Origin of the sequence: Prevotella sp. E13-17 (assembly GCF_022024035.1) — a bacterium.
Classification (GTDB): domain Bacteria; phylum Bacteroidota; class Bacteroidia; order Bacteroidales; family Bacteroidaceae; genus Prevotella.
Genome location: NZ_CP091787.1, coordinates 2,595,071 through 2,652,741 on the forward strand (window position 1 = coordinate 2,595,071; position 57,671 = coordinate 2,652,741).

38 protein-coding genes, 1 tRNA gene and 1 pseudogene (2 of these 40 running past the window's edge) are annotated in these 57,671 nt (G+C 48.8%); 6 read left to right on the forward strand and 34 right to left on the reverse strand.

The features are described from left to right. The 5 genes from L6472_RS10595 to L6472_RS10615 all read right to left on the reverse strand — a co-directional run. On the reverse strand, positions 1-714 hold the 5' end (the start) of the coding sequence (locus tag L6472_RS10595) for a DUF4876 domain-containing protein (protein WP_237804906.1). The gene continues 921 nt to the left of window position 1, outside the view; 714 of the gene's 1,635 nt are visible here — the first part of the coding sequence; the start codon lies at positions 712-714; its stop codon lies beyond the left edge, outside the window. Positions 715-1,071: 357 nt separating this feature from the next. Then, positions 1,072-4,188 (reverse strand): glycoside hydrolase family 2 TIM barrel-domain containing protein, encoded by a 3,117-nt coding sequence (locus tag L6472_RS10600; protein WP_237804908.1) that lies wholly within the window; start codon positions 4,186-4,188, stop codon positions 1,072-1,074. A 119-nt stretch (positions 4,189-4,307) separates the two neighbouring features. Then, entirely contained in the window at positions 4,308-5,369 is a 1,062-nt protein-coding gene (locus L6472_RS10605; RefSeq protein ID WP_237804910.1) for a hypothetical protein, read from the reverse strand. A gap of 681 nt (positions 5,370-6,050) precedes the next feature. Then, positions 6,051-6,641, reverse strand: a complete 591-nt coding sequence (locus L6472_RS10610) for a hypothetical protein (RefSeq protein ID WP_237804912.1) — start codon at positions 6,639-6,641, stop codon at positions 6,051-6,053. A gap of 40 nt (positions 6,642-6,681) precedes the next feature. Then, positions 6,682-7,887, reverse strand: coding sequence for a hypothetical protein (locus L6472_RS10615; protein WP_237804914.1), 1,206 nt, complete (start codon positions 7,885-7,887; stop codon positions 6,682-6,684). Positions 7,888-8,054: 167 nt separating this feature from the next. Between L6472_RS10615 and L6472_RS10620 the strand changes: the two genes are divergently transcribed. Next, the gene (locus L6472_RS10620) at positions 8,055-8,960 is read left to right on the forward strand and encodes an AraC family transcriptional regulator (RefSeq protein WP_237804916.1); all 906 of its coding nucleotides are present in this window, start codon (positions 8,055-8,057) and stop codon (positions 8,958-8,960) included. 49 nt (positions 8,961-9,009) lie between these two features. Continuing rightward, on the forward strand, positions 9,010-10,476 hold the full coding sequence (gene glmM, locus L6472_RS10625; RefSeq protein WP_237804918.1) for a phosphoglucosamine mutase: 1,467 nt from the start codon (positions 9,010-9,012) through the stop codon (positions 10,474-10,476). A gap of 153 nt (positions 10,477-10,629) precedes the next feature. On the opposite strand, the gene L6472_RS10630 is transcribed toward glmM, so the two are convergent. The 28 genes from L6472_RS10630 to lptB all read right to left on the reverse strand — a co-directional run bounded on the left by L6472_RS10630 (position 10,630) and on the right by lptB (position 51,110). Continuing rightward, the gene (locus L6472_RS10630) at positions 10,630-11,487 is read right to left on the reverse strand and encodes a hypothetical protein (protein WP_237804920.1); all 858 of its coding nucleotides are present in this window, start codon (positions 11,485-11,487) and stop codon (positions 10,630-10,632) included. A gap of 35 nt (positions 11,488-11,522) precedes the next feature. After that, positions 11,523-13,004, reverse strand: a complete 1,482-nt coding sequence (locus tag L6472_RS10635; protein ID WP_237804922.1) for a PP2C family serine/threonine-protein phosphatase — start codon at positions 13,002-13,004, stop codon at positions 11,523-11,525. A gap of 114 nt (positions 13,005-13,118) precedes the next feature. After that, positions 13,119-17,795: a C10 family peptidase gene (locus L6472_RS10640; protein ID WP_237804924.1), complete on the reverse strand. Its 4,677-nt coding sequence runs from the start codon at positions 17,793-17,795 to the stop codon at positions 13,119-13,121. 385 nt (positions 17,796-18,180) lie between these two features. Beyond that, the gene (locus tag L6472_RS10645; RefSeq protein WP_237804926.1) at positions 18,181-19,425 is read right to left on the reverse strand and encodes a permease; all 1,245 of its coding nucleotides are present in this window, start codon (positions 19,423-19,425) and stop codon (positions 18,181-18,183) included. Between the two features lie 135 nt (positions 19,426-19,560). Then, positions 19,561-21,171: a glutamine-hydrolyzing GMP synthase gene (gene guaA, locus L6472_RS10650; protein ID WP_237804928.1), complete on the reverse strand. Its 1,611-nt coding sequence runs from the start codon at positions 21,169-21,171 to the stop codon at positions 19,561-19,563. A gap of 5 nt (positions 21,172-21,176) precedes the next feature. After that, positions 21,177-21,929 carry a nucleotidyltransferase family protein gene (locus L6472_RS10655; protein WP_237804930.1) on the reverse strand — a complete coding sequence of 251 codons (753 nt, stop codon included), beginning with the start codon at positions 21,927-21,929 and terminating at the stop codon, positions 21,177-21,179. A 66-nt stretch (positions 21,930-21,995) separates the two neighbouring features. Then, the gene (locus tag L6472_RS10660) at positions 21,996-22,166 is read right to left on the reverse strand and encodes a hypothetical protein (RefSeq protein WP_237804932.1); all 171 of its coding nucleotides are present in this window, start codon (positions 22,164-22,166) and stop codon (positions 21,996-21,998) included. 10 nt (positions 22,167-22,176) lie between these two features. Beyond that, positions 22,177-23,109, reverse strand: coding sequence for a hypothetical protein (locus L6472_RS10665; protein WP_237804934.1), 933 nt, complete (start codon positions 23,107-23,109; stop codon positions 22,177-22,179). A 661-nt stretch (positions 23,110-23,770) separates the two neighbouring features. Beyond that, positions 23,771-25,210 (reverse strand): asparagine--tRNA ligase, encoded by a 1,440-nt coding sequence (asnS, locus tag L6472_RS10670; RefSeq protein ID WP_237804936.1) that lies wholly within the window; start codon positions 25,208-25,210, stop codon positions 23,771-23,773. Between the two features lie 126 nt (positions 25,211-25,336). Then, positions 25,337-26,692 (reverse strand): pseudouridine synthase, encoded by a 1,356-nt coding sequence (locus L6472_RS10675; protein WP_237804938.1) that lies wholly within the window; start codon positions 26,690-26,692, stop codon positions 25,337-25,339. Between the two features lie 74 nt (positions 26,693-26,766). Then, positions 26,767-28,113, reverse strand: coding sequence for an adenylosuccinate lyase (gene purB / locus L6472_RS10680; protein ID WP_237804940.1), 1,347 nt, complete (start codon positions 28,111-28,113; stop codon positions 26,767-26,769). A 152-nt stretch (positions 28,114-28,265) separates the two neighbouring features. Continuing rightward, positions 28,266-28,340 (reverse strand) — tRNA-Val (locus L6472_RS10685). Between the two features lie 147 nt (positions 28,341-28,487). Further along, positions 28,488-30,557 carry a beta-L-arabinofuranosidase domain-containing protein gene (locus L6472_RS10690; RefSeq protein WP_237804942.1) on the reverse strand — a complete coding sequence of 690 codons (2,070 nt, stop codon included), beginning with the start codon at positions 30,555-30,557 and terminating at the stop codon, positions 28,488-28,490. Positions 30,558-30,575: 18 nt separating this feature from the next. Further along, a complete protein-coding gene (locus L6472_RS10695; RefSeq protein WP_237804944.1) occupies positions 30,576-31,277 on the reverse strand; it encodes a hypothetical protein in 702 nt (233 codons plus the stop codon). 981 nt (positions 31,278-32,258) lie between these two features. Beyond that, on the reverse strand, positions 32,259-32,996 hold the full coding sequence (locus L6472_RS10700; RefSeq protein ID WP_237804946.1) for a YjbH domain-containing protein: 738 nt from the start codon (positions 32,994-32,996) through the stop codon (positions 32,259-32,261). 2 nt (positions 32,997-32,998) lie between these two features. After that, positions 32,999-33,916, reverse strand: coding sequence for a hypothetical protein (locus L6472_RS10705; RefSeq protein ID WP_237804948.1), 918 nt, complete (start codon positions 33,914-33,916; stop codon positions 32,999-33,001). Between the two features lie 87 nt (positions 33,917-34,003). Then, entirely contained in the window at positions 34,004-35,416 is a 1,413-nt protein-coding gene (locus L6472_RS10710; protein ID WP_237804950.1) for a carboxypeptidase-like regulatory domain-containing protein, read from the reverse strand. Between the two features lie 29 nt (positions 35,417-35,445). Further along, positions 35,446-36,603, reverse strand: coding sequence for an OmpA family protein (locus L6472_RS10715; RefSeq protein ID WP_237804952.1), 1,158 nt, complete (start codon positions 36,601-36,603; stop codon positions 35,446-35,448). A 158-nt stretch (positions 36,604-36,761) separates the two neighbouring features. Beyond that, positions 36,762-38,585: a DNA mismatch repair endonuclease MutL gene (gene mutL / locus L6472_RS10720; protein ID WP_237804954.1), complete on the reverse strand. Its 1,824-nt coding sequence runs from the start codon at positions 38,583-38,585 to the stop codon at positions 36,762-36,764. Between the two features lie 26 nt (positions 38,586-38,611). Continuing rightward, positions 38,612-40,219 carry an OstA-like protein gene (locus L6472_RS10725; RefSeq protein WP_237804956.1) on the reverse strand — a complete coding sequence of 536 codons (1,608 nt, stop codon included), beginning with the start codon at positions 40,217-40,219 and terminating at the stop codon, positions 38,612-38,614. 44 nt (positions 40,220-40,263) lie between these two features. Further along, on the reverse strand, positions 40,264-41,601 hold the full coding sequence (locus L6472_RS10730) for a peptidylprolyl isomerase (protein WP_237808018.1): 1,338 nt from the start codon (positions 41,599-41,601) through the stop codon (positions 40,264-40,266). A 35-nt stretch (positions 41,602-41,636) separates the two neighbouring features. Beyond that, positions 41,637-43,064, reverse strand: a complete 1,428-nt coding sequence (locus L6472_RS10735; protein ID WP_237804958.1) for a peptidylprolyl isomerase — start codon at positions 43,062-43,064, stop codon at positions 41,637-41,639. A gap of 9 nt (positions 43,065-43,073) precedes the next feature. Then, complete coding sequence (gene guaB / locus L6472_RS10740; protein WP_237804961.1) at positions 43,074-44,555, reverse strand: IMP dehydrogenase; 1,482 nt, start codon at positions 44,553-44,555, stop codon at positions 43,074-43,076. A gap of 129 nt (positions 44,556-44,684) precedes the next feature. Then, positions 44,685-46,859 (reverse strand): DNA helicase RecQ, encoded by a 2,175-nt coding sequence (gene recQ / locus L6472_RS10745; RefSeq protein ID WP_237804963.1) that lies wholly within the window; start codon positions 46,857-46,859, stop codon positions 44,685-44,687. A 6-nt stretch (positions 46,860-46,865) separates the two neighbouring features. Further along, positions 46,866-48,092, reverse strand: coding sequence for an ATP-dependent Clp protease ATP-binding subunit ClpX (clpX, locus tag L6472_RS10750; RefSeq protein WP_237804965.1), 1,227 nt, complete (start codon positions 48,090-48,092; stop codon positions 46,866-46,868). After that, positions 48,089-48,751 carry an ATP-dependent Clp endopeptidase proteolytic subunit ClpP gene (clpP, locus tag L6472_RS10755; RefSeq protein ID WP_237804967.1) on the reverse strand — a complete coding sequence of 221 codons (663 nt, stop codon included), beginning with the start codon at positions 48,749-48,751 and terminating at the stop codon, positions 48,089-48,091. The genes clpX and clpP overlap by 4 nt, the downstream gene beginning before the upstream one ends. Positions 48,752-48,858: 107 nt before the next feature. Beyond that, the gene (gene tig, locus L6472_RS10760; RefSeq protein ID WP_237804969.1) at positions 48,859-50,217 is read right to left on the reverse strand and encodes a trigger factor; all 1,359 of its coding nucleotides are present in this window, start codon (positions 50,215-50,217) and stop codon (positions 48,859-48,861) included. A gap of 101 nt (positions 50,218-50,318) precedes the next feature. Continuing rightward, on the reverse strand, positions 50,319-51,110 hold the full coding sequence (gene lptB / locus L6472_RS10765; RefSeq protein ID WP_237804971.1) for an LPS export ABC transporter ATP-binding protein: 792 nt from the start codon (positions 51,108-51,110) through the stop codon (positions 50,319-50,321). Positions 51,111-51,209: 99 nt separating this feature from the next. Here lptB and L6472_RS10770 point away from each other — a divergent pair, with 99 nt between their 5' ends. Together L6472_RS10770 and L6472_RS10775 are read left to right on the forward strand one after the other, a co-directional pair. Continuing rightward, entirely contained in the window at positions 51,210-51,956 is a 747-nt protein-coding gene (locus L6472_RS10770) for an ABC transporter permease (RefSeq protein WP_237804973.1), read from the forward strand. Further along, on the forward strand, positions 51,953-52,717 hold the full coding sequence (locus L6472_RS10775) for an ABC transporter ATP-binding protein (RefSeq protein ID WP_237804975.1): 765 nt from the start codon (positions 51,953-51,955) through the stop codon (positions 52,715-52,717). Before L6472_RS10770 ends, L6472_RS10775 begins: the two co-directional genes overlap by 4 nt. 469 nt (positions 52,718-53,186) lie before the next feature. Here L6472_RS10775 and L6472_RS10780 read toward each other — a convergent pair. Next, a pseudogene (locus L6472_RS10780) lies at positions 53,187-53,309 on the reverse strand (IS4 family transposase); the annotation flags it as partial. A 360-nt stretch (positions 53,310-53,669) separates the two neighbouring features. Here L6472_RS10780 and L6472_RS10785 point away from each other — a divergent pair. Further along, complete coding sequence (locus L6472_RS10785) at positions 53,670-55,541, forward strand: ELWxxDGT repeat protein (protein ID WP_237804977.1); 1,872 nt, start codon at positions 53,670-53,672, stop codon at positions 55,539-55,541. Then, on the forward strand, positions 55,538-57,671 hold the 5' portion of the coding sequence (locus L6472_RS10790; protein WP_237804979.1) for a TonB-dependent receptor. The gene runs 962 nt beyond the window's last position; the window shows 2,134 of its 3,096 coding nt (coding positions 1-2,134); it begins with the start codon at positions 55,538-55,540; its stop codon lies beyond the right edge, outside the window. Before L6472_RS10785 ends, L6472_RS10790 begins: the two co-directional genes overlap by 4 nt.

A 57,671-nucleotide genomic window follows, 5' to 3' on the forward strand; every position in this document is an offset into this window, starting at 1 on the left:
AGCATCAATAGTATAATATGGATTCACCAATGCGAACCTGTTACCAGTGGTCTTTCCTTTACCATACACCAGACTCTCTTCTGCCGTGATGATGGCAGCATCATTGTTCTTCAGCAACAGAATGCTTGCCGAACTTGTGCCCGTTGGCGTCAGATTCATAAAGTCAAGTGCTGGTGAAAAGGTGTAAACCAAGTTGATGGCTTTCACCTCGTCATTGTGAGGATATTTTGCGTTCGTAGTTTTCACCTCGAAATCAGCTTTAGAGAGGTCATGTCCCGTTACAGCTGCAGCAGTATGGTCTGTGGCACTATTACAAATAATGAACGACTTGCCAGCTCCCACTGTATAAGTCGCATCTGTAGGAATCTGGAATATCTGCTTCACCACAATCTTTCCACTCAGAGTGGCTTTCAACTCTGGATCTGCCTCAATGGCAGCCGCTGTATAGGCCGAATTAGCCGATTCGCTCTCAACCAGAGCCACATACATACCTGTGATGTCAATTTCCTCTTCACGGTTGTTGTAAATCTCAACATACTGGCCAGCAACATAGTTGCCACTACCACCTGAGTTTTTTGAAGCAGAATAGAACACCTTGCTTATTACAAGGTCTCCAGAACTAACCTTGTTGGGTGCGATTGTTGCGCCAACCTCTGTTATCCACATTGCGCCGACCATCAAGGCCAGCATCTTCATCTGAGTAAATAGTTTCATTAGCTTATTGTTTTAGAAATAATTATTTGTAATTGACATATTTGCCATCCCGTTTATTTGTCTTTCACGCTGCAAAGATAGTCATAAATTCCCAATTATCTAAACACCGCGCACAAAAAAATTTCAGTAGTTTAAAATACGTTATTCATTTATGCTATAATCACTTAGGTAGTCAACCTTAAATGTAAAGATTCGGATGCAAAGTTACAAAATATCAGACTAATTACCAAATAAAATCGCCAAATAATTGTTATTTCAGCAGTCACAGCAACATGAATCAGCCAACAAACAAAAAGATTGCTCCTTTTTTAAGAAGCAATCTTTTTGTTTATTACACTTATGTTGTCAAAAAAGATATCATCTGCCACAAATGGCTGTTTGACGAGCTAATACTGCTAGTTCCTCGTTGGTGATGGGTGAAAATAGCAGTTTTCCGATAACGGAAAAGTGAGTCTTATCGGCAGGAATTCTGTACTTCTCAATCACGTCGCGACCACAACTGCTGTTGCCCAGCGCACGGTTGTAAACATCCAGGTTGACATAGGTTTTATTTTCAAATTTCACCTCACTAGGATGGCGCAGACGGTGGTGACGATCGGTATAGATTGCGCGATCGTCCCAATGACCTGCCGAGGCTGCCATTGTATCAGGAGCAACAAACAGTACGCCCACGCCATTGGTGTTTGTGAGTGCCATCCAAGCCACATCTTCTTTGTTGCCCATTTCCTGAGGCAGCACATGGTTCTCCCACTGGTTGCTGACAGTGCTTTGCCACAAACCGATAAAGGCACTCTCCTTACGGTCGCGATAACTGTCGTGAGGGCCACGACCCAACCAGCGCAACTGCTCAAGCTCGCCTGGAAGCACTGCTCGATAGCCCAGACGAGGCAGTTCGCAACCCAGTTCGCTTGGCATGATATCGCTGTCAAAACAAATGGCACCATTATTATATATGGTGATGGTCTCCTCTGTGGTAAAATGCATGGTGCCATGGGTACTGCTATAAACGTTAGTGAAGTGCAGCATCACACTGTCAGAGGTCTGCTGATAAGAGGCTTTCTGGTTATGACATGTCAAGTCACGCAGTCCTTGCTTATCCCAGCGTTCAGTCTGTTCTTTATCGTTGTCGTGGGGAGCACGGAAAGCATTCAGCTCAAAGAGCACCTTTCCGTTCTCATCGACCAACTGTCCATTATGAAAAGAGAACGTAAAAAGCCCCACACTCACCTGATAGCCATCGGGGGTCTCTTTCACGTTCAACGCCACACACTCGTCGTCTGGAGTTGGTGTCACATAGTCGGCACCCGCCAACTGGAACTGCTCGCTGGCCACCTCGTAGCCCTGTTCAGCCCAAAGTGTGGCCTCACGTTGTCTTACTGAGAAACGAATGGCATCGTGGTGCTGATCCACCTGCAATTCGGTGCCGTTCAAAGGCTGCCATGAGCCTTGTTGCAAGCCATTATCAAAATAAGCATAGCAGATGTCATAGTCCTGCTGTGGCGTACGGAACTGGCGTTTATTCTTCAGTGATACGCAGCCATTGGTCATCACAAAGTCCACTGGCTGATATATTTTCTTCACGTTATAGCTCTTTGAGGTCCACGATCCATCAGCCAGCACCACTCCGTTGCAGCAGAAATTGTTATCGTTGGGTTGATCAGCAAAGTCACCACCATACATTTGGTCGTTTCCTAAGCGGAGTCCCTGATCCTTGAAGTCCCAAATAAACTCACCTGTTAGCGAGGGATATCGCTCATAGAGGTCGAAATATTCACGCTGGTTGCCCATCGAGTTGCCCATGGCATGGGTGTTTTCGCACATGATAAAGGGGCGAATGCCCGTCTCGCCACGCTGGTAGCGCTCCAGATTCTCACGACCGATACGCTCCACATCGTCCAATCCGGCATACATTCTGCTAGTTGTGAGACTCCACTGTGAGTTGCCCTCATAATGAGTTATGCGGGTTTTGTCGAGGGCCACGATACTATCGGCCACAGCCTGGAAGTTATCACCGTTGCCACTCTCGTTACCAGCAGACCATCCGAAGATACAGGCATGATTGCGCAGGGTCAGCACCTGGCGTACGTTGCGTTCCACCATTGGGGCACGGAAGGTCTGCTCATGACTGAGTCCTGTGTTGCCATGACACTCCACGTCGGCTTCAGCCAACACATAGAGACCATACTGGTCGCACAAATCGTAGAAATAAGGATTATCAGGATAGTGCGATGTACGCACAGCATTGATATTGAGTCGCTTCATATTGCGAATGTCAGCCTCAGTCTCCTCGCGGGTGATGGTACGTCCATTCCACTGACTATGGTCGTGACGGTCCACCCCATGGAACAACACACGTTGCCCATTGATGAGCAGTGCCCCATCCTTACGCACAGAAACAGTGCGGAAGCCCACTTTCAGAGTACGAAGATCCAGTACCTTACGTCCCTTCATCAACTTAATACTGAGGTCATAGAGCTTTGGGGTCTCAGCACTCCATGGCTCCACGGCGAGAACATTAAATGATAGCGTACAAGGACCAGCGGCAGAAGCCACCTGACTAACAGTGCCAACGAGGTGGTTTCCATCGCGCACCTCGGCCTCTATGGTGCCCCCACCTGTCACATCCACTTCGAGTGTGGCGGCGGCACAGGTATTATGATCCGTCAGGCGGTCTGTGCTGAACGAAAAGTCACGGATATGCGTTTTTGGTACCGACCACAGAAGCACATCACGCTCGATACCCGTTAGACGCCAATAGTCCTGACACTCCAGAAACGAACCACTGGTAAAACGGTAGGCCCTGACGGTGATACTTTGTTCACCCTTGCCGAGCAGGTACGGGGTGATGTTCCACTCTGAGGGTAGGAACGAATCTTCCGCATAGCCCACAAACTGGCCATTGACCCACACATAGTAGCCATGTCCTACACCATTGAAACGCACAAACACCTCGCGTCCTTTCCAGTTGGCAGGCAACTTAAACGTGCGGTAATAGGTTCCTACGGGATTCTTCATGTCCCCCGTGTAGGTCCAATCGGCTGGTCGTTCGGCCATTACACTCCATGTATTGCGGTCGTAGGTAAAAGGATAACGGGTATTCACATACAGTGGTTTATCCCACGACTTATTATGACGCAGCGCATAAATCTGCCAAGGGCATGGTACCTCTATATCGTCCCAATCGGAGCCATCACTAAAGTGCGGCGTACCAATAAAGCCAGTAGGAGCCTTATCGGGATTGGGTGCCCAATAAAACTTCCACGTGCCGTTGAGCGACATAACATAGGGCGAGTCCCAGTAGTCGCTCTCGCCACGTGAAGCCACTGTCTGTTGTGGCAAGGCTATGGCGTGAGCACGCTCACGATTCAACTGAAACACAGCAGGGTCATCCCACTCATTAAAATGTTGTGCATAGACACTGCCAACGGCAGTCAGCATAAAAATTGTAATAGTTACTAATAGTTTTCGCATCATATATAATCAATTATTGTTATTGGTTAAGGTTTTTACGCTGCAAAGGAACAAATAATTTGGTTAATCACCAAATAAAATTCCCTCAAAATTACAATTTTCCCACAGTCATAGCCGTATCATTAGTCATTGGTCAATGAGCAGACCTCTTCTGCCATTGCATTCAGTGCCATGCAGTCCGAACGACTGATGTGTCGCTTTGTCGGGTCGTAAGACCAAGGACTAAGTATGAGCACCCTGCCGGCAGCACACGCATCAAAAAGGGTGTCAACAGGTTTGTAGTAGTCGCGAAAGCCATTATCGGCAAGAACAATAAAAGGCCGCTGTTCTTTTAGCAACACCTGCATGACCTGCTTTTCCTGTGGCGAGATGAATGGAGACACCATCACCGTCCCCTTTCTAGCCTCCAACACACAACCGTTCATATAGTCACGCAACGTCTGACTTTCACCTCTCTCAGCATCCTTAACCCACATGCTGCGCACATGCACAGCATGGTAACGCTCGGCATGCAACAGGGCTACATTCCCCACCCCATCATAGCTACGGCCAGCCACCTCGATGGCTTTTTGCACTCGAAAGAAGCCCGGCATCAGGCGCTTGGTGGCCAGGCGCTGAGGGTTCATATCCAAATAGCGTATCGTTGTAGCCAACTGAGAGTAACGGCCCATAGCACGGATGAAAGGCATCTCTGAAAACAAAGGCTCCAGAGCGTAGTAGGCATCATTGCCCAGCTGCTGGCAAAGCCCCGCCGCCATCGTCTTCAGTCTGGCAGTAGCATCCTTCAGTTCTTCGCGAGTACTACTCGGAATAAGAAAAGAAGTCCCCGAACATGTGCTGGCGCGACCCAGTTTCTTCACGCCCTGCCAGAAACCCCTGGTCACCGTCTTAATACCATTGGCCATCGTGCGGCGCACATATATCACGGCATGCAGATGATCAGGCATCAAACAGAAATGCAGCACCCTCACCTCAGGATGATACTGCGGAGTGCCCAGCAGACAGTCCACGACAGCATCGCCCAGTGCCGTGCGCTGCAGCCATGCTTTCGAAGGGTCATCGCCAGGCACCATCAGCCTTCCCAGCACGGGCTGTCGGTTGCTCACAGTCAGAGTGATATGATAGAGCGCAGCGCCTCTCCATGCTGCACCAGGCTCCTGCCATTGCCATTGCTCATGTTCCATGGTGTTTTTTTGAGATTCAGCTATGTTTATGGTTTTTGCGCTGCAAAGATACAAAAAATAGCGAACTGCCCTCACGTCCAGCCCACTATTTTTTAAATCTCTTCTTTCCCGTTTCTCCCGAGTAGTACTCGGGACTAAATAAGTTAGTATGTCATTCAGTAGGTTTCGCATAGCAAGAGTGGAGGTATTGTCACGTTAAAGTGCCACTATTGACATGCAATAGTGGCACTTTTGACCTGAATCTAGGGGCTAGATCCGTTCAATCCAGGGGCTAGACAGCTCATATACAGCCCCTAGATGAGGTGAATCTAGCCCCTAGAATTGAGTCCGCCAGCCCCTAGACCAGAAACAATACCGAAAGTATTGCATCTACAAAGCGCAGAAATAGGACCACCAAACCAGTGGTTTAAAGACAGAATCGCTCAGCTCTGCCGCTTTTACCGAGGCGCAGCCGAATCAAAGAACAGAAGAACATACTTTTTTTAAGAACATACTTCACTACTGCCCCGTTAAAGTGGACTAATCGCTCTTTGAAATAATCGAAATTCAGTCTATTAGGTGGTTTATTTTTAAAATAATACTATATGAGCAATATATATACGAAAGGGGTTGAAGGTGATGGCAGATAAGTGGCTGCAAAATCGCATAATTAACTTTACTTTGTGTAAAAAAGGGCGATTTTTAGTGAACACTATTATTCAGTATTTCTGCGAAGATACCGTTGGCTACGCTTACGCCATCCTTATTCTTTAGTCTGACAGCGCGATAGTCTGTGTTTAGATAGCGTGAACCATTCTTTCTGTAGTAGTCCCATTCTGTAAATGTGGTCTTCCCCAAATCGAACTGAATTCTACGGTCAGAACCATTGTAGAAAAAGCCATAGAAGCTATCGCCTCTCAACTGGTAGTCTACGATATATGTGGGATTCCACTTGTCGTCGTCATAGATGATGGTGATGTCGCCATCTACGATAAACCACTTAAAGGTACAGAAGGCATAGTTCTCTTTGGGTGAAGAAGTCTTGTAGTCCAGCTCATAGCCTCTTCCACTGGTATAGTGATAATCTTTTGACTCAAAGCCCATCACGGTAGAATATTCTGAGCCATTAATGCCCCAGCGATTCTGATAATATTCTGTAATCTTACCTTCCCAGTCGCTGCTACGCAGACTTGAGGCGATATAGTCGTCCTCGTTTGTAGTGCAGGCGGTGAATACTACCATGGCAGCCATGGCAACGAACATGATTTTTGTGTAATTGAACACTGTTTTCATAAAGTTTAAATTGTTAATTGTGTATTATTAGTTGTGATTATTATTCTCTTCTTATATTATATGGATATGACAGTTTCCAGGGCGAATCTTCCAGCTTAAACTTCTTGGCGCCTTCCTGAGTTTTTGGCGTGCGCACAAGTGGTAAGTCTGAGAGATCCATCAGGTAAAGATATTGATGGAACAGCGATTTTATACCTTCTCTTACCGACCAGCGTGCAGAAATGTATTCTTTTGTTATAGGATCATTACCACGGATGGCCTCTACCTCTTTGTTCCATGCTATCAGCTTGACCATAGCAGCCTTATATTCTGCCAAGAGTGATGCTGGCGATTTCTGCATCCAGCGCTGTAAAAGCTTACGGTTGTATTCGGCCACAATCTCTGCCTCACGCTTGCGACCCTCCACAAACCAATCAGGCGTCTTCTTGGGATTTTCAGCGGCCACACGTGCACGCAATTCGTCCTCTATGACCTGCACACGCTTACACTCGTCAGAGCCAAACCACTCCTTAATTAGCTGCTTTACCAGTGGCGAATAGATGTTAAAGTAGAAACGAGGTGCACCACCTTGCTTCTCGAGCAGCCAGCATCCTCTGTCATGATCTGGCGTCTCGTTATAATGTACAATGTCTGCATTTTGATCGTAAAACTTTGTGCATGCAGCCTTCATTTTATCCAACACCTTATTATATTGTGGCCACTTCTTGTCTACAAAGAGGGTGTCGAAAGGCTGTCCTTTGCGTGCCTTCTTGGCATTATCCATCATGATTTTACTAAATCTGTCATTTTCCGTTTTCAACTCAGGTTCTGGCTCATAGTTAGCAACGGCTTCAACGCGTGCCCTTAATTCGCCTGCTGAGTATTCTGTCATCTTTTCACGTGTATCAACTTGCGATGGATCGGGCAGCACAGGCAGATTCTGATAGGCATCTTCAAAAGTCTTATAAGTGTACTTTTCTACCATCTTTTTATAATCCTCTTTGCTTATCTTCCAGTCTGTTAGCAAGGCATTACCTTCTCTGGCTGTATAGTCCCAAAACATGTGTCCACCCAGATTCTGTGCATAGTTACGGTCTTCTGGCTCCACATATAGTATCTTTGCTGTCGACTTTGTGGTTGCTTTAGTACTTGTTTTCTGACTCTTAGCCTTTGCCTGTGTCCTGGCTTTGGTCTTGTTTTGTGCTTGCATAGAGGCTGTTCCAGTTAGCAGCATTGCTGCAAGAGATAGGTAGATAAATGGTCTCATAATATATAAATAGATTACTTATTTTTTTTCTGGCTGCAAAGGTACATAATGTTTTTGAAATAAAAATACCGATGATACATGTCGAACATATATTGTTACTTATCAAACATTGCCTTTTCGTTTTTTATATCTACTTTTGCATCCGAAAAAGAGAAGAACAGAACATTATGGATATTTTTGAGTTCAAACCAAGAAAGGGGGCAGGTACTCTTCGCATGGGTGATAGCGACGAGTTGGTACTGGTGGATTGCTTTGACGGTATGCCTGCTGGCAGAATAAAACCGATGGACCATGGTATCATTATTATCTGCACGGCAGGAGCTGCCCAGTTCGAGTATGACGGTCAGACCATTCAGCTGAATAAGAATGACCTCTTTCTCTACATGGTGCGTTCGGTTGTGGAGAAGTTTATGTCTACTCCCGACTTTAATTGTCGCCAAATATGGTTCTCTCGTGGCGAAATGTGGAACATGAACACGTTTACTAAAAGCAGTCTTTCCGATGTGGTGCTATTGAAGCAGCATCCCAAGGCGTCACTATCCGATACTGATGTTTCACTGTTCGATTCTTACTACCAGCAACTCAGTCATCACATGCGCAACAGTTCTTTGGCGCTCTATCCCGACATAGTGCGCTCTATTGTCAGCACCTTCCTCTTAGAGGTACTCTCTGTGCTGCGTAGGGGAGAGCAGCGAACCAAGGGTGATAATGCTTTTGGCAATACTGGTCTGCATGGCAAGAAACTTGCCGACCGCTTTATGCAGTTGGCAGAGCAAAGTGATGGTCGCATCCGTCGTGTCGATGAGTATGCCAAGATGCTGAACGTCACTCCTAAATACCTCTCCAAGCTGTTGATGGAAACCATGAATAGGCGCCCCAGCGAGATGGTTCATTTCTTCACACTCCAAGCTATCGAGAACCGTTTGCGCTTCACTGATATGACCATGCAGCAGATTGCCGATGACCTGCAATTTCCCAATGCCTCTTTCTTTGGCAAATACTTTAAGGAACACTCAGGCATGACACCTATGGAGTTTCGTATCAAGTATCAAAACAACAACGAAGAAGAATAAATACACAACCAACCATATCGACCATATATAATACACACTTATAACCTATATGACACTCATCAAATCCATATCAGGAATCTACGGCACCATCGGTGGGCGTCCTGGCGATTCGCTGAATCCCCTTGACATCGTCAAGCTCACCTCAGCCTTTGCCCACTATATTCATGGCAGGAAGATGGTCGTAGGTCGTGATGGTCGTATGTCAGGACTGATGGTGCGCAACATTGTTGTTGGCACTCTCATGGGCTTGGGCTACGATGTTATTGATATAGGCTATGCCAGCACCCCAACCACCGAGCTTGCTGTGCGCATGGCTGGTGCTGATGGCGGTATTGTCATTACAGCCTCTCACAACCATAGCCAGTGGAATGGTCTGAAGCTACTCAATCATAATGGAGAGTTTCTGACGCCCTATGATGGTAAAGAGATGTTGGCTCTTGCTGAGACAGAAAACTTCTGCTATGCCAATATCCAACACTTAGGGCAGTTAACTATCGACGAAACCTTCAACCAGCGCCACATCGATGCTGTCTTAAATCTAAAGTTAGTTGATGTTGATGCCATTCGCAAGCGCCATTTCCGTGTCTGTGTTGATACCATCAATTCCGTTGGTGGCATCATTCTTCCCCAATTGTTTCAGGCTCTCGGTGTAGACTTCAAGATACTCAATGGTGAGTGCACAGGTGCCTTTGCTCATAAGCCAGAGCCCATTGAGAATAACTTGTTGGGCATTATCGGGCGCATGAAGCAAGAACATTTCGACCTCGGCATTGTTGTTGACTCCGATGTAGACCGATTAGCGTTTATCAGTGAAGACGGCACGATGTTTGGCGAAGAATACACTCTTGTCTGTGTAGCCGACTATGTGCTCAGCCATACTTCTGGCAATGCTGTTAGCGACCTCAGCAACACGCGAGCTCTGCGCGATGTCACCCTGCAGCGTGGTGGTCAGTATTTCGCCTCTGCTGTTGGCGAGGTCAATATTACCGCCAAGATGAAAGAGGTGGGTGCTATTATCGGTGGCGATGGCAATGGTGGTGTAATCTATCCTGAGTGCCACTATGGTCGCGATGCTTTGGTAGGCATTGCTCTCTTCCTGAGCAGTCTGTCTCAGCAGCAGTGCACTGTCAGCCAGTTGCGGGCCTCTTTCCCCGACTATCAGATAGCAAAGAGTTCCATCGACCTCATGCCTGATACTGATGTAGAGGCCATTCTCAAGAAAGTAAAAGACCGCTTCTCTAAAGACAAGAGCGCCCAAATCAGTGAGACCGACGGACTGAAGATAGACTTTCCCGATCGCTGGGTTTATCTGCGCAAGTCCAACACCGAACCCGTGGTGCGTGTCTATAGCGAGGCTCTCTCCATTGAGCAGGCTGACCATCTGGGCAACGAGCTCATGCATTACTTCTACGACATGCAGAAAGACTTGGTACTTGATAAATTTGGATTAAACAACAACTTAATATTACATAACAGTACTGCCCCGTTAAAGTGGACTAATTACTCTTTTAAATAATTGAAATACAGTCCATTAAGCAAGCTTTTGAAAAGAAACGGACTTGATTTTGTAATATTGGTAACCGATCACTAGTGTCCAGTTAAAGCTGGACACTAGTGAACATTCTAAAGAAAATAAACACATCCCAAAAAAGATATTCTGTCAAAGAACTCAGTCGGCCTGGATGATGAGGTAGCGACTGATGCTCCAGAAGCGGGGCACGTTGGTGATGCGCAGCGTACAACTGTTACCATTCTGAGTGATGGTGTAAGAGTCGGAGGGCGCATCCGTCAACACCTTTGCCTTTTTGCTGGGGATGTTGAACTGCGTGGTGTTGCGAATGTCAATTTTGGTGAAGAGCGCTTGATTCAGCGATTCATAGTTCACCTTCTTTTTCTTCAGCAGACCGCCACCCGTCAGCAGGCCCTTCTCCTTCAGATCACGACTAGTGCCCACCACATAATAAGCCTTATTAGCCTCGGCCGTCTGTGCCTCCATGGTCTGGCGCTGCTCTGCATTCTCGTCCTGTAGCGACGACACAGTCTTGCTCAGCGAGTTGATATCCAGGCGCAACAAGTCCATATCGGCGTTAGCCTGTGCCAGTTGCTCCTCCAGTTCGGCAATACGAGCCTCCTTGGCAGCAATCTCAGCATTCAGATGGTCCACCAGTTTGCTCAGCTGTCCCAGTTGGTCAGTACGCGTGGCCAACTGCTTCTGCAACTTAGCCATGCGCTCCTTATTGGCCTGCAGGGTTGCCTTGAAGGCTTCCAGGTTCTTCAACATCTGTTCCTTAGTGATTACTGGCGACTCGTTAGAGCTGCGCAACATGCCTTCGCCTTGAGCTATAGAGTCGAGACTGGCAGACACCTCAACCAACGACGAGGTCAGGTCGTCGAGAACCTGTTGCTGCTGTTCGTTCACCTCCATGATAGAGTCACGTTCTTGCTGCCAGTTGCTTTCGCTACCGCCGCCACACGATGTGAGGGCTGTTGCTACAGCAGCCGACATCAAAATCTTAATTGCTTTCATACGTTGTTATTTTAACTTCAAAATGTTTTCAATCACTAATAATAGATCAAGTTCGTCATGAACTGCTTGAAATCCTGGAAGCTGACGACACGATCGGTCGAGGTCTCCCACAACTCCTGCTGATGCTTAGGCAGTTCCAGGAACCACTGCATCACCTCGCGCTGCTCGGGCGAGAAATAAGCCGCGCGCAACTGGTAAACGTTAATCAGCGTATCCACACTGTGCTGCTTTGCCATGAAGCCCTCCAGGAAGATCTGTTTCATAGCAATCAGACGGTTGGAGTAGTTCTCTGCCTCCTCGGTGGTGCCATCTTGGTTGACATCCTGCTCTATCTGTCGTACCACATCGAAAGTCACATCGACAGCACCCAATTGGCGATAGGCGTCGGCCATCGATATTTTCTCGTCGGCTACAGGTGCCATGACCTCAGATTGTGACGGAGCCACGAAACGGGGATAGGCAAGATAGCCTGCCACACCCAGCAGGACCACCACAAGAACCGTCAACAGAACCTTCACCACCTTGCTGCCCATCTGCGACGGTTGACGTTCGACCGACACCGCAGCAGTTGCAGGTTGGCGGTTGGCCGCAGGCTTACCGCCATGTGCTGAAGGCTGTGTTGGCACACGTCTGTTGCTATCGGGGAATGGAGGTGGCGGTATGACAACCTTGCGCGCGGGATCATTCAAAGCCTTGTTTCTGACACGCGCCTCGAATTCGTCCTCTGGCAGTTCCTTGTCGCCAGGCTCACGCTCTACACTTTTCACTCTGATGAGATAGGCAGAGTGGTTGTCTTGGTTGTCGCGCGAAGCCTCGATGAGGCGGGCTGTCTTTTCTTCGTCACTGCAATCGGCACCAAGGATAGAGAGCATCAGGGCGTCGTCCATACGCTCCAGAAGTCCATCTGAGCACATCAGGAAATAGTCGCCAGCCTTGATATCGGTGATGTGGGTCAGCTCTGCCATGGTGAGCTCGGGCTGATGAGGCTGCAGAGCCTTTAGGATGACATTCTTGCGGGAGTCGGTGCTCATCTGGCGATAGGACAGTTGTCCCATCTCATAGAGCTGCTGCACCAACGAATGGTCGCGCGAACGATAGAGCATGCCCATATCGGGGCCCAACGAAAGACGCAGGTGATAGATGCGGCTGTCGCCAATATGTGCGGCCAGACATCCGCCACGGTGAAAGCAGAGGAAGGTCAAGGTGGTGCCCATCACGCCCTCGTTCTTCACATCGGCAGCATCGAGCGCATTGTAGGCCAGCGTCAAAGCTTCGTTGAAAGCATCGTCGGTGAGCGGTTCATCGGCCTGCAGCACCTCCTCCACCTTAGCACTGATCGCATCGCAGACTATCTTGCTGGCTACCTCGCCCTTGTCGCATCCGCCCATGCCGTCGCACACCAGGAACACACGGCTCTGACTGGTGGCCTGCCCCATCGCAGGATAGATATTATCTTCCTGGTTAGGACGGGCGCCCAACTCATAGATGGCTTGTGGATCAAATAGTTCTATCTTCATTTATAACTTCCCAATTAGACGTTATATCATAAAATTGTCCGCCAACATACGTTGATGTCAGCGGACAAAGGTATATAGAAAATTCGACTCTGCCAAATATTCGCAACAAAAACACTACCTAACCACCATCTTACGTCCTCCGGAAATATAGATTCCGCGTTGTGGAGCAGTGACGCGACGTCCTGTCAGATCGTAAACTTTCTGCTGACGGGTGTTGGCTTGCACGCCATCGATACCGGTGGTCTGAACCACGGTGAGGACGCCCGAGACGTAGGTCATCTCGTAGTTCTCGGCCTCAGCACCACCCACACGTATCTCATACTGACCGGCGGGGCTGTCTGGCGTGGCGTCGCAAGTGATGACGGGCTGCTTGATAAAGACCTCAGAAGTCTCGTCGTTGCGGAACGACTTGTACTTCAGTTCAAACACAGGGTTGGGCTGTCCCACCTCGCGGGTGGCATTGAGCGCCGTGATGGTGAGGGGCGACTTCCTGACGGTGAAGACACCCGGCTTGCAGACCAGTCCGACCGTGGTGATGGTACCGGGCAGCACAGTCAGCGGATAGTCGCCTACAGGTGTGGTCGTCACCTCAATGATGTCGCACGCATAGTCAGGCTCGCCATCAATGGGGGCACCACTCAACTCGAAGTTCACCGTGCCAAATGAACGACCATAGTTGCGATAGCCGGTGGCGGTGATGACAGGAATACCGGTATAGGCAAGCAAAGTGGACTTGTTCTTCCAGTCGGAAACGGCATAAGCATCCAACAGGTCGGCAGGCACAAACAGCGTAACCTGACTCTGCACACTGCTCTGACCACGGGCCACCACGCCCTGCTTGGAAGGGATGACCAGATACTTCAGGTTGTAGCAACCAGCAAAGGCGTTTTCGCCCAGCGACTGCACGCTGGCAGGCAGATGGACGGTATGCAGGGCTGAGTTGCCCGTAAAGGCACCATCTGCTATGTGCTTCAACGAGGTGAAATACTGCAATTCTTCGAATCGGCTGATATTCAGATTCTTCTGGAACAGCGTGCCGAGGTCGGTGACCTGAGCAGCTTCTTCCTGTGTGAGCTCGCCATCCTCGTCGATGTCCCAGTTGGCAAGACAGACGGTCTGCACATATTTGTCGGCAAAGTCGATGTAGCCCAGCTTATGGCGCAGTGAGAACACAGCCTCGTTGATGTCGTCATAGGTGCTCGCCAGGTTATCATAGACGGCCCGTTCGGCTGTCACGTCGATGAGCTGCGCCTCGCACTTGTCGAGCATGGTACGCATCTTGGCCAACAGCATATCGGTGCTGCGCGCCTTCTGCATATCGTCAGCCGAAACAAAGGCCCACAAGGTGTGCTTGTCGGTGGCAGGCTGATCCCAGTAGAGACCATAGGTAGGACTGGCCACATCGGTGGTATGACTCTCGTTGGTGCCCAGGTATTCGCCCTCTACACGGGTATTATCGCCAGTGGGCACAGAGAGACGGAACAGATGGTCGCCCGCATCCTCTATCTGCCAATAAGCCTTGGACGAGAGAGAGCCATCGCCAAAGCAGGTCTTCACGCCATCGCCCACCTTACTGTCGGTGGACACACGGAAGATAACCTTAGTGCTGGCTGACTCTTGGATATAGTAAACATTGGCGGGCATGGCTGCCGTGCGCTGGAACCAATAGCTGATGGGGGTGCCGGCGGTGACCACCGACTGCGTGCCATAGGCCTCGCCCATGGCCACATACTTACGACTGCCCACATTGTAGAGGTAGCCTGGCACACCGGTCGTAATATCCGAGAAGAGGGGTTGGGTCTTGCCACGGAACTCACGGATGGTGCCAAAGTCGCGCCACACATCGGCCTGCTCATAGCGTGCCTTCGAGCCATAGGGCACATAGAGCGTGCAAAGCGACAGATCGACACCGGTGAAAGCATCGCTGCTGACACTGATAACGTCGGGATCGGGGTTCCACAGGGTCACCTCGCGCAGGGCGGTGCAATAGCCAAAGCACTGGGGCCCCAGCGTGTTGATGCCGTCGGGCAGATTGATGCGCTTCAGACTGCTGCAGTTGCGGAAAGCATAATAATAGATTTTCTCGATGCCGTCGGGCAGAGTGACGGACGCCAAATTGCGACAATCGGCAAAGGTGTTGTCGTAGATATAGGGCACGGCCTTGAAGTACTGGAACTCATCGAAGCTGACAATAGACAACCCCTTGAAACTATAGTCAAAGTCTTTCACCTGAGCAGCCTCAGCAATGCTCAGCTCTCCGTCGTTGGAGGTGTCCCAACGCTGACGACATACCATGCCGATGGTGCTATCTTTGAAATCAAGAAGATTGAGTTTTTGGCGCAGCGAGCTTTGAGCAACGAGGATGTCGTCGAGCGTACTCTCAAGGTTATCATAAACGGCTTGTTCCTTCTCCACGTTGCGCCCCTGCTTCCTGGCCATGGTGATGAGGTTGAGCAGGGTTGACGCTTCGTTATAGATCTCGGTCTGGAGGGCATCATAGGCTACGAACTTCCAGTGGCAATTCTGCGGATAGGCTGCATAGTCGATGTCGAAATAGGCGCCATAGGTAGGTGTGGCAGCATTGCTGGCATGACTGGTCTGCACGCCCAGATACTGGCCATCCTGATGGCCTACCACACCCGTGGGTATCTGAATGGTATAGACTGCATCATCGAGAGCACTGATGTTCCAGTAGGCTCGGTTGTCGAGCGTAGTGCCATCCATAAAGACGGCCTTGACGCCCTGTCCTACATTCGTATCTGACGAAGTGCGGAAGAGGTATTTGCCGTTGAGTCCTGAGTTCTCGCAGGTGATGGTATAGACATCGGTGCCCACCGACGACATTGCGTTGAGCTTGAAGCGCAGTGGCTGGCGACTGACGACAGCCTGGGTGTTGTAGGCCTCGCCCCGGGTCAGGTAGCGCCCCGTGCCGACGTTGTAGAGATAGTATTCCTTGCCGGCTTGGATGGTGGTGAAACGACCACCTGAGAGTTCGCGGGCCTGGAAGATGGTGCCAAAGTCGCGCCACTGACTGGTGGCAGCAAAGTAGTCCTTAGTGCCTTGCAGCACGTGGAGGGTGGCTGCGCTGAGGTCATCGTCGGCAAAGACGCCCTGCCCCATCGTGATGGCGGCGGGGTTGTAGGTGTTCACCTTGAAGGTGTGCAGCTTGGTGCAACCAGCAAAGGCGCCATCACCCAGACGAACGATGCCTACGGGCTGGTCGAAACTGGTGAGGGAGATGCAGCCACGGAACGTGCCGGCTTCGACAGCAGTGACGGTCTCGGGCAGCGAAAGTGCCTCTAAGGCTGCACAACCACTGAAGGCCTCGGCACCGATAGCGGTGACATAGTCGGGCAAGACGAACTCGGCGAGCGACTGACAGCCGGCGAATGCGCGGGCGCCAATGGTCTGCAACTTGCGTGGCAGGCGCATGGAGGCAAGCTTGGTACAGCCATTAAAGGCATCGTCGGCAAGATGCTGCAGACTGGTAAAGTAGTAGAGTTCGGGGAACTTGGTAATGGCAGTCTGATTCTGGAAGGCGGTGCCCAGGTCGGTCACGGCGGCGGCCTCATTGTAGGTCAGCGCTCCATCGTGGTTGGCATCCCAGTTGTCAAGACAGACAGTCTTCACTCGGGCATCGACAAAGGTCATGGCTTTCTCGCCATAGTTCTCAGGCTCGATGCCCACAATGATCTGCTTATAGCCATTATAGCCATCGTCACTACCGCCCGTGCCCTGTCCTTGACCGGGCGTCAGGTTGGTGAGATAGTAGTAGCCATCGCTCTGTCCGCCCCATCCCCAGTTGATGTGATAGCGCAAATTGCCATCGTAGCCATCGGCCACAAAGGCGTGGCCCACGGTGGCATTGGAGCCACTGACATAGACCGGACGGCGGGCAGCGATGTCGGTATAGACCACATCGTCCCAGCCGGCATCGGTGGTGACCTGGGTATAGTCAACATATCGCACCGAACTGCCATAGCCAAAGTAGGCCTTGAGGGCGTTATACACCTCATAGGACTGTGCGCCAGAAGAACTGTTGGTGTAGTCCATCTTCACACTGACACCGCAATAGTGCATGAGGTCGGCCACTGCCAAGCGCTGCAGGTCGCTGGCAGTGCCATAGGTGTCTTTCATATTGGCCCAGTCGATGGGGGCACCCTTAGCGATACCCTCAACCTTCAGGTTGCCATAGGTGGGGTGTGCGGTCCAAGTGGAGTAGCCAGGGATATCGTTCTGCACCTCGGTGACGGACTTGTCGCGGTGGTAATACATAATCTGTGCCATGGCGGTGGCCACGCAGCCAGTCACCGAGCGTCCCAGGGTGAAGTACTCTGGGCAGGTCATGTTGTAGGGGTAGCCTTGGCTCCACTTACAGGTGAGCAGCGGCTCGACCTTGGGGTGCGTGGGAATGGTGGCTGTGATGACGGGAGCACCCTGCTGAATCTGCGTAATCTGACGGGCATAGTCGTCGAGCAGGTCGCGCAGGTTGGGGGGTGCCTGGGTGTAGTCAAACTCGCCACTGTCGGTGTAGCCCAGCACGGGAATGGTGCTGTCGTCGCCCGACACGATGACGAAGCCGCCATTCATGCCGCGGTTGAAGACATAATAGGGCTCGGCCGTTGTGACTGCAGCCGCACGGCGTGGGGCCAACTTCTTAGCGGCCACGGGGGCCAGTTGGCGCGGGTCGTTCTGTTGGGTCATGAATTCGGCAGCTCGTTTCAGGGCCTGCTGACGAGTAATGGGGTTGGCATGGATGGTGCTGACGGTAAAGGTCAACAGTAAGACCATCAATGCGAGTCGTTGCCACGCCCTATGGGACACAGCACGACAGTTGTTTGTACGGATTATCATGAGCACATGTTGTTAGTAAATTACTTGTAGTTATAAGTTTGCAGCAAAGGTAGTAATTCTTTTCGACACCAACAAGCGATTGCGGGAGTTTTTGAGGGCGACAAAACGTTTGGTGCCCCCAAACGACTGGTTTGGAGGCGCCAAAGGGTTGGATTGGAGGCCCCAAACGGACCGTTTGGAGGCACTAAACAAATGAGGCGCTGCGAGCATACAATTACTTTGCCGTAAGGGCACCTTGACTTTGCCGTAAGGAAAGGGATGGTTTGCCGTAACGAAAGGGATGGCTTGCCGTAAGGAAACCTGGGGCTTGCCGTAACCAGACTCAGGCTTGCTGCTCACGACGCCCCTTGAAGGTGTAGCCGACGCCTTCGACAGCCTGACGGACATCGGCCTCGGTGGCAGCGCCCTTGACAGTGAGGGTGCAGGCCGAAGCATTTGCCTTGGCCGATGTGACACCGGGGAGTGACTCGACGGCACGCACCACAGCAGCCTCGCAATGGCTACAGTGCATGTCTTCAACTCGATAGATGACGACGTCGGTTTCGACTGACGGAACGGCATTACGACGGTCACGCCACTTCATGGCGAGGGCAAAAGCTATCATCAGGGTCAGTATGGCTGCGCAGACGAGCTTGAAGGGACTGGGCAACATGGTGTCGCTGGCGCAACAAGCATCGTTGACTACGGGGGTGAAGAGCGTCAGGCCACTGGCATTGAGCAACAGTCCGAACAGGATTGAGAAGCCTACGATAGTGCCCAGATAGATGGCAGTGAAGCGACGCCCCATGGCCTTGTGGACAACAAGGATTGAAGCGAGGTTGACAGCGGGACCTGCCATCAGCATGACCAGAGCCGCACCGGGCGAGAGTCCTTTCATCATGAGGGCAGCTGCCACGGGGATACTGCCCGTGGAACAGATATACATGGGCACGGCAATGGCAAGAATGACCAGCATCTGGAGCAGTGGCTCGCTGCCAAAGCTGAGGAAAAACGCATCGGGCACGGCTACCTGGATGAGGGCTGCCACAACAAGACCTATGAGCAGGCGCAGACCAATGTCGCGAATCATGTCGTAGTAGGCGTACTTCAGCACGCGCCACGGCTTGCGGCCCTGCTCCACTTCACAAGTGGCGGCAGCCTCGTCGGTGAGCGACTGGCGACGCATCAGGCGATTAACCAGTAGGCCTCCGCACACCCCCGTGATGAGGGCAGCCACAGGACGGACAATGGCGAAGCCCAATCCCATGAGCGAGAAGGTGGCAAGGATGGAGTCGATGCCCGTCTGAGGCGTGGCAATGAGAAACGAGGCAATGGCGCCCTTGGAGGCTTTCTCATTGCGAAGACCAATGGCTGTGGGGATGACGCCACACGAACAGAGTGGCAGTGGCACGCCCAACAGGGCTGCCCAGAGCACCGACCAACGGTTGTCGGCAGACAGATAGCGGGCATAGAAGCGCTGCGGCACATAGACATGCAACACGCCAGCGATGAGAAAGCCCAGCAACAGGTAGGGGGCCATCTCGGCCACCACCATCAATAATGATGAAAAAAAACTCTGTAGATTCATGCGTCAAAGGTACAAAAAAAAGAAATATGCACAAAAGAAAGGGACTGAAATAATGTTATTCCAGTCCCATAATACTTTATTTTCGGTATTGCTTCGTCCCACCTGTGCTACAATTAGCAACCGTGGAGAGCAATCTTACTCCCACTCGATGGTTGCAGGTGGCTTTGACGAGATGTCGTAGCAAACGCGATTGACACCGCGCACCTTGTTGATAATCTCGTTAGAGACCTTGGCCATGAACTCGTAAGGCAGATGAGCCCAGTCGGCAGTCATGGCATCGGTAGAGGTGACGGCACGCAGAGCAACGGGATGCTCGTAGGTGCGCTCATCGCCCATCACACCGACCGAACGGACTGTAGAAAGGAGAATGGCACCTGCCTGCCAGATCTGGTCGTAGAGCGATACTTCAATCTCGCCATCTTTCATATCGGCAGGAATGCCTGCTGCCAGGACTTTGCGGGCTTCTTCGCCACTAAGCTTGACTTTATAGTTGCGCAGACCGCGGATATAGATATCGTCGGCATCCTGCAGGATCTGTACTTTCTCACGGGTGATGTCGCCCAGGATACGTACGGCCAGACCTGGTCCGGGGAAAGGATGGCGGGTGATGAGATGCTCGGGCATGCCCATCTGGCGTCCTACACGGCGCACCTCGTCCTTGAACAACCACTTCAGGGGCTCGCAAAGCTGCAGATGCATATCTTCGGGCAGACCGCCTACGTTGTGGTGGCTCTTGATAACCTTACCGGTGATGTTCAGTGACTCAATGCGATCGGGATAGATAGTGCCCTGAGCCAACCACTTGGCATCAGTGATTTTCTTGGCTTCGGCATTGAACACCTCAACGAAATCGCGACCGATAATCTTACGCTTCTGCTCGGGGTCGGTGACTCCGGCGAGGTCTGAGAAGAACTTCTCGCTGGCATCGACGCCAATCACATTCAGCCCCAGCACTTTATAGTCTTCCATAACCTGCTGGAACTCGTTCTTGCGAAGCATGCCGTGGTCCACGAAGATACAGGTGAGACGCGAGCCAATGGCCTTGTTGAGCAGGACGGCAGCAACGGAAGAATCAACGCCACCAGACAGCCCCAGGATGACACGGTCGTTGCCAAGCTGCTGCTTGAGTTCGGCTACGGTAGAATCAACAAATGAGGCGGCACTCCATTCCTGCTTGCTGCCACAGATGTCAACGACAAAGTTCTGAAGCAACTGCTTACCTTGAAGCGAATGGAACACCTCGGGGTGGAACTGAACGGCCCAGATGGGCTGCTGGGTAGAAGCGAAGGCGGCATTGGTAACGTCCTTGGTAGAACCAATGACCTTGAAGTCGCCGGGGATGGCAGTGATGGTGTCGCCATGAGACATCCACACCTGTGAGTGCTGCTCGAAGCCTTTGAACAGTGGATTCGTAGTATCGACAGTCTCCAGGTTGGCACGGCCATACTCGCGAGAGTCGGCCTTCTCTACCTTACCACCCAGGGTGTGCGAGATGAACTGTGCACCGTAGCAGATGCCCAGCACGGGCACCTTGCCCACAAACTGGCTCAAGTCAACCTTGAAGGCCTCGGGATCGTGGACTGAGTAGGGGGAACCACTCAGGATGACGCCAATCACCGACTCGTCGCCAACAGGAAACTTGTTGTAGGGCAAAATCTCGCAGAAGGTGTCTAACTCACGCACACGACGGCCAATAAGCTGCGTGGTCTGTGAGCCAAAGTCTAAGATGATAATCTTCTGTTGCATATTAATTATAATGATGTGATAAATTTCTCTGCTTCGTCTAAGGTATCAAGCTTGCCCACATCCAAGAGACGCAGGTCGTCCTTGACCACTCCAACAATCTTGGAACGGTGACAGATACTGAGGTAAAAGTCGATAATGGGAAAACGATCGGGGAAGCGATCCATCAGGGTGAACAAACGCGGCGAGAAGCTATGGATGCCAGAAAAGGCAAACTCATTGAGGGGTTCGCCGTACTGAGAGAGGCCCGTGCGACGGACATACTCGTAAGGGGACTTTATCTCGCCCGTCTCCTTATTAATCCATCCCATCAGACGCATGGCATTGTCGAAGAGCAGATAGCGCTTGGTCTTGCGACGGCTGACCAGCAAGACGGCTTCTTCGTCGGCCTCGTGCTGCTGAGCGAACCAATCGAAATCGACATTGCTCAGAATATCTACGTTGTGGATAAGGATGGGGGAAGTATCGTCGAACAACGTGCCGGCCTTCTTGATGCCGCCGCCAGTCTCTAACAACTGACTACGCTCGTCGCTGATGCGGATATCCATACCGAAATCGTTGGTCTTGAGATAGTCAACAATCTGGTCGGCAAAATGATGCACATTGACGACTACTCGACTGTAGCCCGCAGCCGTCAACTTTGTCAAGATATGCCACAGCAGCGGTTTCTCGCCCACACGCACCAATGCTTTAGGCATTGTGTCGGTAAGGGGTTTCAGCCTTGTACCAAGACCTGCTGCAAATACCATTGCCTGTTTCATGCTGCAAAATTACACTTTTTTTTTGTAATACGCAAAATAATAACTGGTAATAAGACACGGGGGTGGTCAGTCGTCGGTCCACATACTGAAAGTGGACTGACGCGACTCTATTTCTTCAGCATCGACGGGAGCGTCTTCTTCACTAACAGTCGTCTGGAAATTTGATGCAGAAAGCATCTGGGCATTGGGGGTGAAGCTGACCATTACGATGGTGGGCTTCTGATATGGTTTCTTCATTATCTGGGGGCTACTTAATAAATACTTTTATGTTCTTGCCTTGCTGGTCTCCTTCTGCATGACGTATGATATACAGGCCGCTTGTTGGAGACTGGATGCGACGGCCTTGAAGGTTATAGAGCTCATCATGACCCGGGGAAGCAGCTGAAGTGCGAATGACATCGGTCTCGTCGGAGAAAGCCACGGTGAAACGGGCATTAGAGGTAGAGGGGAGACTGGATGTGAGAATGGGCAAATAGGCTTTGTTGGCTTTGATGGTGCCATCGTTGATTCGAACGAACTTACCACCACTGAGACCGAAGTTGGTATAGTCGCCATCAACGGTTGTGATGGGGGTGGGAACAAGTGTGCCACGCAGCATATTGCCATCAATACCAGCTATACCTTCATCATCAACCACGATGGGCAGATACACGGTTTCGCCAGCCTTCTTAGGATTATACAAGACGAAAGGTGTCTCTTTAGCAACCTTGCCCATGATCTTTGAGAAGTTGACAATAGAACCTGAAGTTGAGGATACCACATAAGCGGCATAATCATCTGTTGGTGTCAAGTCGAGCGCGAAGGGACTACAATAGGTAGCATAGCCGCTGGCAGCAAGTTTCAAACCAACGTGAGTCATAATCTTAACGTCGTCGATAACAATACGGCAACCGCTTGCTGCAGAAAACGCAATCCTTGGATTCTCCCCTACATCTGTTATCTTGAGTGTGTAGTTGGTGTAGGTAGAAGGAATATCATCCAGAACAGAAGGTGTAACCGTGCAATTCTCACCAACAACAGAAAGTATCTTTTCGTCAGCATCCCATCCTTTAACGTTTATCGTCATGATTGCATCTGTCGTCATAGCAGGAAGCACAGGAGTCGTGATTGAACCTGGACCATCTTCTTTGGCTAATCGGACGCCTCCATACTTATCTACGGGATAAATATAACCACTCATTGTCCAACCAGTTTGGTCAAAAGAACTCGTGTCATAGTTATCTACCAAATCGAACGTCTCATGAAAAATAACACCTGAATCAGTTTCATCTTCAAGAACATATACGGTAAAATCATGGGGACATGTATTGAGGTACGTGTCTGTGTATGAATAAGCAGAATAATCATTGGATTTTTTTTCACCTATAAAACGGTTCTCATTACTGATATTCTGAATCAAAGCGACACCGTTATCAAAACTAAAAGACCAAACAGAAGCCTTTGAACCAAAACTTAATGATGTACCCGAAGAGTTATACAAATATTTATCCTTGTCCACATTCTTTATGTAAAAGCCATCAGTAGCGGCATCAACTCTCCACACATATGATTCATAACCCGTCAACTCTACGCTTTTATAGTTTGACGTTGTCTGAAGAACTGTGGAAACAATAGAATTATTAAGAACACATCCATTCCTCTCAAAAACATATTTTTTGCCTGCCTGAATAGAGGTTACTTTAACAAGTTTATAGGAAGCCCATCCGTTTACGCTTCCCGATAAAAGGAATACGAAAAGGACACAAAGTTTTAGAAATGAATATTTTTTCATCCTTGATTAGTTTATGGTTGTAAAAAAAGAGGGGGCGTGCCAATAATGACACACCCCCTATCGTTGGAAATTAGAATTCTGCTGATTTTGGTGTACGTGGGAAAGGTATCACGTCACGGATGTTCTGCATGCCTGTAACGAACAGAATGAGACGCTCGAAACCAAGACCGAAACCGGCATGAGGACATGAACCCCACTTGCGGGTGTCGAGATACCACCAGAGATGGGTCTGATCCATCTCACGACGGTTAACCTCGCTCATCAACTTATCGTAGCTCTCCTCACGAACAGAACCACCGATAATCTCACCAATCTGTGGGAACAGGACATCGGTACCCTGCATGGTGGGACCAGGAGCAACAGCACCCTTGTAACCTACAGAACCGCCATCGGCAGTATCCTCGTTCTGCTTCATGTAGAACGACTTGAAAGCACGTGGATAGTCGGTCATGATAACTGGCTTCTTGAAGTGCTCCTCTACAAGGTAGCGCTCGTGCTCAGAAGCGAGGTCATCGCCCCAGTTACAGGGGAACTCAAACTTCTTACCATTCTTGATGGCCTCCTGGAGGATGTTGATACCCTCGGTGTAAGGCAGACGGACGAAGGTCTCTTTCAAGACGCCCTCAAGACGCTCAATCAGGGTCTTGTCAATCATCTTGTTAAGGAACTCAAGATCGTCCTTACAATGGTCAAGTGCCCATCGAACACAATACTTGATAAAGTCCTCTTCGAGGTCCATCAGCTCTTCTTGGTCAATGAAAGCAACCTCGGGCTCAACCATCCAGAACTCGGCCAAGTGACGAGGCGTATTTGAGTTCTCGGCACGGAACGTAGGACCGAAGGTATAGATGGCTCCCAGAGCTGTAGCACCCAGCTCACCCTCCAACTGGCCTGAAACGGTTAGTGAGGTCTGCTCTCCGAAGAAATCATCGTCGTAGATAATCTTGCCGTTCTCATCCTTCTTCAAGTCGTAGAGGTTCTTGGTGGTCACCTGGAACATGTTGCCTGCACCCTCACAGTCACTGGCAGTAATCAATGGCGTGTGGAAATAGAAGAAACCATGCTCATGGAAATAGGTATGGATGGCCATTGCCATGTTGTGACGAATGCGCATAACGGCACCAAAGGTATTGGTGCGCAGACGCATATGTGCATTCTTACGCATAGCCTCGAAGCTCTGGCCCTTCTTCTGCATGGGATAGTCGTTGCCGCAGAGTCCGTAAATCACAAGCTTGGTGGCCTGAATCTCACTACTCTGACCAGCACCCTGACTCTCTACGAGTGTACCTTCAGCACAAATGCAAGCACCAGTGGTGATGTCTTTCAGCAACTGCTCGTCGAACTTGGTTGGGTCAACCACAACCTGCACATTGTTGATGGTTGAGCCATCATTGAGGGCAATGAAGTCAACTGCCTTCGAACTGCGATGCGTGCGCACCCAGCCTTTCACACAGACTTCCTTGCCATATTCTGTGCTTTTCAGCACATCGATTATCTTAGTTCTTTTCATTGTTTTAAGCCCCCTAAATTAGGGGGTTGGGGGTCTGAACAAGCGAAATCAGACCATTACGCTCCTTTATTGTTGGGATCTGCGCCTGTTCAGACCCCTGTTGTCCCCTAGCTTAGGGGACTTGTGTTACTCGTAAGCACCCATACGCAGGCGATCAACCTCTTCCTCGGTGAGGAAACGCCAGTCGCCACGACGCAAGTTCTTCTTTGTAAGGCCAGCGAACTGAACTCGGTCTAGTTTGGTGACCTTGTAGCCCAAGCTCTCAAAAATTCGACGGACGATGCGGTTCTTGCCTGAGTGAATCTCGATACCAACCTGCTTCTTGTCAACAGGATCAGCATACTCGATAGCATCGGCCTTGATTTCACCGTCGTCGAGCATCACACCCTCTGCAATGCGCTGCATATCGTGTGCCGTTACATTATGATCCAGATATACGTGGTAGATCTTCTTCTTCAAGAACTTAGGATGTGTGAGCTTAGATGCCATATCGCCATCGTTGGTAAGCAGAAGAACACCGGTTGTGTTGCGGTCGAGACGACCAACTGGATAGATACGCTCGGGACATGCGTCCTTTACGAGATCCATCACTGTCTTGCGCTGCTGAGGATCATCACTGGTGGTCACATAATCCTTGGGTTTATTGAGAAGTACATATACCTTCTTCTCAAGTGTTACAGGATTATCGTGGAACTTCACGAGATCGGTGCGCATAACCTTTGTTCCCAGCTCGGTAACAACCTCGCCATTAACAGTAACAACACCTGCCTGGATAAAGTCATCTGCCTCTCGACGGCTGCAAACGCCTGCATTTGCCAAGAACTTATTCAAGCGTACAGGCTCGTTGGGATCGAAGTTTATCTCCTTGTATTCAATACGCTTCTTCATTGAATACTTTGCATTGGGATCATAGTCGGCCGTACGGGGACGGTAACCACCTTGGGGACGCTGACCATAACCACCACGCTGCTGATAGCCTCCCTGGGGACGCTGGCCATAACCGCCACGCTGCTGATAGCCGCCTTGTGGACGCTGACCATAACCACCCTGAGGACGCTGGCCATAACCACCACGCTGCTGATAGCCGCCTTGTGGACGCTGGCCATAACCACCCTGTGGACGCTGACCGTAACCACCCTGAGGGCGCTGCTGATAGCCACCTTGAGGACGCTGGCCATAACCACCCTGAGGACGCTGCTGGTAATCATTATTACCGTAATTATTGGTACGCGGACGATAGTTTCGCTGTGGAGCTTGACTCTGCAAACCAGCGCCGAAACCTTCTGGACGGAAGCCGCCCTCATCATCCTGATTATGCTTGACAAAGTTAGGACGCTCGTAACTATTACCTACAGGACGTGCATGAATACGTGGGCGCGGTGAGCGACCTACTGGTCTGAATTCCTTCTGGAAGCCTTCACGGCTTGTGTTCTGCTGTTCTGTTGACAGCCCTTCATGATTTTTTTCGTTTTCGAAATCCATAATAAATGAATCTTTAATGATGTTAATAATAGGAACCTCACGGCTCCACTAAATAATTACTATTGAGTTGAATATTAAATACCTGTATAAGTCCATGGGGTGATGTCCATCAGTTCCTGCTTCACGCTGTCGCTGACATTCAGGTTCTGAATAAACTCATGGATAGTCTCTTCGGTCATCTTCTGGTTGGTACGTGTCAGGGCCTTCAATGCCTCATAGGGTTTGGGATAGCCCTCACGGCGAAGGATGGTCTGAATACCCTCTGCTACAACGGCCCATGTATTCTCGAGATCTTCATGAAGCTTTTCTTCATTAAGAATCAGCTTACGCAGTCCTTTCAGTGTGCTCTGGAATGCGATCAGGGCATGGCCCATAGGAACACCGACATTACGAAGAACCGTAGAGTCGGTAAGATCACGCTGAAGGCGACTCACAGGTAACTTTTGAGCCAAGAAGCTAAGCACGGCATTGGCAATACCGAGGTTACCCTCTGAATTCTCATAGTCGATAGGATTGACTTTATGGGGCATTGCACTAGAACCTACCTCACCAGCCTTGATTTTCTGTTTGAAGTACTCCATTGAGATATACATCCAGAAGTCGCGATCAAGATCAATGATGATGGTGTTGATGCGACGCATTGCATCAAAGATGGCTGCCAGCCAGTCGTAGTTAGATATCTGAGTTGTGTATTGCTCGCGTTCAAGTCCAAGTTTCTCGCTTACAAAACGATTACCGAACTCACGCCAGTCGTACTGGGGATATGCTACATGATGAGCGTTATAATTACCTGTAGCACCACCGAATTTAGCTGTTATTGGTGTCTCTTTCAGTGATCTAAGTTGTTCTTCCAGACGGTAAACATAGACCATCACCTCCTTACCAAGACGTGTAGGAGATGCTGGCTGTCCGTGTGTCTTTGCCAACATGGGCACCGTCTTCCATTCTTCGGCATAGTCATGCAACTGTTCTATCAATTCTTCAAGCAGTGGATAGTAAACCTGTTCGAGAGCCTCCTTGATAGAGAGTGGCACACTTGTGTTGTTGATGTCCTGTGAAGTGAGACCAAAATGAATGAACTCTTTGTACTGATCAAGATTTCCAATAGTGTCTAGTTTCTCCTTAATAAAATACTCCACGGCCTTCACATCATGGTTCGTCACTGACTCTATCTCCTTTACACGCTGTGCTTCTGACGGTGTAAACTGACGATAGATATTACGTAACGTCTCAAAAAGTGAATGATCGAAATCCTGAAGACCCGGCAATGGCAGTTCGCAAAGCGCAATAAAATATTCTATTTCCACACGAATGCGATAACGAATCAACGCATATTCTGAGAAATACTCGCTCAATGGCTCTGTCTTACCCCGATAGCGGCCATCAATAGGCGAGATGGCCGTCAACATATTAAATTCCATGATACTTTATAGATAATTATCTTTCAAGGCGCAAAGGTAATCATTATTATTAAGAATAAAGAAAATAGAATTAAGAAATTACATGATTTAGTATTTTTTTTGTTTTACAATAACAAAATGAAGTTGCAACCTTTCGATTGCAACTTCATTTGTGGGCGCTGAGGGATTCGAACCCCCGACCCTCTGCTTGTAAGGCAGATGCTCTGAACCAACTGAGCTAAGCGCCCTTTCTTTTCGTAAGCGGGTGCAAAGGTAAGGAGTTTTTTTGATTCCACCAAATAAATTCCAAAGTTTTTTCTTTAAACACCTAAAAAAAGTGCTCTCACCCTACATTTCAGGGTGAGAGCAACAGAATTTCTTTGTATTATATGAAACTATTCACATCCTTCGACACGGGTATTTACTTCTGCTTTTGGAAACGAAGTGATTCGAAGACGAGCAGCGCCCATGGGTACCAATTGCAGAGGTTTCACCTCATCCGAGCGTTTCGCAAAGCATGTTGGCAACAGGTCGGTCATTCCTGTTGCGTCCAGTCCCCAAGAAGGTATCTGACGTCCCTTAGCACTAAACTGAAGAGGAACACTCTCAAGGGTAAATGGATAGTTATCGGCCGGCCAAGCTCGACGTTCCACTTGAATATCCTTCGGCAACTGTCCATCCATCTGGAGGGCATAGTTCCACTCCGAAGCAGCATAAATCTCATAAGCTGGCCATAAACCTGCATCCACACCTTCCTGCCAATGTGAGTCATCCTGCACGATTTCCTTATCTCGACTGTCACGCTGTTGATAGCGTTCATCTATTTTCAACGAGAGTGTAAGAGGACCATAGTCCACACTAACACTTGATTTATTCTTTTGCCAAGTGCGCGTTGTAACACTCATAGGCATCTTCAGCACTACTTCATCGCCATCATTCCAGGTACGTTCGACACAAACGAAACGTCCATTGGCTTCTGACAGATGATCCAAAGGGGTACCGTTTACGCTGATTGCTGTCTGGTCTGACCATGCTGGAACACGGAGATAAAGCGGGAAATCAACAGCTTTAGACGTAGATATCTTCAGTACGACCTGATCCTCAAAAGGATACTTGGTTGTTTCTGTCAGCCGAATCTCTTGACCATTAGAAACGAGTGCCGTGGTCTCACTTTCAGAATAAAGCATCGTTGCAAGGCCTCCATCGGTTGTAGCCATCACAAGATGTTCTGTAAAATATGGCCAGCCCATGCCATGATTATGCTGACAGCAACGACTACTAAAAGGACTCATTGACAACATTCCGCGCAGACTGTTATCGATACTTGGCGCGTGATTCTTACCATCGCTGATTGCCATATTGGGAGAGGTAATATACCGAAGTGCACGCATGTCGCTTGTCAAAGCAGCAGGAAGAGTATTAAATGCTACATTTTCACAGTGATCTGCCCAAAATGGATCGCCCGTGATTCCCATCATGATTTCGTCACTTGCCATTTGCTCTACAACAGCACAAGTCTCTGCGCCCTGACGTGGATCGGAATAGCCCAAGCGAGCATTCTCGTCGGCACCAAACATTCCACCTGGCACCTGGCCAAAACGTTGACGCATCGTATGATGATTCTCGTAAGCCGCCTGCAGCATCAGGTCGTCGCCATTATATATATAATAGGTGGCAGGCTCACGGAATCCCTGTGCAACATTCACGCCGTGCCAGTTGGGGAGGTCATTTTTTAATGTCCAGTCAACGCCACAACGGTGCAACTTATCAATAAGCGGCAAAATAGACTTGTCGCCTGTATGATTATAAAGCCAGACGACACTCCACTCATTATCGCTACCACGCTTAGACTGCCACAAGCCTTTGAGGAAGTGCTCGTCAGGAATGGTCAGTTCCCACTTGAAATAGTTGGTCATGGCAGTCAGCACACGTTCATCGGCGCTATGTTCATAATAAGTCTGCAAAGCCCATAGCATCGGCATCTTTGCCCAAAGGTCTGGTGTGTTAGGATCGCCATCAGTACCACTGGGGCCCAGTTCTCCATTTGGTTTCAAATGAGACAAAACGGCATCAAACCACACCTGTGCTTCGGCCTTCAACGTTTCATCATCCAGAATGTAAGCCAGGGAAGAATAGCCTCTAAGCCAATAGGGCACTTCCTCCCATCCATGATCGCCTTGATCAGAAAGCCATTGGTTATTGCGTTTATCTAACCAGGCGCTCACTGTACCCAACTGACCATTCAACCCATCTCGCTGACGGTTAAGCATCTCGCGCAACCATCCACGAGGTTGTACTTTTCCAACAGGTAACTTCAGCAACCGCCCCCCATACAAAGGTGCACGATAGGAAGAATAGTTGGCCAACATTCCCCTTGCAGGACGGTCAACCACGGATACCTTCTGCTGTGCGGTCAGTGTCAACGACGCCAACAACATAGAGAACAACACAATTTTCTTTTTCATTTCACGTAAGGTTTTTATTTAGAATCTAATTATTTTCTTTGCCACGGCACCACGCCGAACAATTCCGACTCCTTTACCTGGAGCCGAAACAGGCTGCCCCGTTAGATTGTAGTAATGGCAAGGTGCCTTCTCCGTATCTGCATTTTCCACACCGGAAGTGCTAAATGAACCATTAAAGTATAAGCCATAATCAATATGTCCACCACCACTGCCTTGACTCAAAGACACCGCCAGCACATTATCGCCCACGACAAACAATCTCTTTTGACGAGGAATCAGCACAAAATTTGCATAATCATTATCATTCCATCCTGAGGTGCTCCATATTAAACTACCATTCAAATATACTTTGGGATTCTCATCATAACTACACGTCAACACAATCGTTTTAGTCAGGAGTTCGTTCAGTTGTCCTTCAGTGAGCGTAAAATGGCGCCTCACCAATAAAGGTTGCAGTTGGCTGCCCCACTCTGTTGTCTTAAACTGATCCGGACTATTACTCAAGGGGCCTTCGCCTTGAATCCATTCTTCTTCATCAACACAACGTCCTGCCCACTCAGCAGGAGACAAACTGCTTAGTTCATCATTGCTATTTAGGAGATAATAAGCACAAAGCCAAGGTCCGTCACTTAGGGTCCTCAGCAACATTGTACGCTCTGATTCCTGGGCGTTTAATACGCCGCATGCAAATGTCATCAGTATAAGTATTAATCGTTTCATAAGTTTTTAGTTAGGGTTTTCGGGATGCAAAGATACATCTTACTTAACAAAAATGAGCCCAAAAGAAGGTCAATTAAAGACAATATCAGTTCAAAGGCTTATAAAAACGAGTGCCGTATGGCATTTCCACACGGCACTCGCAATGGCTCAAGCGAAATATCATAGGGGTAATCCTTTATTTGCGCTTTTTGTTATTTCAGTAGAGACTCAGCAGATTCTTTAGATTGAAATCAACAGAACAGATATCATATCGGAAAGGACAAAATTACTCCCTCCCTCGGGAGGGCCGGGGTGGGGTTCGGTTTTCAGGACCGAAGGTCCGTGGTTTTTCCTTTGTGAGACAGAAAACCCCGAAGGGGTCATGGTGTCAGTGGGAAGCCTGATGTGAACTTGTTCACAAGAAGGATTACCACTGGCAACATGAAAATCTCGACAGAGATTTCTGCCTCACAAAGGGGTCTTCTCGGTTTTTGTTCAATAAACACAAACTGAAAACACGAAAGGTCTCAGAAAGTTGCGTTATAGTGCTGCTTTCGTCTTGTTATAGTTTCGCTTTTGCGTTGTCATAGCTTTACTTTTGATGTTCATCCAGCCCCTAGATGTGGCGCATCCAGCCCCTGGAACAGGTCGTTTTAGCCCCTGGATACGGTTGTTCTAAGGGCTGGATGTAGAGCATCCAGGGGCTAGACCAGAAATGACAGTTTCGGTTTTAGACTTTAGAAGCGTCTCTTCTGGACATTAGAACACGTGCTTTTAGACTTTAAAACGACCCTCTCCAGACTCTGAAAATGCCAATTCAAGACTCGGGGAGCATCGCAAAACCTACGCAATTGCGACTGAGCCCTCGCAATCACTCAGCTATGATTAGTACAATTCTTAGAATGTGTCTCAAAAAAAGTCAATATTGACGGCCGACCTTTTGCAGGCTACATATTACCCTGAACACCAAGACTCAGCCCCCATATCGCAAGAACAAAGGAATTATATCAAAGGTATATATAGACACAAGCCGCCATTCATATATTTAAAGTCTATCAGTGCACATTGTATTAACAGATACTTGAACAGACGACAGTCAGCACCTATATTCACCTCGTTGCCATCCCACTCCACCATTGTCCGCAAAGGGCGATAAAAAGATGGTTGAAACGTGACGCCTCCTACCACACCTTGCCACTTATGATTATAGGAACGCATCCAGTGGCGGTAGGTCACATGCGCACCAAATATGTTGTCGCGAAAGGAATAATGCTTAGACAAGCTAGCAAAAGAATTCCTATAATAATTACTACCCGACTTTCCATCGTCACTAGACCCCCAGACATCGTTACCACCAACGGCTACCGAAGGCCACCATTTATTCTCTTTCAAGAGCTGCAATTTGACAGAGAAATAGCGGTCTTTTGAATAAAAGCCAGACTTATTCTTCTTATCCAAATTCTTATGCATCTTCCACAAGGTATAGCCATAACCCACCTCTATCCACTTGAACGGTGTGATGCTCAGGTAGTTGGTCAAGGAATTAAACTTCTCACCATCATAAAGCATTTTATCTGGCATCATACGTTTGGGCAGATAATGAGCCCCGACGCGGGCAATACCGACAGTATCCATGTCAGCCGTAGGCACATGAATCATTCCTTCAAAACCGATATACTGCTGAGCACCAGATTGTATAGTCGCAACAGCGAGCATCAACATGAAAAAAAATCTACTCATCTTCATTCATCAAAATTACCCGTTCCCCATGGAATACGTATAGGATATGTTCTTTCGTTTTCTTCCGGATCAGTCATATATTTCGCCATAGAAGCGCCACTATGGGCGGCATATGTCAATCGGAAGTTGCTTGCAGGCCTAAAGACAACTTTCTCATGTGACTTTTTGTATGGAGGAAGCATCATGACAATTCTAAAACCAACCGTTTCCCTATAGCGACCTAAGACATCATGATATTGTCCAAAAAGGCTTACCGAACAATGCTTGAAATGTCGCATCACTTCACCTTCCAGGCCCTTATCTTTATTTAGATAATAACCTCCCGACATTCGTAGTTCCGTTGACCAGCGATCCAACCACACACTTACACCCGCAATGCCAATAGACCGCCAATCTCTATTAAATGTACTCTCAGAGTTACTGCTCATGTCAAATCCCAAAGCCCAGTCAGAAGTGATACCAAAGCGGGCATTTAGCATCAGCCAGTTATTGACCGGATACATCCATCGGAAATCAGCTCCATAGCGGTCTTGGCCAAAAAGACCTGCACTTAACTTAAAATATTGATTGGCATGAGGAAAGCGAAAAGTCTTAGTAACATTCGCCATACTCAATCTTATCATATTATAACGTTCTGGATAGCCTGAATTATCTATAGGCAACATAGCCTGTGCTGCCAACTGCCAGTCATGTCCAAGATGTATCTTTGTACCTGGAGTCAAATTCACCAGTGTATTATAGAGTCTGATAAAGTTAACGTCAGAATAATCAAGCTCTACACCACAGAACAACTCTGTCTGAGTATTCTGTTGAGCCCTCGTTCCTGCAAAAAATATCTGCAAGCAGAAAAGTACTACAAAAATGCGTCGCATGTTTAACATCATAATAATGAATACAAAGTTAAACAATAATTCTGACACCGCAAAGGATTACAAAAAAAAGTTTCTCCCTGAAAGGACAGGGAGAAACACTATATTCATAACGGAAAACTTTCCTAGAAAGCTACATTATTTCTGAGAAGATCCACCACCTTCGTGAGTAATCACCACTTCCGGAACTACAGCATAGTGATAAGCATACGAGCTATACTCTTTTGCTGTGAACTTTGAGGTTCCACCTACAATACTATAGGTACAAGTCTGCTCAGTCTGCAATCCAGCAACATAAAGAGTAGAATTTGCAGGCAACGAATATGCCGGATTGAACTCATATGTCTTTGTCTTTGCAGGATTAGCGACTGCTCTCAAACCATAATGACGAAGAACCACCTTACGCAGATAGTCAACAGCAGAACCAGAAGCATCATTTTGGAGAACAACACCCTCATTAGCCTGATAGTTCATGTTCTTAACAGTCGTTGAAGCAGCAGAAGTATTCTCAAAAGCTACGGTTGTCAGCGGAGTGTTAACAGGGGCGTCAACCGTTCTGTCGATCTGCAGGCCAAATGCGAATGACTGAGACTCCAGCTTATTCAAGTTAATTGAAATAATGCCAGGCTTAGACCAGTCAACATTTTTAATACCCTTACCATTTGTACTTGCGGTTATCTCTTCCCATGCAGAGCCACCTACCGAACGATACAGTTTAATTGCACCCTTCAGGTCGTCTGGCATTGAGAATGTCATTGTGACATAGTAATCGGGAATAACATTCAAATCAATAACAACAGGCGAAACCAAAGACGCACCGGTAAAGAAAGAATAATTACCAGGCAGCTCATCTCCCAGAACTACGAGTGCACGTGTTCCACGTGAAGAAGAAACGACACCATCCAGAGAAGTCAAATTGGTCAGTGTAAGTGTATAAGCACTCAGATCAAAAGAAGCATCTGAAGCCTTCACTGAATTTTCAAGATCTTCATAATTCTGTGCTGAAATTGAAGGCAGCACAGCCTCCACGTCAATCGTAGAATTCAAAGATTCATTTTTTTCATCCTGAGTATTACCGACAATCTTACCAGTACCATCGTCCTGACGTGAAGTTTCAAGGGTAATCTTGTCTCTGTCGCCAGCTTGTTTAATGCCAAAGCTCTTTGTTTCATCCTTTATCAAATAAAAAGACTCAACAGCGTCCTGACCATACTTCTGTCCGTTTTCAATCGTAGCAGCCAAAGTTACGTCCTTAACGACATCCTTATAGCCATTCTTCTTTACGACGACAGTGTAAGTACCGTCAGCCAAACCAGTACGAGGACCAAACTCATTACCAGTAACTGCAGTAGAATTACCATTAATGGTAACCGTAGCACCACTCAAAGCTGCACCGTCCTGGTCGAAGATAAGACCTCTAAGCGTGTTGGTAACATTTCCAACAACAATCTGAGTATTATCTTCATCACCGGGGTGGTGGCAAGCTGTAAAAGTCAGTGCCAATCCCATACCCAATGTAAGGATTGTAGCTCTTCTAAAAAAATTTTTCATAAAAATAATCCGTTATTATAAATGATAATTTACTTAATCTCAACAGTAGCACGACGATCGAAAGAAGCAGGCTTCAGGATCTTAACGCCACCCTTAGCAACAACCTCAATCTTAGATTCGTCAACGCCCATCTTAATCAGCTCAGCCTTTACAGTGTTAGCACGCTTCTCAGAGAGCTTCTGGTTGTAAGCAGCACGACCAGTCTGAGAGTCTGCATAACCAGTTACAACGATAGTCTTGTCGTTAGCCTTAGCAATCTCTGCGAGGTTCTTAACATTTACGAGATCCTTCTTAGAAGCAATCTTAGACTTGTTAAGGTTGAAGAATACTGATACGGGAGCAACAGCAACCTCCTTAACAGTAACAGTCTTTGCCTCGGGACACTTGTGGTTCTTGATTATGTCGTTCAGACGATCGTTCTCAGCGTTGGCATCAGACAGACGTGCATTGAGAGCGTCGAGTTCAGACTGATGGAGAGCCTTCAAAGCGTCAACATCGGGAGTCTTGTTCCAAGTAGCCTTGCCCAGATTGTAAGTCAAACCAACTTCTGCAGAGAAGTAACGGTCGCAGTTGGGCATGTGGTCACCATAGTGAGCTGTTGCCTGACGATTGAAACGGAAAGCATCATAGTCAGGAGCATAATTGAAGTTAACATCCAAGTTGATGAACAACTTCTTAGAAAGCTTCCAAGTATTCAACAAACCTACACTAACATTATCAGCATAATAGTTATCTGACATATTACGAACAACGCCATAACCAGCATAGGGAATGAAGTTCCAAACGCGAGTCTCGCTGTAGCCGCAGAGCATATTGCTCAGATTGAACAGAGCCTGCTCCTGCAGATTCCAATACTTAACAGCATTGTCAGAAGCATTTTCAGTCTGTACGTTACGACCCCAAATACCAGAAAACTTTGTGCGCAGACCCATGCCAGGAGTAAACCACTTACCGATAGCAAGAGAAGCACCAAGATTGCGACGGAAGTCCTTCAGAGGACTCTTAGCGAAATCAGCTCCCTTTTCCTCATTTGAATAGAATGCGCTATAAGCAACATCTGCAGAAACAAACCAGTTACTCCAGAAAGAATTAGTAGCAACACTATACTTCTGTGTTGGAGTTTCACTCTGAGCCATTCCAGCTACAGATACGCTAGCAAAAGCCAGCATCATCAAATACTTTTTCATACAATTTTCAATTAAAACAATTTTGTTAACGAAATTTGTGGCAAAAATAAGCAAAAAAAATAGAATCCGCAACAAAAAACCCTAACAAAAGCGAACAAAATCGTTAATAACCGTTAATAATGCACAAATTTAGCCTTTTTGAACCATAATTTAACATTTTAACCTAACATTTGCTCTATATCATGCTGTGGCAGTATGCATAGTATTGCTCGACCATCAGGCGTATAATTAACGTTGCTGCATGCGAACAATTGATTAACGATACCCTCCATTTCATCGTTAGAAAGCACCTGTCCCTGCGACACTGCAGAATGACGAGCCATGCTGAGCGCCAATGAAGCATGAATCTGATCAACAGAACCTACTCCTTGTTCAATGGCATCAGAAACGATATTTCGAAACAGATTGACAGGATCCACATCATCGAGCTCAGCAGGAACACCATTAACAGCAAAACTACCACCACCAAGATCGCTAATTTCAAAACCCATAGATGCCAGTTCTGGAATCATTGTTTGCAGCACCACCGCGTTTGAAGGTGAAAATTCGACTGCCTCCGGAAACAAGACACGTTGACTCTTGCCAGACTGGTTTTTCAGCTGCTCCATATAGCGTTCGAAGCGAATGCGTATATCTGCACGTTGCTGATCAATAATCATCAACCCCGACTTTACAGCGGTCATAATATAACGTCCTTTGTACTGATAATGAGCAGGTGACTTTTCTTCCACCAGCAAAGCACTGCTTTCCTCCGAGTAAAGTGGCTCTTTACTATCGACAAACAGCTCTGTTTCCTCTGGCATAGGCTTTGATATCGCCTCTTGATATAGTTTTTCCCAATCGGGGGTCACCGACGGTTTTTCAGGTGTACTACTAAAGGGATTATATGAAGAGTTATACGAAACCTTTGGCATCTGTATGACATCACGTTGAGCATCAAACACAGGAATCTCTGGACGTCCCTCTGTATCAAAATCAATAGAAGGGACTTCGCAGAATTTACCAATAGAATCTTTGACGGCTGCCACCAGTATTTGCCAGATGCTCTGTTCGTTTTCGAACTTTATCTCAGTTTTTGTAGGATGAATATTCACATCGATATCCGCAGGGCTCACCTCGAAATAAATAAAATAAGGCACCTGCATACCAACAGGTATCAGACGTTCGAAAGCAGTGATGATTGCCTTATGGAAATAAGGATGTTTCATAAAGCGGCCGTTTACAAAGAAATAGTCGCTACCACCTTTTTTCTTAGCCGACTCGGGTTTACCCACAAAACCTGTGATATTACATAAGGCCGTCTCTACTGACACAGGTAGCAGTTCCTGGTTCAACTTTTTACCAAAGACGTCAGTAATACGCTGACGAAGAGAACCAGCTCTCAGATTCATAATCTCCTGACCATTGCTATACATCACAAAGTTAATATCCGGATAGACCAGCACAATGCGTTCAAAGGCCGTAAGGATATTATTCAGTTCCGTCGCATTTGTCTTCAGAAACTTTCTGCGGGCTGGCACGTTGAAGAACAAGTTCTCCACCTTGAAGTTACACCCCACGGGACAAGCCACGGGCTCATGATCCACTACACGTGAGGCATGCAATGTCAGTCGTGTACCAATATCCTCACCTTGCATGCGTGTGGTCAGTTCGACCTGCGACACAGCAGCTATCGAGGGCAAGGCTTCACCACGAAAGCCCATTGTATGCAGAGCAAAAAGATCATCTGCCTGTCGAATCTTCGATGTAGCATGACGTTCAAAAGCCAACCGCGCATCCGTTTCCGACATACCGCATCCATCATCAATAACCTGAATGGATGTCCTGCCTGCATCAACCACCAGCACACGGATATTCTTTGCGCCAGCATCGACCGCATTTTCCACCAGTTCCTTAATGACCGATGCAGGACGTTGAATCACCTCGCCAGCGGCAATTTGATTGGCAACGGAATCGGGCAACAGTTGAATAACATCACTCATATCAAATATTCTCTCCTTTCATTAAATTATCGGACAGTCCTTTTGCGGGTCGAGTCCTTATGTTTCTGTACTTTCAGTTCTGTTCCGGCCTTCTTTGGACGCCAGTTGAAAATATCCTCCTTTGACAATGGACGCACATAATCGAACCACACAAAACGATCCAAGAAGCGCATCTTTGGTGGTATCTGAGACATCGGGTACATCGTTCCATCAGCCTTTGGTGTCCATATTTTCTGCAACTTGCGTTTGTCCATGAACATCTTTAATTCGCTAGTTTGCATGTTCACCAATCCAACATACGAGCTATCCGACTCTTCCACGGGATAATAGACCACCTCTACGTTATCCACAGCCCTACCCTCGCGAATATCACCTTTCTCAAAGAAAGCAAACATATCCTTCGAGGACACCTGATTGTATAGCTTATCCTCTGGTAACTTCTCTATGGAAAGAGCTTGTCCCAACACATTCGCATGGTCAAGCACAGAATCTTTCATAAACACTTGAATACGTTCGCCCAGCAACTGCTGATTCTGATTCCACACAATAGGATCGTGATAGAGCGTCATACAAGAGTCTTTCGACTCATAGACCAACGAGTCGCAGACGGCCTGCACGTCAACACGATACGCGCGAACCTTATTATACGCGTGTATAACGCGATAAACCGAGTCGGTATTCAGATGATAAGTAAACACCTTGAAGGTATCTGCATGCATATACAGGGAATCACGCTGCGAGAAGTCGATCACCACAGCACTATCCGTACACATCGCATAGCCGATGCTATCTTCATAATGACCATAGTTACAGAGCAGGCGGTTTTTGTTCACCGAGTCGGTATAGACCACATTTCCATATCCCTCGTTAACTCCCGTCTTACCGTTATGCCACAAACTATCAGCCGTCAGCACGCGTCCTTCGTTTCTCAACACTGAGCGATCCAGCAGTTCTGCCACTTCGGTATCTGTATTATAGAAGCCCATCTCGGAATAAATCTTACTGTCGCCCGAAATGATATTTGAAGGTCCAACAATTTGAGCCTGCTTCGTACGTGTATTGTAATACAAAGAGTCGGTCGTCAAGTGAAAACGTTTATCATCCATTACAACATGATAAAAGAACACAGCCATCTTTGTATCCGTATGGTATTCCCCCCAGTCGCTGGTCAGTGTGGTTGACTTATCCACCAGCCGGCCGCCATTCTGGAAATAGCCCTGATTCCATATTCTGTCAAAATAGAGCGAATCCGTATAGAGCGTTGTTCCGCGATGTTTCAGCACCACATTGTCGAGGGCTTCCAGCATCTGGTCATTACCATCGTAATAACCAAAGTCGCTAACCAACGACAGTGTGTCGCCTTGCAACATTCTCACATGTCCCCATGCCTCGAAAGAATTGCTCGCCTCGAAAAAGTTAGCACTATCACAATACAACTTGGCTCCGTCATGTTCAAACTCCACATGACCACGCAACACCTGAGCATCATTGTTCTGCCAACGATCATAGCGCAGTTCGTCGGCATGAACCAGATAAACCCTTTTCTCAGCCTTCTTCTTAGTTTTAGGTTTGACAGCACTTGTCATAGACGCTGCTAACACCAGAGGCATGCAGAGCACACACAGAAGCATCATCAAGATACTTCTGTGCACGACATGTTGTATTATGGTCTTACCGTTCATTTAACCCAACCTTGGTATTCGAACTGACAGTCACGATATCTTTCACCAACATGAACATACGTGTCCTTGATCTTCTTGACCACCCAGTCATGCAGTTTCTTCTCGCGACGTTTCTCCGTCACCACATCCTTCATCACCTGAAAATCCTCAGTGATCATGGCTTTGTGCCCTTCTGTTCTGCTTTTCAGTTTTGCGATGGCACATACCGTCTTGCCATTGTTATTAATCATCACAAAAGGCTTTGAGATTTGTCCCACCTTCAGTGTGTCAACAACCTTTGCCACCTCGGCAGGCAAGTCTTGCAACTGGAACTTAGAAGTCTGGCCACGCTCAGAACGATTTGCCATCAATCCCTTGTTGTTGCGCGTATCCTTATCATCCGAGATGACACTGGCGCCCTCCTCAAAAGTAAAGAGTCCGGCTCGTATATCCGTTGCAATCGAATCCAAACGATTAGTAGCCTTCACAATAGCCGAGTCAGAAACAACGGGCTTACGCAAGATATGGCGCACCTTAATCTTCTCACCGCGCTTATCCACCAGCTGAATGATATGAAAACCAAATTCCGACTCCACAATCTTAGAAACCTTCTTCGGGTCTGTCAGATTGAAAGCCACGGCAGCGAAGGCAGGGTCAAGCATTCCACGTCCCGTATAATCCAATTCACCACCATTTCTGCGTGAACCAGGATCCTCAGAATACAATCTGGCCAAGGTCTGGAATGAAGTCTCACCCTTATTCACACGGTCAGTATATTCGCGAAGTTCCTCTTTCACGCGGTTTATCTCCTCGGCAGATATACGTGGTGTCTGCGTGATAATCTGCACTTCCACCTCGGTAGGCACATAAGGCAGACTATCTGAAGGCAGGTCTTTGAAATAGCGGCGCACCTCTGCAGGGGTCACTGCAATCTCTTTCACCAGATGTTCCTTCATGCGCTGAATCATCATCTGATCACGAAGGTCGTCGTGCATAGACTGTCGGATCTGCGAAATGCTCTGCTTCTTATACTCCTCCAGTTTCTCACGCGAGCCAATCTGCTGAATCATGTATTCAATACGTTGCTCAATGGCCGAAGCCACCTCAGCCTCTGTCACCTCAATACTGTCGATTGCAGCTTGATGAAGAAACAACTTCTGCACAGCAATCTGTTCTGGAATAGCACAATCAGGATCTCCTTTCCATCGCATACCTTCCATAGCAGCCTGCATACGGGTTACCTCTATATCACTTTTCAAGATAGCCTCATCGCCGACAACCCACACAACCTCATCCACCACAGTACCAATAGAGTCATTGCCCTGTGTCGAGGCCATCATAGCCATTGGTGCCATTGTCACCAGCGACAAAAAAAGACATTTCAGTTTCATCAGTGCTTATTTACGGTCTTCAGAACTTCCTCGTTAACCTTAAAAGTATATTTACGACGTAGCTGAGCGATCCACTCTTTCTCCAGTTGTTCCTGATAGTCAGAGACCACCTGTCCACGCACGTCTTGATAGGTCTCAGGTCCCTTCTTCAGAATCTTTCCATAGACAGCATCAAAAGGATAGTCTTTCACCTTGGTCACGGTCGTGTCTTTCTTAAACACCACGCTGTCCACCAGGGCATTGTCACCCTTCTTAAAAATACCTTTTTCCACACGGATGCGCAGAACGGAATCAGCATTGAAGGTCGTGCGCAACTTGTCTGCCCACTTATTGAAATCCAACTTCTTGACACAATCTTTTACGGCCTTTATATCAGCCTCATCCTTCACGTGATAAGCCATACCTTTAAAGCGAGGCTCGTCCCACGCATAGTTCTTCTTATGCTTCTTGAAATAGCGTGCCAAGCCTTTCTCATCCTTAGCACCCTTATCCCACACGTTCATATTCTTGATCTCATAGAGCAACAGTCCATCATGATACTCACGGATCAAATATTTCAGTTCCATGTCTTTCGCAGCAAACTCGTCCGATTTCTCGTCCATCATCTGCTCTTTCGTCAGTCCCTTTGGATTGGCGGCTACCAGCGAGTCAATCTTCTGGCTGGCGATATTATCGCGCATGTTTCGCTGTTCCATAAAACGCAGGATGTTGTCACGATGAAACTCGAAGGGTTCAAACTGCTTGCGCTCCTTCATCAAGATGATATGATAGCCGAAGGGCGACTGAACCACACCAGACATCTCGCCAGGTTGTAGCGCATAGGCAGCATCCTCATACTCTTTCACCAGCTGTCCACGCTGAACAAACGGCAACAAGCCACCCTGACGTGCCGAACCAGGATCCTGCGACACCTGCTTTGCCAACTCGGCAAAGTCGGCACCACCCTTCAAGGCCTTATAGATAGAGTCTATACGAACCTTAGCTGCATCCCATTCAGCCTGCGAGGCCTGTTGGTTGGCACGAATCAAGATATGGGCAGTTTGAATAAGTCCATCAGGACCGATACGTTTTGCAGCATCATCATAAATTTTATGAGCTTCGCGCTCCATATCGTCATCCGTAACCAACAGAGGTCTGATCTGTTGGTCACGGTACTGACGAAACTCATCATTATAAGACTTCAGTGTGTCAATCTTTGCATCAAGTGCGGCAGCAACCTGTAGCTTGTAATTCACGAACAAATCCACATATTCCTCTACCGTTTTCTTGTCGATGACACCTTCAGAGTTGTTCTTATTAAAAAAATACTCATATTCCGAACGTAACACAGGCTCACCATTGATTGTCATAATGACAGGGTCGTCGGTTGTCTGAGCAAACGTAGCACCACTCATCAGCAATGCTGCGAAAAGCATTTTTAGTTTCATATGTATTTATCAATCATTAGGTCTTGAATAGTTGGGAGCCTCACTCGTAATCGTGATATCATGAGGATGGCTCTCCATAACACCAGCATTTGTGATGCGGGTGAACTTAGCATCATGCAGATGGTCGATATCAGCAGCACCGCAATAGCCCATGCCAGAACGCAGGCCGCCAGTCAGCTGATAGATGACTTCCTGAACAGTTCCTTTGTAAGGCACACGACCGGCAATACCCTCTGGCACCAGTTTCTTCACATCCTTTGTGTCTGCCTGGAAATAGCGGTCCTTTGAACCATGCTCCATGGCCTCCAGAGAACCCATACCACGATAGCTCTTGAACTTACGTCCATTGTAGATGATTGTATCACCAGGGCTTTCCTCTGTACCTGCCACCAGCGAACCAATCATCACACTTGAGCCACCAGCGGCCAGTGCTTTCACGATGTCGCCAGAGTAACGGAGACCACCGTCAGCAATCAAGGGCACGCCGGTACCTTTCAGCGCGCTGTACACGTCATAAACGGCACTCAGCTGAGGAACGCCCACACCAGCCACAACACGTGTCGTACAGATACTGCCGGGGCCAATACCCACCTTCACTGCGTCAGCGCCATTGTCAACCAGCATCTTTGCAGCAGCGCCTGTGGCGATGTTACCTACAACGATATCGATATTCTTAAAGGCATTCTTTGCCTCACGGAGTTTATCAATAACACCCTTAGAATGACCATGAGCCGTGTCGATCACAATCGCATCAGCACCAGCATTGACAAGTGCCTGCATGCGCTCCAATGTATCTACAGTAACACCCACACCAGCAGCCACGCGCAGACGGCCTTTCTCGTCCTTACATGCCATGGGCTTATCCTTTGCCTTGGTAATATCCTTATAAGTGATAAGACCTACCAAGTGGTTGTCCTTATCCACGACAGGCAGTTTCTCGATTTTGTTTTCCTGCAGAATCTGTGCAGCAGCTGCCAGGTCTGTCTGCTGATGAGTGGTCACCAGATTGTCTTTAGACATCACATCATCAACGGGACGATCCAGACGGCGCTCGAAGCGCAGGTCACGGTTGGTGACGATACCCACCAGATGGTTCTCTTCATCTACTACAGGAATACCACCGATATGATATTCCGACATGATGGCAAGCGCCTGAGCAACAGTTGAACCACGACGAATTGTGACAGGATCATAGATCATACCATTCTCTGCGCGCTTAACGATAGCCACCTCGCGTGCCTGATTCTCGATCGACATGTTCTTATGAATCACGCCGATACCTCCCTCACGTGCGATAGCGATAGCCATCTGACTTTCCGTAACAGTATCCATCGCTGCTGTCACAAAGGGCACATTCAACACGATATTACGTGAGAAACGTGTTTGCAACTCTACCGTTTTGGGCAGTACTTCTGAATAAGCGGGAATCAACAGGACGTCGTCAAAAGTGAGACCGTCCATCACAATCTTATCTGCAATAAATGATGACATAATATGGTACTTTTGAATTTATTGCGTGCAAAGATACTCATTTTTCCTCACTTAGCTGACATCTTTCACGCATTTTCTCTTATTTATTAATACGATTTAACGCGCATTCCACTTATGGGTAAGCCACACTTAGTTGGCCATATCCGAAATGAACTTGATGCGCACCAGACGAATCTCGTTCTCCGAGAAATCTCCTCCGAACTCTTCAAAGGCTGCGTCAATATCGTCTTTTTCCTGTTCTGAGAAATAATCATAGATATCGTTGATATCGTCCGGATCCATGATATCATTGAGGAAATAGTCGATGTTCACCTTATTGCCACTATACAGCACAATACCCTCAAGTTCGTCCAGCAACTCCTCAAATTCCATACCCAAAGCATTGGCTATATCATCCAGCGCTATACGACGGTCGATATTCTGAAGAATCTTGAGCTTCTTCATCGAATCCTTCGGCTTCGTTCTGACACGCAGATCCGACTGCCTTTCTATCTCGTTCTCCTCACAATAGCGCTTGATCAGATCTACGAATGCTTTAGCATAAGGCTGTCGGGTCTTGCCATCGCCTACTCCCTGAATATTCTTCAGTTCATCAAGTGTCACAGGATAATCGGTAGCCATCTGCTCCAATGAGACATCCTGAAAGATGACATATGGCGGACGTTCCAGCTTGCGCGACCACTCCCTGCGCAGGTCATGCAACATCGCACTCAGAGTGGGATCCAATGCGCTGGTATTACCCTCTGCATTCATCAAATCCTCGTCCTCATTAAACTCATGATCCTCTACAACCATAAAGCGTGTTGGGTTCTTCAGGAACTTCTTGCCAGCAGCCGTCACCTTCAGCAGACCATAATTCTCAACCTCCTTTTTCAGGTAACCAGCAATCAAAGCCTGGCGTATCACTGGATTCCAAATCTTAGAATCAAACTCCTCACCAGCCCCAAAAGCATCCAGTTCATGATGTTTATGCGCCACAATCTCGTCGGTGGCACGACCGCGAATAAAGTCAATGACATAGTCGGCACGGAAGTTCTCCTTAATAGCCATCACAGCCTCAAGGACGATGCAGAGTTGTTTCTGCGCTTCAATCTTTGTGCCGGGGTGCAGACAGTTGTCACAATTATGACAGTTGTCTTTATCATACTGTTCACCAAAATAGTGAAGCAACATCTTTCTACGACATACAGAGGTCTCGGCATAGGCGGCAGTCTCCTGCAACAGTTGTCGGCCAATGTCCTGCTCGGCCACGGGCTTTCCCTCCATAAACTTATCAAGTTTCTGCAGGTCCTTATAACTATAGAAGGCCAAACAGATGCCTTCGCCTCCGTCACGTCCGGCTCGACCCGTCTCCTGATAATAGCCTTCAAGCGACTTCGGAATGTCATAGTGGATCACGAAACGCACGTCGGGCTTATCTATACCCATACCAAAGGCGATGGTAGCCACGATGACATCAATCTTCTCCATCAAGAAGTCATCCTGCGTCTGCGAACGCGTGGTGGAGTCAAGACCGGCATGATAGGCCTGTGCCTTGATATCATTGGCTCGCAGCACCTCGGCCAGGTCCTCCACCTTTTTGCGTGACAGGCAATAGATGATGCCACTCTTTCCAGGATGCTGTTTGATGAAGCGCACAATATCCTTATCTATATCCTTGGTCTTTGGCCTTACCTCGTAGTACAGATTGGGGCGGTTAAACGAACTTTTGAACTCATCGGCATCAACGATTCCCAAGTTCTTTTTAATATCCGTACGCACCTTGTCTGTTGCAGTAGCCGTCAGCGCTATGATGGGTGCTTTGCCAATCTCGTTGACGATAGGTCGTATGCGTCGATACTCCGGACGGAAGTCGTGTCCCCACTCCGAAATACAGTGAGCCTCGTCAACCGCATAAAAAGAGATCTTGCAAGTCTTCAAGAACTCGACATTATCTTCTTTCGTCAGCGACTCCGGAGCCACATAAAGCAGCTTTGTGCGCCCCGTTCGTATATCTTTCTTTACCTGATCAACAGCAGCCTTATTCAATGAAGAATTCAAGAAATGAGCAGTACCCTCATGTTCACTTAAGTGTGAGATAAAATCCACCTGATTTTTCATCAGGGCTATCAGTGGCGATATAACAATAGCCACGCCATCCATCAACAGTGAAGGCAACTGATAGCATAACGATTTACCACCGCCCGTAGGCATCAACACAAACGTATCGCGTCCATCCAACAAGTTCTTGATGATTGCTTCCTGATCACCCTTGAACGTGTCGAAGCCGAAATAGCGTTTTAAGGCATCTGTCAGATTCTTCATATCAAATCAAAGGCTACGCGATTTGGCAAGTTGTTTTTCAACATACTCGCGTGTCACATTAAACTTCTTAACATCCGTAGAAGGCACTTCAAACATAGCATCCGTCATCACGCCTTCAACGATAGAGCGCAAGCCACGGGCACCCAGTTTGTATTCTACGGCTTTATCCACGATATAGTCCAGTGCTTCCTCATCGAAGGTCAGTTCGATGCCATCCATCTTAAACAGCTTGACATACTGCTTGACGATAGAGTTCTTCGGTTCCACCAGAATTTTTCTCAGCGCTTCGCGATCCAGCGGGTTCAGATAAGTCAGCACTGGCAGACGACCAATAATCTCTGGAATCAGTCCAAACGACTTCAAGTCTTGTGGCTGCACATAGCGCATCAAGTCGTCCTTATCAATTTTACGCACGTTCTGCACCGAGTTATAACCGACCGTATGGGTGTTCATGCGCTGAGCGATCTTTCGTTCGATGCCGTCGAAGGCGCCACCGCAGATAAACAGAATATTGCGTGTATCCACATGGATATAGTCCTGATCGGGATGTTTGCGCCCGCCCTTGGGTGGCACGTTCACCACTGTACCCTCCAGCAACTTCAGCAAGCCCTGTTGCACGCCCTCACCGCTCACATCGCGCGTGATGCTGGGATTGTCGCTCTTGCGGGCTATCTTGTCTATCTCGTCGATAAACACGATACCACGCTCGGCTGCACTCACGTTGTAGTTGGCCACCTGCAACAGTCTGCTCAGGATGCTCTCCACATCCTCGCCCACATAACCGGCTTCGGTCAGTACCGTGGCATCAACAATCGTGAAAGGCACATCCAGCAGTCGGGCTATCGTACGGGCCATCAGTGTCTTACCAGTACCCGTAGAACCCACCATGATGATGTTCGACTTCTCAATCTCCACGCCGTCATCATCGGCCTTAGGCTGTTGCAAACGTTTATAATGGTTATAGACGGCTACCGACAGGAAGCGCTTAGCCTCGTCCTGACCAATGATATACTGGTCCAGATAGGCCTTAATCTCTACCGGTTTTGGCACAGAACCCTTGGGGGTATATTCACTTTGCTTACCATTAGCGCCACCAATAATGCCAGCCTCCTGAAGAATCTGATATGCCTGCTCCGCACAGTGCTCACAGATGTTAACTCCTCCAATACCAGATATCAGCAACTTTACGTCCTTGTCCGAACGACCGCAGAAATCACACTGTCTCTTCTTCATTTCTTCACCAATACCTGATCAATCATGCCATATTCCTTTGCCTCTTCTGCCGTCATCCAGTAGTTGCGGTCTGAGTCTTTCCACACCTTGTCATAGTCGGTGTGAGAATGGTCTGCAATGATTGTATAGAGTTCTTTCTTCAGTTTCTGAATCTCACGGGCCTCAATCTCGATGTCGGAAGCCTGGCCCTGCACACCGCCCAGAGGCTGATGGATCATCACACGGCTGTGGGTCAGCGCCGAGCGCTTTCCTTCCTGACCAGCCACCAACAGCACTGCAGCCATCGAGGCAGCCATTCCAGTACAGATAGTAGCCACATCACTCGAGATGAACTGCATCGTGTCGTAGATGCCAAGACCTGCATACACGCTGCCACCAGGCGAATTAATATAGAGGTTGATATCCTTGCCGGGATCTGTTGCGTCGAGATAGAGCAACTGAGCCTGCAGCACATTGGCTGTATAGTCGTTGACCTCGGTACCTAGGAAGATGACACGATCCATCATCAGACGGGAAAAGACATCCATCTGCGTCACGTTCAGCTGTCGCTCCTCCAAGATATAAGGGTTCATGTACTGTGCTTGTTTCTTTGCTACGTCATCTAATACCAGTCCGTTCAATCCCAAATGCTGGGTTGCATATTTTCTAAAATCATTCATAGTTTTTCTTTTCTTTTGTGCTTTCTAAATACAAAATTACGAAAAAAAGTCGAGATGCAATACATCCCGACTTTATTTTTTGGTTAAAGAATTATAATATCCTTATCTTATGCTTCCTGCATCATTTTATTGAACTCGTCAAGCGTCACTTCCTTCTCGTTCAACTTGACAGTACCCTTCAGAGCGGCTGTCAGTTTCACGTCAACAGCACGGTCAACGAAGTTCTCAATGTTCTCGCGCTTCTTCAGCTGCTCGGCAGCATAGTTCTCCAGCACGTCCTCAGGCACGTTGGTCATGCCATACTGAGCGAACTGAGCACGGATGGCATCCTTAGCAACGTTCTTCAGGTCGTCGTCTTCCACCTTGATGCCTGCAGCGCTTACCAGTTGCTCCTTGATCAGGTGCCACTTCAGCTCGTCGATAGAAGCCTTGAAGTTCTTCTCTACGAACTCTGCGCCCTTATCCTTATTATTATTCAGCATCACGCGCTTCAGGATGGCCTCGGGGAACTGCAGGTCGCCCACCTTCTTCTCAGCGTGCTTACGTACGTCGAGCAGGAACTTATAGTCGCTGTTAGCCACCAGCTGGCCCTTCAGGCTGTCGGCAATGCGCTGACGGAAGTCAGCCTCGTCCTTCACACCCTCGCCGAATACGCGCTCGAAGAGCTTAGCGTCAACAGCGGCAGGCTGGAAGTGACGGATCTCAGTCACCTGGAAGCTGAAGTCAGCATCCATATCCTTGATAGCCTCTTTGTCGGTCTTCAGCAGGGCAGCCACCTCAGCGTCGTTGTCGGGATAGGCCTTCTTAGGATTGAAGACAATGATGTCGCCGGGCTTGCAACCCTCGAACTTTTTCTTCTCGTCCTCGCCCTTGATGTAGCTGGGCATAATCATGCCACCCTCAGTGGTGATGCCACCCTCGAGTGTGTTGCCCTCAGCATCCAGCTGACGCAGGTCACCCTTCAGTGTGTCGTTGCCGCTCCACTCCTGAGCCTCAACAAACTCGCCGGCCTGTGATGCGTACATCTGTACCTGATCGTCAATCAGCTTATCGTCAACCTTGATGGTGTAGTAATCAATCTTATCTTTGCCGTTCAGTGCCACCTTGAACTCAGGAGCTACTGCGATATCAAACACAAACTCGAAAGGTCCGTCGCCCTCGAGATTCTGGGGCTGCTGCTTCTCCTCGTTGGGAAGGGGCTCGCCCAGCATCTGAATCTTATTCTCGCGGATATACTCATAGAGCTTCTCGCCCAAGATGCGGTTTACCTCGTCAACCTTCACGGCTGTACCATACTGCTTCTTAATCAGTCCCATAGGAACCATACCAGGACGGAAACCAGGCACCTGAGCCTTCTTACGGTAGTCCTTCAACTTCTTGTCCACTGCCTCCTGGTAGTCTGCCTTCTCAATGGCAATGGTCATCAAGCCATTGATTTTATCGGCACTTTCAAACTTAATATTCATTCTTATATACCTTATTTAATTATATATTTCGTTTTGAGCGTGCAAAATTACTCATAATTGTCGTAAAATCATCACAATTACGATTTTTTAACGAATGACCGTCATTCATCTTCATCGGCACTCATGCGCTCTGCCTCCAACTTCTGGAAGTCTTTCTGGCGCAGCACAAACGAGTCGGTGAGGTAGTTTTTACGCACAATCTGATTGGCCGCCAGTTCTTCTGGTGTGCCATGAAACAAGATGCGTCCTTCGAAGAGCAGATAGGCTCGATCCGTGATACACAGGGTGTCTTCCACGTTGTGGTCGGTAATCAGGATGCCAATATTGCGGTCTTTCAGCTTCCAGACGATGAACTGAATATCTTCAACAGCGATGGGGTCCACACCGGCAAAGGGTTCGTCGAGCATGATGAACTTGGGTTCGATGGCCAGACAGCGGGCTATCTCGCAGCGGCGGCGCTCGCCACCACTGAGCTGGTCGCCCAGATTCTTGCGCACCTTCTGCAGACGGAACTCCTTGATCAGACTCTCCAACTTCTCCAGTTGGTAGTCGCGTGGCTTGCCCGTCATCTCAAGCACCGACAGGATGTTGTCCTCCACCGACATCTTGCGAAACACCGATGCCTCCTGAGCCAGATAGCCGATGCCCGCCTGCGCACGCTTATAGACAGGATCTTTGGTCACCTCATGGTCGCCCAGATAGATATGTCCGTCGTTGGGCACCACCAGGCCGGTTGTCATATAAAACGAGGTCGTCTTTCCGGCACCGTTAGGTCCCAGCAGTCCCACAATCTCGCCCTGCTTCACGTCGAAGTTCACACCGTTCACCACGGTGCGCTTGCCATATCTCTTCACCAGTCCTTCGGCTCTGAGTACAATGCTTTCTTCTGCCATAGTGCTAAAATTTTGTTGCAAAGGTACGAAATTAAATTCACATTGCTCCAATATTAAATAAAATTTGTACCTTTGCATCCGACTACAAACATTGATTCAATGATTATTCATTCATATCTGACAACCTTCGGACGTTACCTGATGCTGATGGGACGCACTTTCTCCGTACCCGAGCGTTTCCGCATGTTCTGGAAGCAATACGTCAAGGAAATGGAGCAATTGGGCATCAATTCCATTGGCATCGTGCTGCTCATCTCGTTCTTCATCGGTGCCGTCATCTGCATTCAGATGAAGCTGAACATCGAGAGCCCCTGGATGCCCCGCTGGGTGGCTGGCTATACCACGCGCGAAATTATGCTGCTGGAGTTCTCGTCGTCTATCATGTGTCTGATTCTGGCAGGCAAGGTTGGCTCTAACATCGCCTCTGAGCTGGGCACCATGCGCGTCACCCAACAGATTGATGCACTCGACATCATGGGCATCAACTCGGCCTGTTATCTCATCCTTCCTAAGATTCTGGGCATGCTCACCATCATGCCTTTCCTGGTCATCTTCTCGTCGGCCATGGGCATTGGGGGTGCTTACGGCACCGCTTTCATCGGACATATCATGACGCCCGACGACCTGACGCTGGGCCTGCAGCACGACTTTATCCCTTGGTTTTTGTGGATGTCTATCATCAAAAGTCAGTTTTTTGCCTTCATCATCTCCAGCGTGCCCGCCTACTATGGCTACACCGTTGAAGGTGGTTCGGTAAATGTGGGCAAGGCATCGACCGATGCGGTCGTAGCATCCAGCATGCTCATTCTGTTTAGTGATGTATTCTTAACCCAGTTGCTGTCATGATAGAAGTCAAGAATCTCTGTAAGTCTTTCGACGAGAAGCAAGTTTTAAAGGGCATCAGCACCGTCTTTGAGGATGGTAAAACCAACCTGATCATCGGTCAGAGTGGCAGTGGCAAGACCGTGCTTATCAAGAACTTGGTGGGACTCCTTGAGCCTACCAGCGGACAGATCCTATACGACGGGCGCGACTTTGTACGCATGTCGAAGGAAGAGAAGGTGATGATGCGCCGTGAGATGGGCATGATCTTCCAGAGTGCAGCCCTCTTCGACTCGCTCACCGTGCTCGAGAATGTCATGTTTCCGTTGGATATGTTCTCGTCAATGACACTACGCGAGCGCAAGAAGCGCGCCATGGATTGCTTGGACCGCGTCAACCTCATTGGGGCCGAAGACAAATATCCTGGCGAGATCAGTGGTGGCATGCAGAAGCGTGTGGCCATTGCGCGTGCCATCTCGATGAACCCTAAGTATCTGTTCTGCGACGAGCCTAACTCGGGTCTTGACCCAAAGACCTCGCTGGTCATCGACGACCTGCTTCACAGCATCACACAGGAGTTCAAGATGACTACCATCATCAACACCCACGACATGAACTCCGTGATGGGCATTGGCGAAAACATCGTGTTCATCTACGAAGGCCACAAGGAGTGGCAGGGCGTCAGCAGCGACATCATGCACAGCACTAACCAGAAGCTCACCGACTTTATCTTTGCTAGTGACTTGCTGAAAGATATGCGTGCAGCCATTCTTAAGAACGAATAAAGGTCGTCTCTCCCACCCGTTCAGCCACTATTAGCACGCAAAAGTTACGCTTTTCAACTCCAATCTTTCAACTATTGCAAATCGAAAGTACCCCTTTCAGCTTGCAATAGTTATACTTTTGGTGTTCATCTAAAGTCTAGAAAGGCCATTTCTAGAGTCTAGAAACGGTCATTCTAAAGTCTAAAAGCACTAGTTCTAAAGTCTAGAAACGCCACTTTTAAAGTCTAGAATCAAAACAATAGTTTCTGTTCTAGCCCCTAGAATGGTCACTTCTAGCCCCTGGATGGGCTGCTTCTAGGGGCTAGAAGTAGTCCTTCTAGGGGCTAGGAACGTCTCATCCAGGGGCTAGAATGACATCAAAAGTAAAGCTATGACAAGACAAAAGTAAAGCTATAACAAGACAAAAGCAGAACTATGACGCTGCAAAACTGCCCCCTTGGATTCATCTTTGCCATTTACGTAACATATGATACTTCTTCTCGGAGAGATAACCAGTCAGTTTCACTTCCGCATCAGTCAGTACGTTCTTTGGCATTCTTCTCTTCCATTTGACTATCTTATACTTCAAGTTCGTCTTGGCTCTGACAACAAAAGCAGTCAAATGTATTTGGCTGCAAAATCACAAAATCAAGTCCGTTTCATTTTTAAAAAAAAACTACCTAATAGACTGAATTTCAATCATTTCAAAGATCGATTAGTCCACTTTAACGGGACAGTAGTGAAATAAGTTAGTTTCTCAGGAAAGAGGAACTTTTTTTGCCCGTTAACTATAAGGATTAGTAATGTTTTTCAGTTCGGTCTGTTTTTCCTTTTTTTCAGAACAATATTACTGAGGACATCTAGAAAATACGCCTATCTTAGCAGCGGAAAAGTCAATGACCCCTAGGCTAAGGGGCTGCGAAGGAAATATTACCAGACTAACTGTATAGTATTAACTAAAAACATTTTAATTATGAGAAAGACATTTCTACTTTTAGCAATGGGTCTTGCCGCCAGTACCGGCATGAAAGCCCAGACACTGCCTGAAGGCATGGAGATGCTTACACCTGAGGGTGTGACAGTAACCACAATGACCGACCGTTCCTTTGACAAGTCGAAGAATATTGTCATTTCCGGCAGTGCACAAGCTGGATGGAAGGTATTCTTCACTGCCAAGGAAGATACTCACGGCGATGAGCTATGGGTGTCGGACGGAACGCCTGACGGCACGAAGATGGTGAAAGACATCTACCCTGGCGCCGTCAGCTCGAACGTGCAGTACATCACCCGTTTCAACGACAAAGTGGTGTTCCAGGCCACGGGCAACGACGAGGACGGCTGTGAGCTGTGGATATCGGACGGCACAGAGGCCGGCACCTACATGCTGATGGACATCAACGAGATTGGCGACTCCAACCCTGCCGGTTTCACGCAGGTGAACGAGAAACAGTTCATCTTCGGTGCCATCGACTTCGAGAGTATGACCTACGGTAACGAGGAACAGCGCTGGCTGTGGGTAAGTGACGGTACCGCCGAGGGCACTAAGCTGCTGAAGGACTGTTGGGTGAAATATCCTGGCACGCACACGACTAACGACCAGTACCACTTCTGCCGCGTAGGTCGCAAGGTGTTCTTCAAGGGCGACACGAAGGACGGTGAGTTCACCGAGACGCTGTGGGTGACCGACGGCACCGAGGCAGGTACCATCATGCTGGGCGACATCAATACGACCATCGTCGACGAGACCACGGGGCAGACCAACAGTGCCCAGATAGACTGGATGACGAACGTGAACAACCAGTGGCTCTTCTTCAAGGCTGTGTCGGAAGAATACGGTTCGGAGCCGTGGTACTCTGACGGCACGCTCGAAGGCACCCGCATGATAGGCGACTTCACCGAGGGCGAGAATGCCAATGGCATCAAGAACGGTGACGGTGTGTTTACCACCTGTGTGATGGGCGACTATGTCTATTACCGCGGTATGTCGCCCGACAACTCGTATGGTATAGAGCTGATTCGTACCGACGGCACCAAGGAAGGCACCTCGCTGGTGATGGATATCAACAAGGTGCCCAACGAAACCGGCACCAATAGTGGTACGCCCGACGTGTTCCCCTACTGCGTCTTCGACGGCTATGTATGGGGTAAGGGCCAGTGGGGAGTAAACACCTCCTATGACTTCTGCCGTGGCCTGGAGATTTTCTATACCGACGGTACTCCCGAAGGCTCGGCCATGCACAGCGACCTGAACCCGGGAGTGGGTCCCGGCGCCCAGTGGGAGGGCACTGTCTGCGGCGGTTCGATGTATTTCCGCGGACAGAACCAAGTACCTAGCGGTTCACAGACCTGGGAGCTGTTCCGTCTGGACAACAAAGCCGACGAGATGCCTGTGCTGGTGATGGATTTGGCCGAGGGCATCGACTATGTGCACACGCTGCGCAACTTCAACAACGACCTCGTGTTCACCTCCGTGGCCTATCCGCGCCTGTTTAAGTACCACTATCGCAAGCCTGACTTCAATGCCGACAAGGACATGCCGTCCATGGAGCTCGACTTCGACGGTATGTCGAACGTCTATAATGGTCATGCCACGGCTATCCAGGCCGTCAAGGACAACGGCAAGGCCCTCGTCACCGTCAAGCGTGGCAGCGGTGCGCTGACACTTCAGACCACCGAGGGTGTCAACGGCTATCAGTTGTGTGATGTCTCCGGCCGTACCCTTGCCCGTGTGAAGCACGTAGGCACAGAGGTCGTCGTTCCTACCATCGGCATGACTCATGGTGTCTATGTCGTCAAGGTTGCTACACAGACAGGACGTGAAATCACCGTTAAGATAACGTTATGAAAAGACTTCTCAGCTTATGCTCATTGCTATGCATTGCCATGATAGCAATGGGACAGGGCCTGAAAGGTGTCGTCGTCGACGAGGCGACACAGGAGCCCCTGATGGGTGTCACCGTGGCGACCGAGAAAGGTCACACTGGCGCCATTACCAACATTGACGGTGAGTTCACCATCGCCGTCAGTGTTGGCACACCCCTGAAGGTGAGCTATATGGGCTATGCCACGCAGAGCGTGAAGGCCTCGGCCAACATGCGTATTGTCCTCAAGGAGACATCGCAGGAGCTGTCCGACGTGGTGGTCATCGGCTATGGTGTGCAGCGCAAGAGCGACATCACCGGTGCCATCTCCTCGGTCAGCGCCAAGGACCTCACCGCAGCCCCCGTCGCCAATACCGTGCAGGCCCTGGCTGGCCGTGCTGCCGGTGTGCAGGTGATGACCAACACCGGTGCCCCTGGCGGCAGTACCACCATCAAGATCCGTGGTACAGGCACTGTCAACGACTCTGACCCGCTGTACGTCGTCGACGGATTCATCGTCAACAGCATCGACCACCTGAACCCCTACGACATACAGAACGTAGAGGTGTTGAAGGATGCTGCCTCCAGCTCCATCTATGGTGCACGAAGTGCCAACGGTGTGGTGCTTATCACCACCAAGGGCGGTCAGTCGGGCAAGATGAAGGTCACCCTCGACACCTACTGGGGCATCTCCAACCCCTGGAAGGAAATCAAGGTGATGGGTGTGGAGGACTTCGCACTAATGCGCGACTACAACACCGGACTCAGCAACTACTCCTCCGACGGCCAGCTCTACTACAGCAAGGACGCCGAGGGCAACTATTATTTTGACGAAGGCAAGAAGCACCGTCTCGACTCCATCTCGGCCAACAGCCCCGACAGCTGGTGGAAGGCCGTCACCCGCACTGGCTTCAAGCACCAGTACAACCTCTCAGTCAGTGGAGGCACCGACAAGACCAAGTTCATGGTCAGCGGCAACTACTACGGCGAGAACGGTGTGGTGCGCACCTCCGACTATGAGCGTGTCTCGCTCCGCATGAACCTCACCAACAAGCTGACACGCTGGCTGTCGCTGCGCACCTCGCTGCTCTACACTTCCGACGACCGCTCGCTCGTTCCCGAGGGCCAGAACTCGGTGCTGAAGCGGGCCCTCAACCAGAGTCCCCTCGTCTGCACGTACAATACCAAGGGCTACTGGACTGAGGACCATCCGCTGGCACAGTTGGCCAGGAACCACAACCAGGCCAAGTCCAACCGTATCGATGCCAACATCGATCTCACAGCCAATATCAACAAGTACCTCACCTACCAGTTCAAGTTCTCCGACTACGCCAATTTCTACAACACCTATGGCTTTGGCGAGGTGGGCAAGCTGGAGGAGGAATTTGTCATTCCCGACGATATGACATCGGTGAATCGCGTGTCGAGAAAGACCAACAAGTGGGAAGTCAACAACCTGCTAACATTCCAGATGAAGACAGGAGCACACAATATCGGCATCACTGCCGGTCAGACAGCCGAGCAGCAGAGCATTGAGAATATCTCGGCCTCGAAGCAGGGCACCTCGTCGAACGAGGAGAACCTGCGCTACCTCTCGGCCGCCTTCTTCGGCGACCGCACCTCGGGAGGACTCACCGAGTGGTCGGCCCTGGGATACCTGGGACGTGTGAACTACAGCTTCAATGACACCTATCTGCTACAGGTCAACTTCCGTGCCGACGCCTCGTCGAAGTTCCACAAGAACGAGCGCTGGGGCTATTTCCCCTCGGCATCCGTAGGATGGCGCTTCTTCAACGAGCCCTTCATGGAGTCGCTCAAGTGGCTCAGCAACGGTAAGCTGCGTCTCGGATGGGGTATTCTGGGTAACAACCGCATTGGCGACTATGCCCGCTACACCATACTGAACAACGACCTGAACTATTCCTATGGCACCGGTGCCCACGTCACCCAGTCGGGTGTCGCTGCCACCTCGATGGGCAACGACCATATCAAGTGGGAGAAGACCAAGTCGTACAACATCGGTCTCGACCTCGGCTTCCTCGGCAACCGGCTGACAGCCAGCTTCGAGCTCTATACCAAGCGCACCGACGACATGCTGCTCAATGTTCCCGTCA

Excerpts from the sequence above, each read along its gene's own strand:
- L6472_RS10610 (WP_237804912.1), bottom strand. The coding sequence starts at position 6,641 with ATGAAAACAGTGTTCAATTACACAAAAATCATGTTCGTTGCCATGGCT.
- L6472_RS10725 (WP_237804956.1), bottom strand. The coding sequence starts at position 40,219 with ATGATGCTTCTGTGTGTGCTCTGCATGCCTCTGGTGTTAGCAGCGTCT.
- L6472_RS10715 (WP_237804952.1), bottom strand. The coding sequence starts at position 36,603 with ATGAAAAAGTATTTGATGATGCTGGCTTTTGCTAGCGTATCTGTAGCT.
- glmM (WP_237804918.1), top strand. The coding sequence starts at position 9,010 with ATGACACTCATCAAATCCATATCAGGAATCTACGGCACCATCGGTGGG.
- lptB (WP_237804971.1), bottom strand. The coding sequence starts at position 51,110 with ATGGCAGAAGAAAGCATTGTACTCAGAGCCGAAGGACTGGTGAAGAGA.
- L6472_RS10620 (WP_237804916.1), top strand. The coding sequence starts at position 8,055 with ATGGATATTTTTGAGTTCAAACCAAGAAAGGGGGCAGGTACTCTTCGC.
- L6472_RS10655 (WP_237804930.1), bottom strand. The coding sequence starts at position 21,929 with ATGAAACAGGCAATGGTATTTGCAGCAGGTCTTGGTACAAGGCTGAAA.
- clpP (WP_237804967.1), bottom strand. The coding sequence starts at position 48,751 with ATGAATGATTTTAGAAAATATGCAACCCAGCATTTGGGATTGAACGGA.
- L6472_RS10690 (WP_237804942.1), bottom strand. The coding sequence starts at position 30,557 with ATGAAAAAGAAAATTGTGTTGTTCTCTATGTTGTTGGCGTCGTTGACA.
- guaB (WP_237804961.1), bottom strand. The coding sequence starts at position 44,555 with ATGTCATCATTTATTGCAGATAAGATTGTGATGGACGGTCTCACTTTT.
- L6472_RS10605 (WP_237804910.1), bottom strand. The coding sequence starts at position 5,369 with ATGGAACATGAGCAATGGCAATGGCAGGAGCCTGGTGCAGCATGGAGA.
- L6472_RS10770 (WP_237804973.1), top strand. The coding sequence starts at position 51,210 with ATGATTATTCATTCATATCTGACAACCTTCGGACGTTACCTGATGCTG.
- L6472_RS10775 (WP_237804975.1), top strand. The coding sequence starts at position 51,953 with ATGATAGAAGTCAAGAATCTCTGTAAGTCTTTCGACGAGAAGCAAGTT.
- L6472_RS10700 (WP_237804946.1), bottom strand. The coding sequence starts at position 32,996 with ATGAGTAGATTTTTTTTCATGTTGATGCTCGCTGTTGCGACTATACAA.
- purB (WP_237804940.1), bottom strand. The coding sequence starts at position 28,113 with ATGGAATTTAATATGTTGACGGCCATCTCGCCTATTGATGGCCGCTAT.
- L6472_RS10675 (WP_237804938.1), bottom strand. The coding sequence starts at position 26,692 with ATGGATTTCGAAAACGAAAAAAATCATGAAGGGCTGTCAACAGAACAG.
- L6472_RS10645 (WP_237804926.1), bottom strand. The coding sequence starts at position 19,425 with ATGAATCTACAGAGTTTTTTTTCATCATTATTGATGGTGGTGGCCGAG.
- L6472_RS10730 (WP_237808018.1), bottom strand. The coding sequence starts at position 41,601 with ATGGCACCAATGGCTATGATGGCCTCGACACAGGGCAATGACTCTATT.
- asnS (WP_237804936.1), bottom strand. The coding sequence starts at position 25,210 with ATGAAAAGAACTAAGATAATCGATGTGCTGAAAAGCACAGAATATGGC.
- L6472_RS10735 (WP_237804958.1), bottom strand. The coding sequence starts at position 43,064 with ATGAAACTAAAAATGCTTTTCGCAGCATTGCTGATGAGTGGTGCTACG.
- clpX (WP_237804965.1), bottom strand. The coding sequence starts at position 48,092 with ATGAAGAAGAGACAGTGTGATTTCTGCGGTCGTTCGGACAAGGACGTA.
- L6472_RS10785 (WP_237804977.1), top strand. The coding sequence starts at position 53,670 with ATGAGAAAGACATTTCTACTTTTAGCAATGGGTCTTGCCGCCAGTACC.
- recQ (WP_237804963.1), bottom strand. The coding sequence starts at position 46,859 with ATGAAGAATCTGACAGATGCCTTAAAACGCTATTTCGGCTTCGACACG.
- L6472_RS10615 (WP_237804914.1), bottom strand. The coding sequence starts at position 7,887 with ATGAGACCATTTATCTACCTATCTCTTGCAGCAATGCTGCTAACTGGA.
- tig (WP_237804969.1), bottom strand. The coding sequence starts at position 50,217 with ATGAATATTAAGTTTGAAAGTGCCGATAAAATCAATGGCTTGATGACC.
- L6472_RS10665 (WP_237804934.1), bottom strand. The coding sequence starts at position 23,109 with ATGAGTGGTTATATTTATCCCGTAGATAAGTATGGAGGCGTCCGATTA.
- L6472_RS10695 (WP_237804944.1), bottom strand. The coding sequence starts at position 31,277 with ATGAAACGATTAATACTTATACTGATGACATTTGCATGCGGCGTATTA.
- L6472_RS10710 (WP_237804950.1), bottom strand. The coding sequence starts at position 35,416 with ATGAAAAATTTTTTTAGAAGAGCTACAATCCTTACATTGGGTATGGGA.
- L6472_RS10630 (WP_237804920.1), bottom strand. The coding sequence starts at position 11,487 with ATGAAAGCAATTAAGATTTTGATGTCGGCTGCTGTAGCAACAGCCCTC.
- mutL (WP_237804954.1), bottom strand. The coding sequence starts at position 38,585 with ATGAGTGATGTTATTCAACTGTTGCCCGATTCCGTTGCCAATCAAATT.
- L6472_RS10635 (WP_237804922.1), bottom strand. The coding sequence starts at position 13,004 with ATGAAGATAGAACTATTTGATCCACAAGCCATCTATGAGTTGGGCGCC.
- guaA (WP_237804928.1), bottom strand. The coding sequence starts at position 21,171 with ATGCAACAGAAGATTATCATCTTAGACTTTGGCTCACAGACCACGCAG.
- L6472_RS10640 (WP_237804924.1), bottom strand. The coding sequence starts at position 17,795 with ATGGTCTTACTGTTGACCTTTACCGTCAGCACCATCCATGCCAACCCC.
- L6472_RS10600 (WP_237804908.1), bottom strand. The coding sequence starts at position 4,188 with ATGATGCGAAAACTATTAGTAACTATTACAATTTTTATGCTGACTGCC.
- L6472_RS10660 (WP_237804932.1), bottom strand. The coding sequence starts at position 22,166 with ATGAAGAAACCATATCAGAAGCCCACCATCGTAATGGTCAGCTTCACC.